Annotated in this window: 57 protein-coding genes, 2 pseudogenes and 1 riboswitch (2 of these 60 running past the window's edge); of the genes and pseudogenes, 34 read left to right on the forward strand and 25 right to left on the reverse strand. The window is 69.3% G+C overall.

All coding sequences use genetic code 11. The features are described from left to right. Positions 1-346 carry the start of an LD-carboxypeptidase gene (locus ASD25_RS15435; protein ID WP_056618485.1) on the reverse strand. 476 nt of this gene lie to the left of the window's left edge, so the window shows 346 of its 822 coding nt (coding positions 1-346); its start codon is at positions 344-346; the stop codon falls past the left edge of the window. Between the two features lie 186 nt (positions 347-532). Between ASD25_RS15435 and ASD25_RS15440 the strand changes: the two genes are divergently transcribed. The 8 genes from ASD25_RS15440 to ASD25_RS15475 all read left to right on the forward strand — a co-directional run bounded on the left by ASD25_RS15440 (position 533) and on the right by ASD25_RS15475 (position 9,987). After that, positions 533-1,783, forward strand: a complete 1,251-nt coding sequence (locus ASD25_RS15440) for a Mur ligase family protein (RefSeq protein ID WP_235562747.1) — start codon at positions 533-535, stop codon at positions 1,781-1,783. A 92-nt stretch (positions 1,784-1,875) separates the two neighbouring features. Then, positions 1,876-3,489, forward strand: coding sequence for a response regulator (locus ASD25_RS15445; RefSeq protein ID WP_056618487.1), 1,614 nt, complete (start codon positions 1,876-1,878; stop codon positions 3,487-3,489). Positions 3,490-3,522: 33 nt separating this feature from the next. Beyond that, on the forward strand, positions 3,523-5,535 hold the full coding sequence (locus ASD25_RS15450) for a TonB-dependent receptor (RefSeq protein WP_056618490.1): 2,013 nt from the start codon (positions 3,523-3,525) through the stop codon (positions 5,533-5,535). Between the two features lie 53 nt (positions 5,536-5,588). Beyond that, positions 5,589-6,236 (forward strand): PepSY-associated TM helix domain-containing protein, encoded by a 648-nt coding sequence (locus ASD25_RS15455; RefSeq protein ID WP_056619203.1) that lies wholly within the window; start codon positions 5,589-5,591, stop codon positions 6,234-6,236. 7 nt (positions 6,237-6,243) lie between these two features. Continuing rightward, positions 6,244-6,750 (forward strand): DUF2271 domain-containing protein, encoded by a 507-nt coding sequence (locus ASD25_RS15460; RefSeq protein ID WP_056618493.1) that lies wholly within the window; start codon positions 6,244-6,246, stop codon positions 6,748-6,750. A gap of 11 nt (positions 6,751-6,761) precedes the next feature. After that, positions 6,762-7,556: a DUF4198 domain-containing protein gene (locus tag ASD25_RS15465; RefSeq protein ID WP_056618496.1), complete on the forward strand. Its 795-nt coding sequence runs from the start codon at positions 6,762-6,764 to the stop codon at positions 7,554-7,556. A 128-nt stretch (positions 7,557-7,684) separates the two neighbouring features. After that, complete coding sequence (locus ASD25_RS15470; protein WP_235562748.1) at positions 7,685-8,623, forward strand: FAD:protein FMN transferase; 939 nt, start codon at positions 7,685-7,687, stop codon at positions 8,621-8,623. Next, positions 8,620-9,987, forward strand: a complete 1,368-nt coding sequence (locus ASD25_RS15475; RefSeq protein ID WP_056618502.1) for a sulfite reductase subunit alpha — start codon at positions 8,620-8,622, stop codon at positions 9,985-9,987. Before ASD25_RS15470 ends, ASD25_RS15475 begins: the two co-directional genes overlap by 4 nt. Before the next feature lie 147 nt (positions 9,988-10,134). On the opposite strand, the gene ASD25_RS15480 is transcribed toward ASD25_RS15475, so the two are convergent. The 4 genes from ASD25_RS15480 to ASD25_RS15495 all read right to left on the reverse strand — a co-directional run bounded on the left by ASD25_RS15480 (position 10,135) and on the right by ASD25_RS15495 (position 14,734). Further along, entirely contained in the window at positions 10,135-10,812 is a 678-nt protein-coding gene (locus ASD25_RS15480) for a Fe2+-dependent dioxygenase (RefSeq protein WP_056618505.1), read from the reverse strand. A 113-nt stretch (positions 10,813-10,925) separates the two neighbouring features. Then, on the reverse strand, positions 10,926-13,235 hold the full coding sequence (locus ASD25_RS15485; protein ID WP_056618508.1) for a TonB-dependent siderophore receptor: 2,310 nt from the start codon (positions 13,233-13,235) through the stop codon (positions 10,926-10,928). A 105-nt stretch (positions 13,236-13,340) separates the two neighbouring features. After that, on the reverse strand, positions 13,341-13,850 hold the full coding sequence (locus ASD25_RS15490) for a group 1 truncated hemoglobin (protein ID WP_082572449.1): 510 nt from the start codon (positions 13,848-13,850) through the stop codon (positions 13,341-13,343). Further along, positions 13,850-14,734 (reverse strand): DUF3034 family protein, encoded by an 885-nt coding sequence (locus tag ASD25_RS15495; RefSeq protein ID WP_082572451.1) that lies wholly within the window; start codon positions 14,732-14,734, stop codon positions 13,850-13,852. The genes ASD25_RS15490 and ASD25_RS15495 overlap by 1 nt, the downstream gene beginning before the upstream one ends. Positions 14,735-14,973: 239 nt before the next feature. Between ASD25_RS15495 and ASD25_RS15500 the strand changes: the two genes are divergently transcribed. Both ASD25_RS15500 and ASD25_RS15505 read left to right on the forward strand, forming a co-directional pair. Beyond that, the gene (locus ASD25_RS15500; RefSeq protein WP_235562749.1) at positions 14,974-15,522 is read left to right on the forward strand and encodes a methylamine utilization protein; all 549 of its coding nucleotides are present in this window, start codon (positions 14,974-14,976) and stop codon (positions 15,520-15,522) included. Beyond that, entirely contained in the window at positions 15,519-17,792 is a 2,274-nt protein-coding gene (locus ASD25_RS15505) for a bifunctional diguanylate cyclase/phosphodiesterase (protein WP_056618514.1), read from the forward strand. Before ASD25_RS15500 ends, ASD25_RS15505 begins: the two co-directional genes overlap by 4 nt. Here ASD25_RS15505 and ASD25_RS15510 read toward each other — a convergent pair. After that, positions 17,789-19,012: an NAD(P)/FAD-dependent oxidoreductase gene (locus ASD25_RS15510; protein ID WP_056618517.1), complete on the reverse strand. Its 1,224-nt coding sequence runs from the start codon at positions 19,010-19,012 to the stop codon at positions 17,789-17,791. The genes ASD25_RS15505 and ASD25_RS15510 overlap by 4 nt on opposite strands. Before the next feature lie 204 nt (positions 19,013-19,216). Here ASD25_RS15510 and ASD25_RS15515 point away from each other — a divergent pair, with 204 nt between their 5' ends. The 14 genes from ASD25_RS15515 (at position 19,217) to ASD25_RS15580 (ending at position 31,511) form a co-directional block, all read left to right on the forward strand. After that, on the forward strand, positions 19,217-19,360 hold the full coding sequence (locus ASD25_RS15515) for a hypothetical protein (protein ID WP_156389337.1): 144 nt from the start codon (positions 19,217-19,219) through the stop codon (positions 19,358-19,360). Positions 19,361-19,402: 42 nt separating this feature from the next. After that, on the forward strand, positions 19,403-19,717 hold the full coding sequence (locus ASD25_RS15520) for a YerC/YecD family TrpR-related protein (RefSeq protein ID WP_056618523.1): 315 nt from the start codon (positions 19,403-19,405) through the stop codon (positions 19,715-19,717). A gap of 10 nt (positions 19,718-19,727) precedes the next feature. Further along, complete coding sequence (gene hisG, locus ASD25_RS15525; RefSeq protein ID WP_056618526.1) at positions 19,728-20,609, forward strand: ATP phosphoribosyltransferase; 882 nt, start codon at positions 19,728-19,730, stop codon at positions 20,607-20,609. Further along, positions 20,609-21,916: a histidinol dehydrogenase gene (hisD, locus tag ASD25_RS15530; RefSeq protein WP_056618530.1), complete on the forward strand. Its 1,308-nt coding sequence runs from the start codon at positions 20,609-20,611 to the stop codon at positions 21,914-21,916. Before hisG ends, hisD begins: the two co-directional genes overlap by 1 nt. Then, positions 21,913-23,349 carry an imidazoleglycerol-phosphate dehydratase HisB gene (hisB, locus tag ASD25_RS15535; RefSeq protein WP_056618533.1) on the forward strand — a complete coding sequence of 479 codons (1,437 nt, stop codon included), beginning with the start codon at positions 21,913-21,915 and terminating at the stop codon, positions 23,347-23,349. The genes hisD and hisB overlap by 4 nt, the downstream gene beginning before the upstream one ends. Continuing rightward, positions 23,346-23,948 carry an imidazole glycerol phosphate synthase subunit HisH gene (hisH, locus tag ASD25_RS15540; protein ID WP_056618536.1) on the forward strand — a complete coding sequence of 201 codons (603 nt, stop codon included), beginning with the start codon at positions 23,346-23,348 and terminating at the stop codon, positions 23,946-23,948. The genes hisB and hisH overlap by 4 nt, the downstream gene beginning before the upstream one ends. After that, positions 23,945-24,676: a 1-(5-phosphoribosyl)-5-[(5-phosphoribosylamino)methylideneamino]imidazole-4-carboxamide isomerase gene (gene hisA, locus ASD25_RS15545; protein ID WP_056618539.1), complete on the forward strand. Its 732-nt coding sequence runs from the start codon at positions 23,945-23,947 to the stop codon at positions 24,674-24,676. The genes hisH and hisA overlap by 4 nt, the downstream gene beginning before the upstream one ends. Then, positions 24,673-25,440, forward strand: coding sequence for an imidazole glycerol phosphate synthase subunit HisF (hisF, locus tag ASD25_RS15550; protein ID WP_056618542.1), 768 nt, complete (start codon positions 24,673-24,675; stop codon positions 25,438-25,440). The genes hisA and hisF overlap by 4 nt, the downstream gene beginning before the upstream one ends. Then, a complete protein-coding gene (hisIE, locus tag ASD25_RS15555) occupies positions 25,437-26,075 on the forward strand; it encodes a bifunctional phosphoribosyl-AMP cyclohydrolase/phosphoribosyl-ATP diphosphatase HisIE (protein ID WP_056618545.1) in 639 nt (212 codons plus the stop codon). Before hisF ends, hisIE begins: the two co-directional genes overlap by 4 nt. 14 nt (positions 26,076-26,089) lie before the next feature. Beyond that, positions 26,090-27,547 (forward strand): glucose-6-phosphate dehydrogenase, encoded by a 1,458-nt coding sequence (zwf, locus tag ASD25_RS15560; RefSeq protein ID WP_056618548.1) that lies wholly within the window; start codon positions 26,090-26,092, stop codon positions 27,545-27,547. Then, positions 27,540-28,247, forward strand: coding sequence for a 6-phosphogluconolactonase (pgl, locus tag ASD25_RS15565; protein ID WP_056618551.1), 708 nt, complete (start codon positions 27,540-27,542; stop codon positions 28,245-28,247). The genes zwf and pgl overlap by 8 nt, the downstream gene beginning before the upstream one ends. Then, positions 28,247-30,139, forward strand: a complete 1,893-nt coding sequence (gene edd, locus ASD25_RS15570; RefSeq protein ID WP_056618554.1) for a phosphogluconate dehydratase — start codon at positions 28,247-28,249, stop codon at positions 30,137-30,139. The genes pgl and edd overlap by 1 nt, the downstream gene beginning before the upstream one ends. Positions 30,140-30,188: 49 nt before the next feature. Further along, positions 30,189-31,166 carry a glucokinase gene (glk, locus tag ASD25_RS15575; protein WP_056618557.1) on the forward strand — a complete coding sequence of 326 codons (978 nt, stop codon included), beginning with the start codon at positions 30,189-30,191 and terminating at the stop codon, positions 31,164-31,166. 84 nt (positions 31,167-31,250) lie between these two features. Next, positions 31,251-31,511: a hypothetical protein gene (locus ASD25_RS15580; RefSeq protein ID WP_055827584.1), complete on the forward strand. Its 261-nt coding sequence runs from the start codon at positions 31,251-31,253 to the stop codon at positions 31,509-31,511. Positions 31,512-31,602: 91 nt separating this feature from the next. Here the strand turns inward: ASD25_RS15580 and ASD25_RS15585 are convergent, their stop codons facing one another. The 7 genes from ASD25_RS15585 to ASD25_RS15615 form a co-directional block, all read right to left on the reverse strand. Further along, the gene (locus ASD25_RS15585) at positions 31,603-32,481 is read right to left on the reverse strand and encodes a GyrI-like domain-containing protein (protein ID WP_056618560.1); all 879 of its coding nucleotides are present in this window, start codon (positions 32,479-32,481) and stop codon (positions 31,603-31,605) included. A gap of 76 nt (positions 32,482-32,557) precedes the next feature. Continuing rightward, positions 32,558-33,361, reverse strand: coding sequence for a DUF1295 domain-containing protein (locus ASD25_RS15590; RefSeq protein ID WP_056618563.1), 804 nt, complete (start codon positions 33,359-33,361; stop codon positions 32,558-32,560). Positions 33,362-33,399: 38 nt separating this feature from the next. Then, the gene (locus tag ASD25_RS15595; RefSeq protein WP_056618567.1) at positions 33,400-33,786 is read right to left on the reverse strand and encodes a hypothetical protein; all 387 of its coding nucleotides are present in this window, start codon (positions 33,784-33,786) and stop codon (positions 33,400-33,402) included. Continuing rightward, positions 33,783-35,078 (reverse strand): homogentisate 1,2-dioxygenase, encoded by a 1,296-nt coding sequence (hmgA, locus tag ASD25_RS15600; RefSeq protein ID WP_056618570.1) that lies wholly within the window; start codon positions 35,076-35,078, stop codon positions 33,783-33,785. Before hmgA ends, ASD25_RS15595 begins: the two co-directional genes overlap by 4 nt. Positions 35,079-35,126: 48 nt before the next feature. Further along, positions 35,127-36,245, reverse strand: coding sequence for an acyl-CoA dehydrogenase family protein (locus ASD25_RS15605; RefSeq protein WP_056618573.1), 1,119 nt, complete (start codon positions 36,243-36,245; stop codon positions 35,127-35,129). Between the two features lies 1 nt (position 36,246). Further along, on the reverse strand, positions 36,247-37,428 hold the full coding sequence (locus ASD25_RS15610; protein WP_056618576.1) for an acyl-CoA dehydrogenase family protein: 1,182 nt from the start codon (positions 37,426-37,428) through the stop codon (positions 36,247-36,249). 50 nt (positions 37,429-37,478) lie between these two features. After that, positions 37,479-37,736, reverse strand: a complete 258-nt coding sequence (locus ASD25_RS15615) for an Lrp/AsnC family transcriptional regulator (RefSeq protein WP_056618579.1) — start codon at positions 37,734-37,736, stop codon at positions 37,479-37,481. A 45-nt stretch (positions 37,737-37,781) separates the two neighbouring features. Between ASD25_RS15615 and ASD25_RS15620 the strand changes: the two genes are divergently transcribed. Then, positions 37,782-38,606: an alpha/beta hydrolase gene (locus ASD25_RS15620; RefSeq protein ID WP_056618582.1), complete on the forward strand. Its 825-nt coding sequence runs from the start codon at positions 37,782-37,784 to the stop codon at positions 38,604-38,606. Here ASD25_RS15620 and ASD25_RS15625 read toward each other — a convergent pair. Both ASD25_RS15625 and ASD25_RS15630 read right to left on the reverse strand, forming a co-directional pair. After that, entirely contained in the window at positions 38,603-39,157 is a 555-nt protein-coding gene (locus ASD25_RS15625; protein WP_056618585.1) for a hypothetical protein, read from the reverse strand. The two genes, ASD25_RS15620 and ASD25_RS15625, sit on opposite strands and share 4 nt — an antisense overlap. Then, a complete protein-coding gene (locus tag ASD25_RS15630) occupies positions 39,154-39,528 on the reverse strand; it encodes a hypothetical protein (RefSeq protein ID WP_056618587.1) in 375 nt (124 codons plus the stop codon). Before ASD25_RS15630 ends, ASD25_RS15625 begins: the two co-directional genes overlap by 4 nt. 446 nt (positions 39,529-39,974) lie before the next feature. Here ASD25_RS15630 and ASD25_RS15635 point away from each other — a divergent pair, with 446 nt between their 5' ends. After that, the gene (locus ASD25_RS15635) at positions 39,975-40,646 is read left to right on the forward strand and encodes a bifunctional 4-hydroxy-2-oxoglutarate aldolase/2-dehydro-3-deoxy-phosphogluconate aldolase (protein WP_056618591.1); all 672 of its coding nucleotides are present in this window, start codon (positions 39,975-39,977) and stop codon (positions 40,644-40,646) included. 133 nt (positions 40,647-40,779) lie between these two features. Beyond that, a complete protein-coding gene (locus ASD25_RS15640; protein ID WP_056618593.1) occupies positions 40,780-41,112 on the forward strand; it encodes a GIY-YIG nuclease family protein in 333 nt (110 codons plus the stop codon). Between the two features lie 138 nt (positions 41,113-41,250). On the opposite strand, the gene ASD25_RS15645 is transcribed toward ASD25_RS15640, so the two are convergent. The 7 genes from ASD25_RS15645 to ASD25_RS15675 form a co-directional block, all read right to left on the reverse strand. Next, positions 41,251-44,082: a pitrilysin family protein gene (locus tag ASD25_RS15645; protein WP_056618596.1), complete on the reverse strand. Its 2,832-nt coding sequence runs from the start codon at positions 44,080-44,082 to the stop codon at positions 41,251-41,253. A 171-nt stretch (positions 44,083-44,253) separates the two neighbouring features. Next, the gene (locus ASD25_RS15650) at positions 44,254-45,096 is read right to left on the reverse strand and encodes a ribokinase (RefSeq protein WP_056618599.1); all 843 of its coding nucleotides are present in this window, start codon (positions 45,094-45,096) and stop codon (positions 44,254-44,256) included. Next, complete coding sequence (locus tag ASD25_RS15655) at positions 45,093-46,022, reverse strand: nucleoside hydrolase (RefSeq protein ID WP_082572453.1); 930 nt, start codon at positions 46,020-46,022, stop codon at positions 45,093-45,095. The genes ASD25_RS15650 and ASD25_RS15655 overlap by 4 nt, the downstream gene beginning before the upstream one ends. Positions 46,023-46,077: 55 nt before the next feature. Beyond that, on the reverse strand, positions 46,078-46,605 hold the full coding sequence (locus ASD25_RS15660; protein ID WP_056618605.1) for a Rid family hydrolase: 528 nt from the start codon (positions 46,603-46,605) through the stop codon (positions 46,078-46,080). 79 nt (positions 46,606-46,684) lie between these two features. Further along, positions 46,685-47,347, reverse strand: a complete 663-nt coding sequence (locus ASD25_RS15665; protein ID WP_056618608.1) for an aspartate/glutamate racemase family protein — start codon at positions 47,345-47,347, stop codon at positions 46,685-46,687. Next, a complete protein-coding gene (locus tag ASD25_RS15670) occupies positions 47,347-48,345 on the reverse strand; it encodes a D-cysteine desulfhydrase (protein ID WP_056618611.1) in 999 nt (332 codons plus the stop codon). Before ASD25_RS15670 ends, ASD25_RS15665 begins: the two co-directional genes overlap by 1 nt. 92 nt (positions 48,346-48,437) lie before the next feature. Then, complete coding sequence (locus ASD25_RS15675; protein WP_056618614.1) at positions 48,438-48,875, reverse strand: BLUF domain-containing protein; 438 nt, start codon at positions 48,873-48,875, stop codon at positions 48,438-48,440. Between the two features lie 333 nt (positions 48,876-49,208). Here ASD25_RS15675 and ASD25_RS15680 point away from each other — a divergent pair, with 333 nt between their 5' ends. The 6 genes and pseudogenes from ASD25_RS15680 to ASD25_RS15700 form a co-directional block, all read left to right on the forward strand. Next, positions 49,209-49,832 (forward strand): TetR/AcrR family transcriptional regulator, encoded by a 624-nt coding sequence (locus ASD25_RS15680; protein ID WP_056618617.1) that lies wholly within the window; start codon positions 49,209-49,211, stop codon positions 49,830-49,832. Positions 49,833-49,870: 38 nt separating this feature from the next. Continuing rightward, a complete protein-coding gene (locus ASD25_RS15685) occupies positions 49,871-50,695 on the forward strand; it encodes a TIGR02587 family membrane protein (protein WP_056618620.1) in 825 nt (274 codons plus the stop codon). Between the two features lie 4 nt (positions 50,696-50,699). After that, positions 50,700-51,101 carry a hypothetical protein gene (locus ASD25_RS15690; RefSeq protein ID WP_156389338.1) on the forward strand — a complete coding sequence of 134 codons (402 nt, stop codon included), beginning with the start codon at positions 50,700-50,702 and terminating at the stop codon, positions 51,099-51,101. A 40-nt stretch (positions 51,102-51,141) separates the two neighbouring features. Beyond that, a riboswitch (TPP riboswitch) is annotated at positions 51,142-51,250 on the forward strand. A gap of 131 nt (positions 51,251-51,381) precedes the next feature. Further along, a pseudogene (gene thiC / locus ASD25_RS15695) lies at positions 51,382-52,687 on the forward strand (phosphomethylpyrimidine synthase ThiC); the annotation flags it as partial. A gap of 1 nt (position 52,688) precedes the next feature. Beyond that, positions 52,689-52,936, forward strand: a 248-nt coding sequence (locus ASD25_RS32035) for a phosphomethylpyrimidine synthase ThiC (RefSeq protein WP_304439655.1), incomplete at its 3' end; no start/stop codon positions are given. A gap of 53 nt (positions 52,937-52,989) precedes the next feature. Continuing rightward, positions 52,990-53,412 (forward strand): annotated as a pseudogene (locus ASD25_RS15700) (phosphomethylpyrimidine synthase ThiC); the annotation flags it as partial. Here the strand turns inward: ASD25_RS15700 and ASD25_RS15705 are convergent. Next, a complete protein-coding gene (locus ASD25_RS15705; RefSeq protein WP_056618631.1) occupies positions 53,409-53,723 on the reverse strand; it encodes a hypothetical protein in 315 nt (104 codons plus the stop codon). The pseudogene ASD25_RS15700 and the gene ASD25_RS15705 sit on opposite strands and share 4 nt — an antisense overlap. A 158-nt stretch (positions 53,724-53,881) precedes the next feature. Between ASD25_RS15705 and ASD25_RS15710 the strand changes: the two genes are divergently transcribed. Next, positions 53,882-54,376, forward strand: coding sequence for a hypothetical protein (locus ASD25_RS15710; protein ID WP_056618634.1), 495 nt, complete (start codon positions 53,882-53,884; stop codon positions 54,374-54,376). A gap of 7 nt (positions 54,377-54,383) precedes the next feature. Here ASD25_RS15710 and ASD25_RS15715 read toward each other — a convergent pair whose 3' ends face one another. Further along, the gene (locus ASD25_RS15715) at positions 54,384-54,824 is read right to left on the reverse strand and encodes a hypothetical protein (protein WP_056618636.1); all 441 of its coding nucleotides are present in this window, start codon (positions 54,822-54,824) and stop codon (positions 54,384-54,386) included. Positions 54,825-54,934: 110 nt separating this feature from the next. Next, positions 54,935-54,942: the end of a hypothetical protein gene (locus ASD25_RS15720; RefSeq protein ID WP_156389339.1), read on the reverse strand. Its footprint extends 475 nt past the window's final position; only the last 8 of its 483 coding nucleotides appear in the window; its start codon lies off the right edge, out of view; its stop codon occupies positions 54,935-54,937.

Consider the following 54,942-nt stretch of genomic DNA (forward strand, 5'->3'; position numbering starts at 1 on the left):
CCTTGTACAGGACGGCCAGAATGCTGCCGGCGTCGGAATAGCCCAGATAGCGCTTCTTCCTCGCGATCGGCTCCAGCCGGGGCAGCACCGCTTCCGCGATCCGGCAGGCGCCATAGCCGCCGCGGGCGAACCAGATGGCGTCCAGCCGCGGATCGTTTGCGTATTCGACGAAGGCGGCGGCCCGGCTGGCGTCGTCGCCCCCGAAATGACCGTGCTTGCCGAAGCTGGCGGGGTGAAACACCACCTTGATCGAGCCATCCGGAATATTAGTTGCGAACCACGCCTCGACGGCCTCGGCCCGCGCCCGGTTGAAGCGCGAACTGGCGTTGACGATGCCGATCTTCATGGACGTGTCTGGCCTCTGGCGTCGCCCGTGCTAGTCAGGCCGCCGGACATTCCCCGGTTTCGCCCTCATGAATCAAGACGACTATTTCTTCTGCGGCATCGGCGGGTCCGGAATGTCGAGGGCTCGGACCGGTCGCGGGACCAGGGCCGCACACCCGAGAAATTCGCCTGGCTGGAAGCGCATGGAGTGACCCTGCACCCGCAGGACGGCTCGGGCGTGACTCGCGCCAACCAGATTGTCGTCGCTACCGGCGCCATCGAGGACACAGTCCCCGACATCGGGGCGGCGAAACGCGCCGGCGCTCGGGTCGTCACCCGCCCTGAACTGCTCTCGCAGTTGTTCAACGCGGCGCCGGCCTCGATCGGCGTGGCGGGAACCAGCGGCAAGTCGACCATCACCGGCATGATCGCCTGGATCCTGCATCAGGCCGGCCGCGAGCCCACCGTCATGAACGGCGCGGTGATGAAGAATTTCGCCGACGCCGACCACCCGTTCGCCAGCGCCCTGATCGGCGGCCCCGACCTGTTCGTGTCCGAGGTCGACGAATCCGACGGCTCCATCGCCCGCTACGACCCGACCGTGGCCGTGGTCTCCAACATCTCGCTGGACCACAAGTCGATGGAGGAGTTGCGCGACCTGTTCGGCGGCTTCACCGGCCGGGCGAGCAAGGCCGTGCTGAACCTCGACAACCTCGAAACCCAGGCGCTGGCCCAGACGCTGCCGGGCGACAAGGTCATCACCTTCGCCCTTGGTGAAGAGTCCGCCACCCTCAACGCCCATGATCTTGAACCCCTGCCCACGGGCATGCGCTTCAATTTGACGGAGTTGGGCGGCGCGCCATTGCCGGTCATTCTGAACGTCCCCGGCGCCCACAATGTCGCCAACGCCCTGGCGGCCATCGGCGCCGTCCGCGCCATCGGCGTACCCTTGGCCGAGGCGGTCGGCGCGCTCGAGACCTTCGCCGGCATCCGTCGCCGCATGGAGGTGGTCGGGACCGCCAATGGCGTCACCGTCATCGACGACTTTGCGCACAACCCGGACAAGATCGCCGCCACCCTGAAGACCCTGCACGCTTTCGACGGCCGGCTGCTGGTCCTGTTCCAGCCGCATGGCTTCGGCCCGCTGAAGCTGATGAAGCACGAGTTCATCGACGGCTTCGCCGGCCTGCTGCGCGAGGACGACGTGCTGTTGATGCCCGAGCCCGTCTATTACGGCGGCACCACGGACCGCAGCGTCGGGTCGGAGGACATCGCATCCGGCGTTCGCGCCGCCGGCCGCAACGCAGAGGCGCTGCCGACCCGGGACGCCTGTGGAGACCGGCTCATCGAACTGGCCCGCCCGGGCGACCGGATCATCGTCATGGGCGCGCGGGACGACACCCTGTCCGTCTTTGCGGCAGACCTGCTGGGTCGCCTGAGTCGTCCGCTTACAGATTGATTTTCAAGACAATCTCGCAAAACATTCACGTACGGCAAAGCTCACGTTAAGGGCTGGACCCTATCCGTCTGGCTCCTGAGCAGGAGTTGCGTATGGCCCGGATCGGAGACTTCGCGAGCGCCCCGGCCCCCATAGGGCCGGACACGCCGGGCGCCGATGTCTTCGACCGTTTCCAGCGTGAGCCCGACACCCTCGTCATCGCCGTCGTCGACGCCGATCGCCGCCCCGTCGGACTGATCGAGCGCAACACCTTCACACTGAGGATGGCCGCCGAGTTCGGCCGCGCCCTGTACGCCAGACGCCCCGCCGCGACCTTCATGGACGCCGAGCCGCGCGTGCTCGATGCGGACGAGGACGCCGAAATCCTGTTCCAGAGCATGGACGCCGCCAATCTGGGGGCCCTGCTCAACGGCTTCGTCGTCACCTCGGGCGGCCGCTATGTCGGCGTCGGCGCCGGGGTGCATGTGCTCCAGGCCGGCAGCGCCATCCACCGCCGCCGCGCCGAGGAAATGGGCGTCCTGATCCGCGATCTGGCCCGCGCCGAGGCCGAGGCCCGGGCTTCCAGCCGGGCCAAGTCGGAATTCCTCGCCGTGATGAGCCACGAGATCCGCACCCCGCTGAACGGCGTGCTGGGCGTCGCCGCCCTGATGGAGCGCGAGCTGACGCAGAAGGCGATGAAGCCCTATGTCCGCACCATCCTCGACTCCGGCCAAAGCCTGCTGCGGCTGCTGACCGACGCGCTCGACATGTCGCGCGCCGAGGCCGGACAGATGGGGCTGGAAGCCGCGCCGGTGCACCTGGACGCGCTGGCCGCCGACCTGCTGGCCCTGTGGAGCCCCCGCGCGCAGGAGAAGGCCCTGACCCTGACTGTCGTGCACGAGGCGGACGGGCCCGAATGGGTCCTGGCGGATGAGATGCGGCTGAAACAGCTGTTCAACAACCTGATCGGCAATGCGTTGAAATTCACGCCCGATGGCGAGGTCGCCGTCCGCATCGCCAGCCGCTGGCAGGACGGCGCCGTGGCCATCACCGGCATCGTCGACGACAGCGGACCGGGCATAGCCGAGGATGTCGCCGCAGCGATCTTCCAGCCCTTCAACACAGGCCGCGCGGGTCGCGAGGGCGCCGGCGCCGGGCTGGGTCTGGCGATCTGCCGGCAACTGGTCGAACGGATGGACGGCGCGATCAGCGTCGGGCCATCGCCCCTCGGCGGGGCGCGCTTCCTGTTCGCCCTGAGCCTGCCCGGCGCGGGCGCCGAGGTGCTGGCGGGAGCCGTGAAGGTCGTCGAGCCCACGTCGCACGAAACCCTGCATGTGCTTGTGGTCGACGACAATGCGACCAACCGCTTCGTCGCCGGCAAGGTGCTGGAGCTGTTCGGCTGCACCTCCGACACCGCTGAAAATGGTCTTGAGGCTGTCCGGCGGGTCCAGGAGACGCCGTTCGACCTCGTCCTGATGGACATCAAGATGCCGGTCATGGACGGCGTCGACGCGACCCAGACCATCCGGGCCCTGCCCGGCCCCGTCAGCCGCATCCCGATCCTCGCCCTCACCGCCAACGCCGATCCCCGGGACGAGATGGAATACGTCGCCGCCGGCATGGACGGCGTCTCGCAGAAGCCGATCGAGCCCGACGCCCTGCTGAACGCCATCCGCACGGTGCTCAGCGACGTCGCGTCACGCACGCCGGCGGCCGAAGCGGCTTGAACCCGGCGGGGCCGTCTGGCCTAGGTGGGACACATGCAGATTCCGCCGCCGCCCCAGCTTCCCGATGTCGTGGTCACCAGCGCGCGGCTGCCGCCCTCAGGGGGAGAGGCGGCGTTTTCCGTCGTTCGTCTGGATGCGGACGATCTGCGCGCGCAACAGCGGCTGGATGAAGCCCTGGCGACCGTGCCGGCCGTGTCCCTGTTCCGGCGCAACTCCAGCCTGGCGGCCAATCCGACCACCCAGGGCATATCCCTGCGCGCCATCGCGCCGTCGGGCGCCGGGCGGACGCTGGTCACCCTCGATGGCGTCCCGATGAACGATCCATTCGGCGGCTGGGTGATCTGGTCCCAGGTTCCCACGGAAAGCCTGTCCGGCCTCGACATCGTCCGTGGATCGGGCGCGGGCCCGTATGGAGCCGGGGCCCTGACAGGCGTGATCTCCCTGCGCGAGCGCGACGCCGGCTCGGTACTGGACGCTTCCATCGCCGAACACGGCGGGGCGCGTCTGTCGGGTTCCGGCGCGACGACCGTCGGCCCGGTCCGGATCGTCGCCTCCGGCCTGTACGAAACCAGCGACGGCTACGTGCCCGTACGCGGCGCCTCGGCGGGGACCGCCGACACGCCGCTCGACCTCGACGTCCGCAGCGCCGCCCTGCGCGCGGACCTGCCCCTCGCCGCTGCGGTCCTCTCCCTTCGCGCCTCGACCTTCGAGGAGGATCGCGGTTCCGGTCTCGCCGGGGCCCGCGCGACCGCCAGCGGCTCCCTGCTCTCCGCCACGGCGGCCCTCCAGCCCCGCGCAGACCGCCCCGGCTGGCGGCTTCAGGCGTGGCGGCGCGAGAGCGATCTGGCCAATACCTCGGTCGCCGTCTCCGCCGACCGGGCGACGACCACCCCCGCCAACGACCAGTACGAAACCCCCGCCACCGGCTGGGGCGTCAACGCCGCCGTGCGCCGGATCGTCGTCACAGGCATCGCGCGGGTCGAATGGGAACTCGGCGCCGACGCCCGTTTCAACGAGGGCGAGACCCACGAACTGTTCCGTTACATGGCCGGCGCCTTCACCCGGGACCGCGTGGCCGGAGGTGAAACCTCGGTCGCCGGCGTCTACGCCGAGGGCGCATGGGACAGCGGGCCGTGGCTGGTCGCAGGCGGCCTGCGCTACGACGGCTGGCGCAACGAAAACGGCCGCCGGCTCGAACGCGACCTCGCCACCGGCCTGCCGACGCTCGATGAGACCGACCCCAATCGCTCGGGCGAGGTGGTCAGCGCCCGCCTCGCCGCGCGCCGCGATATCGCGGGCGGGCAGGCCCTGCGCCTCGCCGCCTACACCGGCTTCCGGCCCGCGACCCTGAACGAGCTGCACCGCCCCTTCCGCGTCGGCAACGACCTGACCGAGGCCAATGCGGCGCTGGAGCCCGAACGCCTGACCGGCGTCGAGACAGGCTGGGCCTGGACCAGTGACCGCGCCTCCCTGACCGCGACGGCCTTCTGGAACCGGATCGAGGACGCCGTCGTCAATGTGACCATCGGGCAGGGACCCGCGACCTTCCCCCGCGCCGGCTTCGTGCCCTTGGGCGGGGTGCTACGCCAACGACAGAACGCCGGAACCATCGAGGCGACCGGCGTCGAGCTGGACGGCCGGTTTGACCTGACCGACACCCTGTCCCTGCGCGCGGCCCTCTCCGCCACCGACGCCCGTGTCGACGGCGGTATACAGGCGCCGCAACTGACCGGCCTGCGTCCGGCCCAGGCCCCGATCTGGAGCGCCGTCGCCGGCGCCGACTGGCGGCCGATGGACCGGCTCAGCCTCGCCGCCGACCTGCGCTGGGAGAGCCGCCGCTTCGAGGATGACCTGAACAGCCGCGTCCTTGAGGCCGCCGGCACGGTCGACCTGCGCGCCGAATGGGCGATGACCCCGTCCGCCGCCCTCTGGCTCGCCGCCGACAATCTGTTCGACGCCGAGATCGAGACCGCCGAGACCGGAACAGGGGTCGCCAGCTTCGGCCCGCCCCGCACCCTGTCGATCGGCGTCAGACTGTCGCGCTGACTTCGCGGCCTGAAGCCATTGCAAATCGTTCGCAACTTCGGCACAAGCCGGTGGTGACTGACGCCGCCCCCGCAAAGCCCAAGCCGGCCCTGAACGCCAAGCGGTCGTTCTGGCTGAAGCAACTTCACCAGTGGCACTGGATTTCGGCCGCCGTCAGCCTGATCGGCCTGTTGTTGTTCGCGATCACGGGGATCACCCTCAACCACGCCGCCCAGATCCCGGCGACCCCGGCGACTGTCGAACAGACCGGCCAGCTGCCCGCGCCCCTGCTGGCGCGTCTGGCCGAACTGCCCGAGGAAACCACCGACCCCGTTCCCGCCGCCGTCGCGCGCTGGGCGTCGGAGACCTTCAAGGTCCAGGTCGACGGCCGCGCGACCGAGACCACCGCCGACGAGGTCTACATCTCCCTGCCCGAGCCCGGCGGCGACGGCTGGCTGACCATCGACCGCGCCACCGGGGAAGCCCTGCGCGAACGCACCACGCGCGGCGCGATCGCCTGGCTGAACGACCTGCATAAGGGCCGCAACACCGGACCGGTCTGGTACTGGTTCATCGACGTCTTCGCCGCCGCCTGCATCGTCTTCGCCGTCACCGGCTTCGGCCTGACCTGGCTGCACGCCCGCCAGCGACCCTCGACCTGGCCCCTGCTTGGCCTTGGTCTGTTGATACCCGCCGTCATCGCCCTTCTGTTCATTCACTGAGTAACCGATGCGCCAGCTTCCCCTGATCCTCACCGCCACAGCCGCCGCCGCCGTCGCGGGCCCCGCCCTGGCCGCCGACATCACGGTGTCCGTGGAGGTGCCGCGCCTGTCGGTCGCCGCCTATCACCGCCCCTATGTCGCCGTCTGGATTGAGCGCCCCGACAACACCCCCGTGCGCACCGTCGCCGTCTGGTACGAGGTCTCCAACGTCGCCGAGGGCAAGGACTGGCTCAAGGACATGCGCACCTGGTGGCGGCGCGGCGGCCGCTCGCTGAGCCTGCCCATGGACGGCGTCTCCAGCGCGACCAAGGCCCCGGGCCGTCACGCCGTCAGGATCCCCGCCGCCCGCCTGCGCGACATGCCCGCCGGCGACTACGTCATGGTCGTCGAGGCGGCCCGCGAACTGGGCGGCCGTGAAGCCGTCCGCGTGCCCTTCCGCTGGGGCGCCGCCAACACCGCCCGCGGCGCGGGCTCCACCGAACTGGGCGCCGTCAGCGTCGCCGTCACCCGCTAAGGAACCGAACCATGAAGAAGCGCATCGCCCTGCTGGCCGCCCTCGCCGCCTTCGCCCTGCCGATGTCGGCCCAGGCCCACCGGGCCTGGCTGGCCCCGACCTCGACCGTCCTGTCGGGCACGGACGCCTGGGTCGGCTTCGACGCCGGCATGTCGAACGGGGTGTTCATCGCCGACCACGCCGCCATGAACATGGCCGGTCTTGTCATCACCGCCCCGGACGGTTCGAGCGCCGCCCCGGTCAACGCCATGACCGGCAAATACCGCTCGACCTTCGACCTGCACCTGACCCAGGCCGGCACCTGGCGGATCGCCAACGTCTCGGGCGGCGTCATGGTCACGTACAAACAGGGCGGCGAGGCCAAACGCTGGCGCGGCGCCGAGGCCGACATGGCCGCCAACATTCCGGCCGACGCCACCGACGTGGTCGCCACCCGCTCGAACAGCCGCACCGAAACCTTCGTAACCCTGGGCGAGCCCTCGGCCATCACCGCGACCGGCCAGGGCATCGAACTGCTGCCCGTCACCCATCCCAACGATCTGGCGGCGGGCGAGGCGGCGACCTTCAAACTGGTCCGCGACGGCCAGCCGGCCGCTGATCTGGAAGTGACCATCGCCCGCGGCGGCACGCGCTATCGCGACAATCCGGAAGAGATGACGGTCCGCACGGGCGCCGACGGCTCCTTCACCGTCACCTGGCCCGAGCCCGGCATGTACTGGATAAACGCCTCGGTGCGCACGCCCGCCTCGGGTTCGCAGATGGCCTCCAGCGCCGCCTACAACGGCGCCGTGGAAGTCCTGCCCTGACCGGAACACCGCCCGACTCCCGCGCCGCCCCGCCGCCGATCACCATCGGCGAGGCGGCAGCGCAGCCGGAGAACCGCGTCCTGATTCCGGTCCACGGCCGGACGCCCGAACTGCCGACGTCCGACCTGTTGTGGGACTTCGCCGGCGAGAGCATGGGGACCGGCTGGGCCGTCCGGCTGGTCCCGCCGCCGGGGCCCTCGCGCGCCCTCTTCCAGAGCGCGATCGAGGAAGAACTGGCGGCGATCGTCGCCCTGTTCAGTCACTGGGACCCGACCTCGGAACTGGCCCGGTTCAACGCCGCGCCGGCCGGGTTCTGGGCGGTGTCCGAGCCGTTCTGGACCCTGCTGAACACCGCGCTGGATCTGGCCGACGACACCAACGGCTCCGTTGACCCGACGCTGGGCGCGCTCGTCGACCTGTGGGGCTTCGGCCCTCCGGGGCCCCGCCCGGATGCGCCAACCGATGAAGACATCGCTGCGGCTCTCACCGTCAGCGGCTGGGGCGCCCTGCGCCTGAACCGCGAAGCCCGCGCCATCCAGCAGCCGGGCGGCTTGAAGCTGGACCTGTCCGGCATCGCCAAGGGCCACGCCGTCGACAAGGTTTCCGAACGCCTGACCGCCATGGGCGCCGTCCACCATCTGGTCGAGATCGGCGGCGAGCTGCGCGGCGCCGGGGTCAAGCCTGGCGGTCATCCGTGGTGGGTCGAGCTGCAACAGGCGCCCGGAACCCCGGCGCCCCGTACCGCCGCCGCCCTGTTCGACATGGCCGTCGCCACCTCGGGCGACTGGGTCCGCCGGTTCGAGAGTCAGGGCCGGACGTACAGCCACACCATCGACGGCCACACAGGCCGACCGATCGACAACGGCGTCGCCTCGGTGACCGTGCTGGCCGACACCGCCCTGTACGCCGACGCCATGGCGACCGCCCTCACGGTCATGGGTCCTGAGGAAGGTCCGGCGTACGCCGAGGCCCTGAACATCGCCGCCGCCTTCGTCATCCGCACCGGGACCGGGTCGATCGAGATCGTCTCCCCGGCCTTCGCCGCCATGGCCGCCGAGGGCGCGTGACCGCCGATCCCGAACGCTGGCTGTGGACGGCCGTCGCCGTGGGCCTGTGGCTGCTTGTGGTCGCCGCCGTCGCCTGGAGCCGCGCCCGCGCCCGTCGCGCCGCCACGGAACGCGCCGGTGCGCTCGCCTCCGGCGCCGACGCCGTCACGGTCGCCTTCGCCAGCCAGACCGGGCTCGCCGAGGAACTGGCCTGGATGACGGCGCGCAGCCTGTCCGACGCCGGGACCGGCGCCCGCGTCGTGCCGCTGGGCGAGCTGGACGCCGCGGCGCTCAGCCAGGCGGGCCGCCTGCTGATCGTCGCCTCCACCACCGGCGAGGGCGACGCCCCCGACGGCGTATCCCGCTTCATGCGCCAGACCATGAGCGCGCCCGCCGATCTGTCGAGCCTGAGCTACGGTCTGCTGGCGCTGGGCGACCGCACCTATGCCGACTTCTGCGGCTTCGGCCGCGCGCTGGACGGCTGGCTGCAGCGCTCGGGCGCCGAGCCCCTGTTCGACCGCGTCGAGGTCGACAACGGCGACGCCGGCGCCATCCGGCACTGGCAGCATCAGCTGGGCCTGCTGACCGGCTCGACGATCCAGGCGGACTGGACGCCGCCCGCCTACGACCGCTGGACCTTGGTCGAGCGCCGCCATCTCAATCCGGGCAGCCCCGGCGGCGAGGCCTGGCTGCTGGGCTTTGCACCCGCGGGCCACGACCCGGTCTGGACCGCCGGCGACATCGCCGAGATCGGCCTGCCGCCCGCCGCCGACGGAAGCGACCCGGGCAGCCGTGAATACTCCGTCGCCTCCCTGCCCTCCGATGGTCGCGCCGATTTCATCGTCCGCCGCATGACCCGGCCGGACGGCTCGCCGGGCCTCGCCTCAGGCTGGCTGACGCACGATCTCGCCCTCGGTGCTGATGTCGACATGCGCATCCGCGCCAACCGCAGCTTCCATGGGCCGGCGGCCGGGACGCCGCTGATCCTGATCGGCAACGGCACCGGTCTGGCGGGTCTGCGCGCCCACTGGAAGGCCCGCGCGGGTCGGTCCCACGGCGGCGCCTGGCTGATGTTCGGCGAGCGCACCCGCACCCATGACGCCTTCCTCGACGACGAGCTTCAGACGGCCCTCAGGACCCGCGACCTGACCCGCCTCGACCGCGTCTTCTCGCGCGACGCCGCCGACGGTCGCTATGTGCAGGCGCTGATCGCCGAGCACTCCGATACGCTGAGGGACTGGGTCGACCGCGGCGCGGCCATCCTCGTCTGCGGCAGTCTGGAAGGCATGTCGAAGGGGGTTCAGGCGGCGCTGACCGACGCGCTGGGCGCCGAACGTCTGGCGGAACTGACCGAAACGGGCCGCTACCGCCGGGATGTCTACTAGCGATTCCGCTCATCCCGGCGAAAGCCGGGACCCAGACCTGTCCAGCGTAACGCCGGCGCTTCAGGACAAGTGATTGATCTCAACTGCAAGACCGCTCACCCGAAGCACTGGGTCCCGGCTTTCGCCGGGATGCACGGATGGGTTTGTTCAAGCCTCGGCCCAGCGCCGCAGCAGGTTGTGATAGACCGCCGTCAGCTCCAGCACCGCCGCATCCTGCGGCCCCTTGTCGGCGCTGACCCGCTGGATGGCCACGTCCAGCCGGAACAGGGTCTCGCGGTCCGCGTCGTCGCGCACCAGACTCTGGATCCAGAAGAAGCTCGAGACCCGCGCCCCGCGCGTCACCGGCGTGACGCTATGCAGACTCTTGGACGGATACAGCACCATGTCCCCGGCCGGCAGTTTGACGCTCTGCGGGCCGTACATCTCCTCGATGACCAGTTCGCCGCCGTCGTAGTCGTCGGGCTCGGACAGGAAGAGCGTCGCCGACAGGTCGCTGCGGATGCGGATAGCGCCCCGCTGGCGGATGGCGTTGTCGACGTGCAGGCCGAACCGCTCGCCGCCCTCATAGCGATTGAACAGCGGCGGAAAGACCGTATGCGGCAGGGCCGCAGACACGAACATCGGATTGGCGTTCAGCGCCTGCCGGATCAGCGCCCCGACATCCAGCGCCTCGGCGCAGTCCTCGGGCAGCTGGCGGTTGACCTTGGCCCCCGCCGACTGGTGGCCCGAGGTGACGTTCCCGTCCACCCATGGCCCCGCGTCCAGACGCGCGCGCAAGGCCGCGACCTCGTCCTTGGTGAAGACGCCTGGAATATGCAGCAGCATGCACCGCCTCCTTGGGTCGCGCCGGAAATGCCGGACGCGGAAAAACCCGGGTCAGGCCATCGGGGAGACGCCTGAACCCGGGTTCTACGCTAATCGGCCCTCGGGCGAATGGCCTAGTAGCGCAGATTCAGCGTCAGGATGGCCTGACGGGCCGGCGCCACATCGGCGTGGTGCACGCCGTTGGTGCGCATGATGTATTCCTCGTCCGTCGCGTTTTGCACGTTCAGCTGCAGCGAGGCCGTGTCGGTCAGGTCATACGAGGCGAACAGGTCCACGCGGGTGTATTCCGGCGCATAGATGCGGTTGGCCCCGCCCCCTGCGCCGCCCTGGTTGCCGCCGAAGCTGTCGGAGACATAGTAGACGCCGCCGCCCAGGCTGAGGGCCCGCGTCACGCGATAGGTCGAGAACAGGCTGAAGGTGTGCTCGGGCGTATTGGCCAGCGGATCGCCGACGTTGACGTTGTTGTAGGCGCCCGAGACCAGCTCGCTGTCCATCCAGGTATATCCGCCGAACACCTGCCACTGACGGGTGATGTTGCCGGACACGCCCAGTTCGATCCCCTTCACCTCGGCCTCGCCGGCCTGCTCATAGACGCCGGGCGCGGTCTGGATCTGGGCGTTCTCGCGCTTCAGCATGAAGGCGGCCGCCGACAGGGCCAGGCGGTCGTTGAACAGATTGGCCTTGGCGCCGATTTCGAAATTGGTCGACTCTTCCGGGTCCAGCACCGTCGTCACCAGATTGCCGGTTCCCGTGCCGCCCGAGGCGTTCTGGTCGCCCGCCGACAGCGTGGGCGGGGTCGAGGCCGTGGCGAACGATGCATAGACGCTGGAGTTGGCGGTCGGCTTGTAGACCAGCCCGATCTGGTAGTTGACGAAGTCCCACTGGCGCTCCGGCAGGACGACAATGCCCGGCGTAGCCGCGGCCTGGCCGTTCAGGGTCCAGACGCCGTTCGCCTGCGTCCCGGTCAGATTTGCGCCGTTGACCGTATACTGGTCCCAGCGGACGCCGAGGTTCAGGATCAGGCTTGAGGTAAGGCTGATGCTGTCCAGCGCATAGACGCCGACCGTGTCGGTGACGTTCTTGCTGATCGGCCCGCGATTGATGACGCCCGCCCAGGAATCGTCCGTGTTCGGCGCATAGACGCGGGTGCAGTCGCCGGCGCCGAGGTTGGCGAGGTTCGCCGCCGACATCACGAACCCGACCGGACAGGCCGAGCCCGCCGTGGTGAAGGTCGAATACGAGGCGTTGCTGTTCTTCTCGGTGGCCAACTCCAGCCCGAGGTCGAACTCATGGCCGATCCCGCCCGTCGTGAACGAACCGCGCAGGTCGGTGACGTTGGCGACTGTCGTAACCGGGTTCCAGCGCGACTTGGTGGCGCGCTTCATCCACCATTCGCCGCCGATCAGCTGGGCCGCGCCGCCGTCGCCGGGGTTGGTGACGATGTAGTCGTTCAGCGTCTCGGAATAACGGCTGACGTTCCGCAGGATCAGGTTCTCGCTGAAGGCATGCTCGAAATCGAAGGTGAAGGTGTCGACCGTATTGGTCAGAAAGTCCCTGTCCTTGAGCCCGTAGAAGCTGTTGTACGGCACATCCAGAATGCCGCTGTCCGTCGTGCGCACGCCGGTCTTGGTGAACAGCGGGATGCCGTAGTCGGGCATCTGGTTCGACGTCAGGTGATAGTAGCTGAAGGTCCCGGTCGTGGACGTGCCCAGACCCGCGGCCAGCGAAAGCCCGAGGCCCCATTTGTCATAGTCGACCGTATCGCGGCCGGGCACGGCGCCCTCCGAGCCCATCAGGTTGATGCGCAGGCCGGCCGTCTCGCCCAAATGCCAGTTCTGGTCGACCGTGGCGCGCAGATAGCCGTCGGTTCCGGCGCCGAGGCCGAAGCGGGTGAAGTCGGTCAGTCGCGGAGACTTGGAGCCCAGATTGATGCTCCCGCCGCCCGAGCCGCGGCCCGAATGGACGCTGTCGGGACCCTTGATGACCTCGACCTGTTCGAGGTTGAACACCTCGCGCTGCTGGCCGCCGCTGTCGCGAATGCCGTCGACGAAGACGTTGTTGCCGGAGGACTGACCGCGGATGAAAGGCCGGTCAGCCAGCGGCTGGCCGCCTTCGCCGGCGCCGAAGGTGATGCCCGGCGAGGTGCGCAGGATGTCCTGCAGCGAGGTCGCCGCCGTCTGTTCAATGATCTGCTGCGGAATGATGGTGATCGACCGCGGGGTGTCGACCAGCGGCGCCACGAACTCGGGGCTGGTCGGCTCGCGCTTAACGGGGCGACCGTCGACCGTGATGGTCTCCAGCGTCGTCGCTTCCTGCGGCTCTCCGTCAGGCCCCGGCTCGGCCAGAGCGGGACCGGCCATCAGCATTCCGGCGGCGCTGGAGGCGAACAGAAGGGCGCGAAGGGCGTCAGCGCGGGAGGTCATAGGGTCAGTCCGGGGAGGCTGGAGTTGCGATCAGGTCGCAATATCAGCTTTGCCGGACGACGCAATGAGAATTGCGAATAAGTCGCAATATTGTTCCGTGTGGTCCTAGCGGGTGACGATATCCCGCCGCATCGGCGCCAGTTTGGCCAGGAACCGGTTCTGGATGTGGAACGCCACCCCTTCGGCCGCCATGGCGTTCTGGAGATGCTCGACCAACGCCCCCATGTCCGCCGGCTGCAGACCCAGATCGTCGTGCGCGTCGACCATGGACCGGCCCGTGTAGCCGCAGTCGCCGCCCAGCACGTAGCAGAACTGCTCCTTGATGGTCCGCCGCAGCCTGACCATGTCGGTCGCGACGAAGATGCCGGCCGTGCGCGGATCCGCTTTCGCCTGATCCAGCATGCTGTCGACGATCCGGTCGATACCCGGCTGCCCGTGGAAGGCCTCGAACATCGCCGTGCCCGTGAAGGGAGTCGCGCCGGCATTGGCGTCGGCGACGGCATAGGCGTCGACGGCTTCCTCGCCGGGGTGGTGGGCCGGATCCTGCGCTGCGGCCGCGCCGGCGGCGAACAGCGAGCCGGCCAGAACGGCGGTGAATACGGATCGGTTGATCATCAGAAGCCCGCCTGCAGGGAAATATAGACGCCGCGCTGGTCGTCGAAGGTGGCGATGGAGCCCAGGTCGGCCCAGGCCGCCGTCACGGACAAATGCTTGTTGACGGCGTAGGCGGCATAGACGTCGAACCAGTCGTCTTCCGACGCGAACGACAGATTGTCCGGCTTGGTCCGGTATTCGGCGCCCACGACCAGATTACGGCTCAACAGCCAGCCGACCGACCCTTCGAACTGGGCCTCGCGGTCGTCATTGGCGTCGCCGCCGAAGCCGAGGAGGCCCGTCTGGTTGGCGTTTGTGTACCGCACCGTTCCCGACACCAGTACGCTCTGCGCCAGGAACAGCTTCGTCGCCGCGACATAGAACTCCGTACCTTGATCGTCCTGCCCGCCGACGGCCGTGATGATCGCGCCCTGATCGTTCTGCTTGTGCTGAACGCCGACAGCGATCTGCGGCATCCACCGGTCCTGATCATAGACGGCGTCGCCCGTCAGCCTGACCTTCGCCCCGATGACGTCCTGGGTGAAGGTAAAGCCCTGACCCAGCCCCAGCAGGGCGCCCGTGTCGCCGGTGTCGAACTCCTGCCGCGCCGCTGACAGCTCGACCCGGTCCCACAGACCGATCGCGACGCCCGCCGTGCGAAACTGATAGTCGGGCAGGTCGATGAAGGTGGCGTGGGCGTTGCCCCCGACGCCGTCTTCCTCGCCATAGCCGGTGACCGTGGCCCAGGTCGCGATGCCGCCCCCGCCTGACCCTTCGATCGTCGAAACGCCGCCGGTCAGCAGCAGTTTCCCGCCGCTGCGGGCGTCCGGAATGAAGGACTGGGCGTGGGCGCCCCCGGCCGCAGCCGAGAGCAACAGCGTCAGTGCGATGGCTCTTCGGTTCACTTTAGGGTCTCCAGCTGCGGATACCGGCGATACGAAATCGTGGTTAAGCAGGAGTAAAGGCGACCTAGCTTGACTGTAAGCGCCACGGCGAAAAGCGGACTAACGGTGAGTAATTCCGCAGAGAATTATGATTTACCTCGATTTCATCTTGGTTTCGTACAAGCGGACGGATGCGTTTCCTCCTCGCTCTCCTTATTGCGCTTTCGTACACAGCTCCGGCCCTTGCCGGAGACCTGACGGTGAGCGTGCGCGACGCGGCAGGACGGCCTGTCCGGGACGCTGTGGTGACCGTGCATCCCGCCGCCGGCGTGCCTCGTGGACCTATCCGTTTCCCCTGGGCGCTGCGCGTCGCCCAGCAGGACGTCCAGTTCCAGCCCTATGTCCTGATCGCGCCCGTCGGTGGGACCGTCGCCTTTCCCAATCTCGATCGGGTCCGGCACCACGTCTATTCCTTCTCGCGCGGGGCCCGTTTCGAACTTGAGCTGTACGGCCGCGACGAGACCCGCAGCCATGTCTTCGCCAACGCCGGCGTCGCCGCCCTCGGCTGCAACATCCACGATCAGATGCTGGCCTACATCAAGGTCGTCGACACGCCCTGGGCGATGAAGACCGACTCCACCGGCGACGCGGTTCTGCGCGGCGTCCCCGCGGGCGGGGCTACCCTGCGCGTCTGGCATCCGCGTCTCGCGGGCCGCGGCAACGAGATATCCCAGACCCTGACCGTCGCCGCCGCTGCGGGGCGCCGCACAGTCTCGGGCGACTTCAGCGCACGGGCGGCCGCGCGATGAAACTGTTCGGGCTGGTCCAGCGCCTGCTGACCTTCCGCAATCTGCGGACCCGCCTGACCCTGCTCTACATGGGGCTCTTCGGCCTCGCCCTGATCTTCAGCGCCGTCGCCGTCGTCACCGCCGTCACCAGCAGCGCGCGCCATATGGTTCGCGACGAGATGACATCAGCCGGCGCCGTCTACGGCCAGCTGTGGGAGGCCCGGTCCGCCCAGTTGCGTCAGGGCGCGGCTGTTCTGGCCCAGGACTACGGCTTCCGCGAAGCGGTCGCCACGGACGACGCGCCCACGGTGCGGTCGGCGCTGGACAATCTGCGCGCTCGTCAGGGCGTCGACGGCGCCCTGATCCTCGGCGTCGACGGCTATGCCACATCGACAGGCGTCACCCCGGACGAAGCCGCCCTGGACGCCCTGTTCAAGGGTCTCGATTCCGGCGGACTGGAAAGCGGCGTCCTGACCATCGGCGGTCAGCCGTTCCAGGTCGTCGCCGCCCCCGTCAACGCGCCGGTCCTGATCGGATGGGTGGTCTTCGCCGAACGCCTTGACGCCGTGCAGATGCGCAATCTGGAGCGCCTCTCGGCCATCCCCCTGTCGGCCGCCGTCGTTCTGAACCCGTCTCAGGCTTCGATGGGTCAGCCTGTCACCGTCGAGACCGGCGAGGGTCCGTCGATGCAGCTGGCGCACGCCCTGCCGAGTTTCGACCCGACCGCCCGGGCGGCCCTGGTGCTGACCTATCCGCTGCACCGGGCCATGAAGGCTTACGATTCCCTGTTCCTGTGGCTGACCGCGATCGGCGCCGCCGGCCTGGCCCTGCTCATGGGCGGCACCTGGATTCTCTCGCGCGGCCTGACCAAACCCATCACCGCCCTGGACGCGGCCGTCCATCGTCTGCAGCAGGGCGAATACGTCGAGGCCCCCGTCACCTCGGCGGATGAGATCGGTCGTCTCGCCACCAGCTTCAACGTGATGATCGGCGACCTGAAGGACCGCGAGGCCCGGCTGACACACATGGCCCTGCACGATCAGGAGACGGGCCTGCCCAACCGCCTGTCGCTTGAACGCCAGGCCGGCGGCCACGCCGACGCCTGGGTGGTCCTGTTCGGCGTCGACCGCTTCGAGGTCGTCCGCAACGCCATCGGCTATGACTCCATGGGCCGGCTGCTCGCCGTGCTCGGCGCCCGGCTGTCGGCCCTCGCCGACGGCGCTCCCATGGCCCGGGTTGGCGCGGGCGCGCTCGGGCTGGTGATCATCGCAAAAAACAAGGCTGAAGCGCTGGAGGCCGCCGAGCATCTGGCCGCCGCGGCGCAGGCGCCGATCAACGTCAACGGCGCACCGGTCGACATCGCCCTGACTGCCGGCGTGGCGGGTCACGGCGCGGCCGGGTCCGACCTGACCTCGCCCGTCGACCGGGCCGCCATCGCCCTCGATCAGGCCCGCGCCGCACGGCGCACGGCCGGCGCCTTCGACGAGGTCGCCTACGGCGATCCCGCCGGCAATCTGTCGCTGATCTCTGAACTGATGACTGCGCTCGCCGACGGCGAGGTCTCCCTGGCCTATCAGCCGAAATACGATTTCCGGGCCCAGGGGATCACCGGCGTCGAGGCCCTGATGCGCTGGACGCATCCGCGTCGGGGCGCCGTCTCGCCTGACCTGTTCATCGGCATGGCCGAGGAGACGGGCCACATCCGCCCCCTGACCGAATGGGCCATCCGCCGCGCCATCGAGGACCAGAAGACCATGGCCGCCGCCGGCCACGTCCTGACCGTCTCCGTCAACATCTCGGGCCGCCTGCTGTCCGACGAAAGCTTCGCCGACTTCGCCGTCAACGAGGTCGCGACCTCGGGAGCCGATCTCTGTTTCGAGATCACCGAGACGGCCGTGATGGACAATCCCGAGATGGCGCTGCGCATCGTCGACCGGTTCGCCGACGCCGGCATATCCGTCTCGCTGGACGACTACGGCTCGGGCCTGTCGTCCCTGGCCTATCTGAAGCGGATCCGCGCCGACGAGCTGAAGATCGACAAGAGCTTCATCCTCGGTCTCGATAACTCGGCCCGCGACGGCCTGCTGGTGAAATCCACCATCGACCTGGCCCACGGCCTCGGCCTCAAGGTCACGGCCGAAGGCGTCGAGACCCCGACCGCCCTGGCGCTGCTGCGCGGCATGGGTTGCGATCTGGCCCAGGGCTATCTGATCGGCCGGCCCGTCGCGATGACGGCCCTGCTGGACCGGCTGGCCGCCCCCGCCGAAGAGCCCAGGGCCGCGATCCGCTAGCCGGCGGCGACCATCTTCATCGACACCGACAGATCGGCCAGCTTCGCCGCGTCGACCGGCGTCGCCTTGCCGATCATCATCCGCCCGGCCATGAATTCCGCCGGCGCGTTGACGGCCTCGACGCACAGGATCCTGTCGCCTTGCAGATGGAAGACGGCGAACGAGGCGCCATCGCCAATCACGCCTGGATCGCCACGCACGACCTGACGGTCCGCGCCGTCCGGCAGGCCGGCGATCTGAAGCTTGAGGTCGTACTGGTCCGACCAGAACCACGGAACCTCGGGCGTCGGCGCCGCGCGCCCGACGATCGCGGACGCCGCCTGTTTCGCCTGTTCCAGCGCGTTCGGGACGCTCTCCAGCCGATGCCGCCGCCCGCCATGCACCGGAATGGGCCGGAAGGTCATATCGCCGACGGCCCAGATCGCCGGATCCGAGGTCTGTGCGTGCTCGTCCACCACCACGCCGTTGCCGCAGTCCAGACCGGCTGCGCGCGCGAGGTCGTCGGCGGCGAGCGCGCCCACGCCAACCAGCACCGCATCCGCCTCGATCAAGCGGCCGTCCGCCAGCCGGACCCCCGCGTCCTGGAACGCCGTCACCTCCGCTCCGGTCAGGATCTCGACGCCCTCGCTGCGATGACGGGCGGTGAAGAAGGTCGACAGCGCCTCTGACGCCACCCGCGCCAGCACCCGGTCCATCCGCTCGATCACGACGGCCTCGGCGCCCAGCGCCCGCGCCGAGGCCGCGGCCTCCAGCCCGACATAGCCGCCGCCGACGATGGCCAGCCGCCGCCCCGGCCCCAGCGCCGCCTTCAGCCGTTCCGCGTCGGCCAGCGTCCGCAACTCCATCAGTTCCGGCCGGTCCGCCCCCGGAATGGCCAGCCGCCGCGCTGTCGAACCCGTCGCCAGGATCAGGGCGTCATACGGCTCGACCGTTCCATCGGCGAAGGCCACCGTCCGCGCCGCCCGATCGATCCCGGTCGCCGTCACGCCGGTCCTCAGTTCGATCGCGTGTTCCGCATAGAAGCTCTCGGGGCGCAGCAGCAGCGCCTCCAGATCCGCCTCGCCCTTCAGCCAGGCCTTGGACAGGGGCGGGCGCTGGTAGGGCGCCGCCGGTTCCTCGCCCGCCAGAACGATCGGCCCCTCATGGCCATATTGGCGCAGCAACGCCGCCGCCGTGCCGCCCGCGTGTCCCGCGCCGATGATGAGCACCCTGTTCGCCATTCAGGCCCTGTATCCGGTTTTCCGCGTGGCCGCAGCCGCCTCTGGTCCGGGGTACGAAAAACACACCCGTCCGAAAACCCCGACTCTTCGGGAAACCTGTAGCCGGCCGCGTGGTTATGACGGGTACCCGACATTCATGGGGCAGTCGCCTCCCCGGTTCCTATGAAGATATCTCCCGAGTCCCCCTCCTTCTCCGAAGAGGATTTGGATACCGCGGCGGAAACGCTGAAATGGCAGGCCGCCTCCGCCCGCGCCGCCGGCGCCAAACACCGCGCCCGCCTCATCGACCAGCTCGGGTCGCAGGAGTCCGAAGCCCCGTCAGACGAGGACGCCGCCTCCCCTGCGTGATCCGCTTGACTGTTCCAATGTTACAGCCTAGTGGAACGGTCAATGACCGACAAACCCTCCAGCAAGGCGCTAGCCAAAGCCGCGAAGGATCGCATCGCCCTCTATGACGCGCTGCTTTCGCTGCAGTCGCGCGAGGAGCTCGACGCCTTCCTCGCCGATCTCTGCACGCCGTCCGAACTGCGCGCCTTCGCAGAGCGCTGGGCGGTCGCCCGTCTCCTCGATGCCGGCGGCAAATCCTATCGCGAGATCGCCGTCGAGGCGGACGCCAGCCCCACCACAGTCGTGCGCGTTGCGCGGTTCCTCAAAGAGATGCCGCACCAAGGCTATCGCCTCGTCCTCGACCGCATCAAATCCTGAGTAGAAAAACATGAGTACCGTCCAGGGCCGGCTGCGCATCGCCGTGCAGAAATCCGGCCGCCTGTCCGACCGCAGCCTCGACCTCGTCCGCGACGCCGGCCTGCGCGTGGTGAAGGGGAACAACGACCTGCTGTACCGGGTCGAAAACTATCCCATCGACCTGCTGCGCGTGCGTGATGACGACATCCCGACCTTCGTCGCCGACGGCGTCTGCGACCTCGGCATCGTCGGCGAGAACGTGCTGGAAGAGGTGCGCAACGGCGGCCCCGTGGCCGAAGTCCTGATGCCGCTCGGCTTCGGCCGCTGCACGCTGAAGATCGCGACGCCGCCCACCCTGGCCTACGACGGTCCGTCGTCGCTGGCCGGCCTGCGCATCGCCACCTCCTATCCGAAGATTCTGCGCCGGTTTCTCGATGCGCAGGGCGTCCAGGCCGACATCGTCACCATGCGCGGCGCCGTCGAGGTGGCCCCGCGCCTGAAACTGGCCTCGGCCATCTGCGACCTCGTCTCGACGGGGGCGACGCTCGAAGCCAACGGCCTCGGCGCGAAGGAGACCGTTCTCGAAAGCCAGGCGGTGCTGATCAAGTCGCCCGTCGCGCCCGAGCCCGGCCTGCAGCACCTGCTGGACAGCATCATCGAGCGCATGGCCGGCGTCGTTTCCTCGCAGGGCGCCAAATACGTGATGCTGAACGCGCCCCGCTCCGCGCTGGCCGAGATCACCGCCATCCTGCCCGGCGCCGGCGCCCCGACCGTCATGCCCCTGTCGGGCCGCGACGACGCCGTCGCCGTCCACGCCGTCTGTCAGGAGGCCGTCTTCTGGGAGACCCTCGAACGGCTCAAGGCCGCTGGCGCCTCGGCCATCCTCGTCCTGCCCATCGAGAAGATGATGTAATGAAGCGTTTCGACTGGAACACGCTGGACGCCGCCGGCCGCGCCGCCGCCCTCGCCCGCCCGCGCCGGCGCACCGAGGCCCGCGTCACTGATACAGTCCGCGAAATCCTCGAGGACGTGGCTGCGCGCGGCGGCCAGGCCGTGACCGACTGGAGCGTCAAACTGGACGGCGCCCCGCCCCGCCGCATCGTCCTGACATCCGACGTGGTCGCCTCCGCCCGCGACCAGTTGCGTCCCGCCGACACCCGCTCCATCCGCATCGCCGCCGAGAACGTCCGCATCTTCCACGAGGCCACCCGTCCCGAGGACTCCGACTGGGTCGAGATCACCCCCGGCGTCCGCTCGCGTCTGGTCTGGCGGCCGCTGCGATCGGCGGGCCTGTACGTGCCCGGAGGCTCGGCGCCCCTGTTCTCCTCCCTGCTGATGATGGCCATTCCCGCCGCCGTCGCGGGCGTCGGGCGCCGCGTCGTCGTCACCCCGCCATCGAAGTCGGGCGAACCTCACCCCGCCATGATCTACGCCGCCGCCGAAGCCGGCCTCGACGCCCTCTGGCTGATCGGCGGTGCCCAGGCCGTCGCCGCCCTGACCTTCGGCGCCGAGCTGGACGACGGCGTCATCGAACCCTGCGACAAGCTGTTCGGCCCGGGCAACGCATGGGTGGCCGAGGCGAAGAAACAGGCCGCCGCCCGCCCCGGCGGCCCCGCCGTCGACATGCCCGCGGGCCCGTCCGAACTTCTGGTCATCGCCGACCGCCGCGCCGACCCCGTGCTGGCCGCCGCCGACCTGCTCAGCCAGGCGGAGCACGACGCCGACGCCCAGGTCATGCTGGTCTGCGACAGCGAGCGGATGATCGACGAGATCCTGGCCGAGGTGGAGGAACAACTGCCCTCCCTGCCGCGCGCCGACATCGCCCGCGCCTCGCTGGCCGAGGGCCGCGCCATCCGCGTTGCCGACCTCGACACCGCCTGCGCCGTCGCCAACGCCTATGCCCCCGAACACCTCGCCCTTCAGACCGAGGACGCCGATGATCGCGTGGCGAAGATCACCGCCGCCGGCGCGGTCTTTCTCGGCGCCTTCGCGGCCGAGACGCTGGGCGACTACGCCGCGGGTCCCAGCCACGTCCTGCCCACCGACGGCGCCGCCCGCACCCTGGGCGGCCTGTCCACCGCCAGCTTCATGACCTCCATGTCGGTCCAGAGCGTCTCTGAAACTGGGGCTGCAGAACTGGCCCCCATCGCCGCCCGCCTCGCCCGGCTGGAGGGCCTCGAGGCCCACGCCCGCGCCGCCGATCTGAGGACAGGCGAATGAACAACCTGCCCGCCCCGTTCGCCCCGCTCGTCGCCGGCGGCGACGGCCTCGACCGCTATCCCGCCGAGCCCCGCGCCCTCGCCGCCCGCATGGCCGAGGTCTATGGCGTCCCCGCCGACAGCGTCCTGCCCGTCCGCGGTCTGACCCACGGCCTCGAATTGGTCTTCCGCCTCGCCGCCCGCGACGGTCAGGCCGTTGAAGCGCCTGAGGCCGAGCCGTACCGGACCCTGCGCGCGCTCTACGCCGCACCGCCCGCGGACGCGTCCGTGGCCGCCGTCGTCCTGCGCGCCCTCGGCTCGCCGGAAGCGGTATCCGAGATGGCCGAACGCATCGCGCCCGCCCTGCTGGTCGTCGACGAGGGTCTGGCCGAGTTCGCCGACGCTCCCTCCGCCGCGACCGTCATCGGCGACCACGCAAACCTCATCGTCCTGCGCAGCCTGTCGCTGGCCTACGGCCTCGCCGGCGCCCGCGTCGGCGCCGCGCTCGGCCAACCCGGAACCCTCGCCCGCCTCTCCGCCGTGCTCGAACCCTGGGCCGTGCCCGAGGTGTCGGTGCGCCTTGCCCTTCAGGCGCTCGATCCGTCGCGGATGATGGAAAGCGGCGAACGTCTCGCCGCCGTCCGGAGCGAGCGGGAGCGGCTGATCAAGGCCTTGTCCCGCGAGATGGCAGTCGAACCCGGATTCGGCCCCGTCATCATGGCGCGTCCCGCCGACCCGGACGCTGTCGTCGCCGCCCTCGCCCGGCTGGGCGTCGCCTCCGAGCGCGCGGGCGAACGCATCCGGCTGCCGGTGTCGGCCAAGGCCCAGGTCAACGATCGTCTGTTGGCCGCGCTCGGTCTCGGCTCCGCATCGAGCCGTCCGCACCGCACGGGACAGGCCGTCCGCGACACGAAGGAAACCCGCATCGTCTGCGCCGTCGATCTCGACGCGACCGGCCCGGTCTCCATCGCCACCGGCGTCGGCTTCTTCGACCACATGCTGGAGCAGGTCGCGACCCACGGCGGCTTCTCGCTGCGGCTCGCCTGTGAGGGCGACCTGCACACCGACCCGCACCACACCATCGAGGACTCCGCCATCGCCCTCGGTCAGGCGCTGAAACAGGCGCTCGGCGACCGCAAGGGCATCGCCCGCTACGGCTTTACCCTGCCCATGGACGAGGCCAACGCCTCGGTGTCCATCGACCTGTCGGGCCGCCCCTATCCGGTGTTTGAGGGGGCCTTTTCGACGCCCTTCATCGGCGACTACCGCACCGACATGACCGCCCACGTCTTCCGCTCGCTGGCCGAGGCCATGGGCGCAGCGGTCCATGTCTCGGTCACCGGCGTCGACGACCACCACAAGACCGAAGCCGTCTACAAGGCCTTCGGTCGCGCCCTGCGTCAGGCCATCTGCATCGAGGGCGACGCCGTGCCGTCGACCAAGGGCGTGCTGTGACCGAAGTCACCGTCCTCGCCTACGGCGCCGGCAATGTCGCCTCGGTCCGGTTCGCGCTCGAGCGGCTCGGCGCGACCGTGCGGCTGACGGCCGACCCGGACGAGGTCGCCCAGGCCGAACGGCTGATCCTTCCCGGCGTCGGGGCAGCCGGATACGCCATGTCCCGCCTCCGAGACCTTGATCTGGTCGAGGCCGTCCGTGTTTTCCAACGCCCCCTCCTCGGCGTCTGCCTCGGGCAGCAGCTGCTGTTCGAGACCAGTGACGAGGGCGGCGGGACCGAACTTCTGGGCTTGATCCCGGGTCGCGTTACAGCCCTCACGCCCGGACCCGGCCTGCCGGTCCCGCACATGGGATGGTCGCGCCTGTCCCAAATCAGGGACGACCCGCTTCTGGAAGGCGTACCGGACCAGGCCTACGCCTATTTCGTGCATGGCTTCGTCTGTCCGGACGGTCCCGCGACCTTGGCCCGGGCTGACTATGGCGGGCCGGTTCCGGCGGTCGTCCGCCAAGGCAATCGCTGGGGCTGCCAGTTTCATCCGGAACGATCGGCGGCGGCCGGAGCTCGCATCCTGAAGAATTTTCTGGAGATGCCGGCATGATCGTCTACCCCGCCATCGATCTGCGTCAGGGCGCCTGCGTCCGCCTGATGCACGGCAAGTTCGATGAAGTGACCCGCTACGACGACCAGCCTGCCGTGCGCCTCGCCGCCTTCGCTGCGGATGGCGCCGCCTGGGCGCACATCGTCGATCTGGACGGCGCCGAGGCCGGTCGCGCCGTGCAGCACGCCCTGATCGGCGAACTGGCCGGCGCCATCGACATCCGCATCCAGTCCGGCGGCGGCGTCCGCTCCGCCGACGACGTGCAGGCCCTGCTGGACGCCGGCGTCGCCCGCGTCGTCGTCGGTTCTCTGGCCGTGTCCCAGCCCTGGGCCGTCGCCGACTGGCTGACCCGGTTCGGCGCCGACCGCGTCACCCTCGCCATCGACGTCAAGGCGGACGGCGACCGCTGGATTCCCGCCCTCAAGGGTTGGACCGAAGCCGCCGAGGTCGATCTGTGGGCGGCGCTGGATCGCTATCCGCCCGGCCTCGCCCGTCATCTGCTGGTCACCGACGTCGGTCGCGACGGTGCCCTGACAGGTCCCAATATCGAGCTGCTGGGCGAGATCGCCCGCCGCCGTCCCGACCTCAGGGTCCAGGCCTCCGGCGGCGTGTCTCAGCTCTCCGATCTGACCGCCGCCCGCGCCGCCGGCTGCGACGGCGTCATCGTCGGCCGTGCTCTCTACGAGAACCGCTTCACCGTCGCCGAAGCCCTGGCGGCGACCGCATGACCGCCCGCCGCATCATCCCCTGTCTCGACGTCAGGGACGGACGCGTGGTCAAGGGCGTCCGCTTCAAAGACCACACCGACATGGGCGACGCCTCGGAGCTGGCCGCCCGCTATCGCGATCAGGGCGCCGACGAACTGGTCTTCTACGACATCACCGCCAGCCCCGAGGGCCGCACCCTCGACTACGGCTGGGTGCGCGACATCGCCCGGCTGCTGGACATCCCCTTCAGCGTCGCCGGCGGCATCCGCTCGGTCGATCAGGCCGCGCGCTGCCTCGATCACGGGGCCGACAAGGTGTCGATCAACTCCCCCGCCCTCGAACGCCCTGCGCTGATCGGCGAAATGGCCGACCGCTTCGGCTCGCAATGCGTCGTCGTCGGCGTCGACTCGAAACGCACCGGCGACGATTGGCTGGTCCACCAGTACACCGGCGACCCGGACGCCAGCCGAGGCGCCGGCCGCCGCACCCTCGACTGGATCGTCGAGGCGCAAGCCCTCGGCGCCGGGGAGATCGTCCTCAACTGCATGGACGAGGACGGCGTCCGCCGCGGCTACGACATCGCCCAGCTGTCCGCCGCCCGCGAGCGCCTGACCATTCCGCTGGTCGCATCCGGCGGCGCCGGCGCGGCCTCCCACTTCCTCGACGTCTTCGAACAGGCCGACGTCTCGGGCGCCCTCGCCGCCAGCGTCTTCCACACCGGCAGCCTGGCCATTCCCGACCTCAAGGCCTTCCTGTCGGACGCCGGGCAGGAGATGAGACTGTGATCGACGCCACCGCACTCGATTTCGACAAGTCCGGCGGCCTGATCCCCGTCGTCGTCCAGGACGCCGCCACCCTGCAGGTCCTGACGCTCGCCTATATGGACCGCGCCGCCCTCGACGAGACGATCACCTCGAAGGAAGCGACCTTCTTCTCCCGTTCGCGCGGCGGCCGCTGGCGCAAGGGCGAGATCTCGGGCGACCGGCTGCATGTCGTCTCGATCACACCCGACTGCGATGGCGACGCCCTCGTCCTCAAGGTCCGCCCCGTCGGCAACGCCTGCCACCTGAACCGCATCAGCTGCTTCGGAGACGAGGACGCCCCGGGTCTCGGCCGCATCGCCCGTCTCGAGGCGACCATCGCCGCCCGCGCCGCCGCCGACCCCTCTGAAAGCTGGACCGCCCGCCTGCTCTCCGAAGGCCCCAAACGCGCCGCCCAGAAAGTCGGCGAGGAGGGCGTCGAGACCGCCCTCGCCGGCGCGGCGGGCCCCGATACGGAACTCGCATCCGAGGCCGCGGATTTGGTCTATCACCTGCTGGTGCTGCTGCGGGCCCGTAACATGGTGTTTCAGGACGTCCTCGACGTCTTGGCTCAGCGGGCGGAAGCGGCCAGACAAACTGACGGTCCGCCCGGGACCTGAACGAAGGAGAGCGCATGGCGGCCCTGGTGCTGTTCGGCGGCGGCGGCGACCTCGCCATGCGGATGCTTCTGCCCTCGCTCTATTTCCTCGAGCATGACGGGCTGCTGGCCGACGGCCTGAAGATCATCGGCGCCGCCCGCTCGGATGAGAGCCGCGACGAATACGTCGCCAAGGTCCGCGCCTCGGTCGAGGGCAAGGCGAAGGCCGACGACGCCTGGTCCGATGAGGCCTGGAGCCGGATGGAGGCCCGCCTCGACTACCTCGCCGTCGACGCCACGAGCGCCGAAAGCCTGAAACCGCTCAAGGACAAGGTCGGCGACGGCGCCTGCACCAGCTTCCTGGCCGTCTCTCCCTCGCTCTACGCCCGCATCGTCACGGCCATGCGCGCCGCCGGACTGGCCGAGGCCGATGACCGGGTCGTGCTGGAAAAACCGGTTGGTCGCGACCTCGAGACCTTCCGCGAGATCGACGACGCCGTGGCTGACGCCTTCTCCGAACAGCAGGTGTTCCGCATCGACCATTATCTCGGCAAGGAGACGGTCCAGAACCTGATCGCCCTGCGCTTCGGCAACACCATTTTCGAGCCGCTGTGGAACAACCTCAGCATCGACCACGTCCAGATCACCGTCGGCGAAACCGTCGGGGTTGGCGATCGTTGGCCCTATTACGACGAGTACGGAGCATTGCGCGACATGCTCCAGAACCACATGCTCCAGCTGCTCTGCCTCGTGGCCATGGAGCCGCCGTCGGACCTCGACCCGGACTCGGTCCGCAACGAGAAGGTCAAGGTGCTGCGCTCGCTTCGTCCGGTCACGCACGAAGAGGCCGAACGCGTCACCGTCCGCGGCCAGTACGTCGCGGGAACCGTCGAGGGCAAACCGGCGAAAGGCTATGACGAGGAACGCGGCGCCGCCTCCGACACCGAAACCTTCGTCGCCATCCGCGCCGACATCGACAACTGGCGCTGGGCCGGCGTGCCCTTCTTCATGCGCACGGGCAAACGCCTGCCCGAAAAGCGCACCGAGATCGTCATCCAGTTCAAGCCGCTGCCCCATTCGATCTTCGACAACGACCGCGGTCAGGTGCAGGCCAACCGCCTCGTCATCGCCCTCCAGCCCGAGGAAGACATCTCCCTGTCGGTGATGAACAAGAAGCCGGGTCTGGACCAGCGCATGCAGCTGCAGCCGATCCAGATGTCCCTGTCCTGGGGCCAGAACGACAAGGAGTCCAGACCGCCCCGCCGCCGCATCGCCTATGAGCGTTTGCTGCTCGACGCCCTGAACGGCGACTCCACCCTGTTCGTCCGCCGCGACGAGGCGGAACAGGCGTGGAAATGGGTCGACGAGGTCTCTGACGCCTGGGAAGGCGCGGCCTTCAAGCCGAAGGACTACGCCGCCGGAACCTGGGGCCCGCAGGAGGCGCAATATCTGCTCTCCCGCACCGGCCGCCAGTGGAACACCGGCGATGCGTGACATCGAAACCTTCGCAGACGGCGCCGGCTGGGCCGAGGCCTGCGCCGTCCGCCTGACCGACACCCTGTCGGCCGCCCTCGCCGAAAGCGGCAAGGCCATGTTCGCCGGCTCCGGCGGCTCGACCCCGGCCCCCATCTACCGCCGCATGGCGCAGACCGATCTCGACTGGTCGAAGGTCGCCGTCACCCTGATCGACGAGCGTTACGTCCCCGAGACCTCGCCCGAGTCCAACGCGGCCCTGATCAAACAGACCCTGATGACCGGCCCGGCCGCCGCCGCCCGCTTCGTGCCGCTCTACCATTCCGAGGTCACCGTCGACCGCGCCGCCGCCCTCGCCGCCCATGCGCTCGCCCATGAGGGACGACATCTCGACGCGGTCCTTCTCGGCATGGGGGAGGATGGCCATATCTGCTCGATGTTCCCGAACAGCCCGACCCTGAAGACCCTGCTCTCCCCGACCCTGCCGCCCACCGTGCTGGGCGTGCCCCACGGCCGCGACGGCGCGGCGCCGAGCCTTGAGCGGCTGTCGATCAACCTGCCGTATCTGATGCAGGCCCGCCGCGTCGTTCTGGCCCTGACCGGCGCCGCCAAACGCGCCGTGTTCGAGCGCGAGGCCGCAGGCGATCAGCGGGTCCAGCCCATCGCCGCCCTGATCGCGGCCAACGTCCCGCTCGATGTTCTGTGGACGGAGAAAGCGTGATGCCCAACCTGCACCCCGTGGTGGCCGAGGTCACCGCACGCATCGTTGAACGCTCGAAAGCCACCCGCGCCGACTACATCCGCCGCATGGACGCCGCCCGCGACTCCGGCGCCGGCCGCGCCAAGCTCAGCTGTGCCAACTGGGCCCACGCCTTCGCCGGCGCCCCGGTGAAGGACAAGCTGAACGCCATGTCGGGGACCCAGCCCAATGTCGGCGTCATCACCGCCTACAACGACATGCTGTCGGCACATCAGCCGTTCGAGCGCTTCCCGCAGATCATCCGCGACGCCGTGCGCGAGGTGAACGCCACCGCCCAGGTCGCCGGGGCCACCCCCGCCATGTGCGACGGCGTCACCCAGGGGCGTCCCGGCATGGAGCTGTCGCTGTTCAGCCGGGACGTCATCGCCATGTCGACCGGCGTCGGCCTGACCCACGACGCTTTCGACGCCGTCGTCGCCCTGGGCGTCTGCGACAAGATCGTGCCCGGCCTGTTCATGGGCTCGCTGGCCTTCGGCCACCTGCCCGTCGTCTTCGCCCCCGCCGGTCCCATGCCCTCGGGCATTCCGAATGCGGAGAAGGCCCGGGTCCGCGCCCTCTACGCCCAGAACCAGGTCGACCGTCAGACCCTGCTGGAAAGCGAGATCGGCAGCTACCACTCGCCCGGCACCTGCACCTTCTACGGCACCGCCAACTCCAACCAGATGATGATGGAGCTGGGCGGCCTGCACCTGCCCTCGACCGCCTTCGTCCATCCCGAGACCGGCCTGCGCGACGCCCTGACGGCCGCCGCCGCGAAACGCGCCGTCGAACTGGCCCGGACCGGCCAAGGCCGGATGGCCGACGTCATCTCCGAGAAGTCCGTCGTCAACATGATCGTCGCCCTGCTGGCTACCGGCGGCTCCACCAACCACGCCATCCATCTGGTCGCCATGGCGCGCTCGGCGGGTGTGCTGATCGACTGGACCGACATGGATCAGCTGTCGTCGGTCACCCCCCTGCTGGCCCGCGTCTATCCCAACGGCTCGGCCGACGTGAACGCCTTCCAGGCGGCTGGCGGCGTCGCCTTCGTGACCCGGGAGCTGGCCCATGCCGGCCACATCCATTCCGACGTCACCACCATCATGGGCGAGGGCATCCACCACTATTTCCAGGAGCCCGTCATGATCGACGGCGAACTGGTCTGGAAAGACGGCGTCACCGAGAGTCTGGACACGGACATTCTTCGCCCCGCCTCCAATCCCTTCGACACCGAGGGCGGTCTGCGTCTGGTCCAGGGCGATCTCGGCCGGGCCGTGATCAAGGTCTCGGCCGTCAAGCCGGAGAACCGCATCGTCGAGGCCCCCGCCGCCGTCTTCGAAACACAGGAGGACGCGCTTCAGGCCTTCAAGGACGGGCATCTGAACCGCGACGTCGTCGTCGTCCTTCGCTTCCAGGGGCCCAAGGCCAACGGCATGCCCGAACTGCACAGCCTGTCGCCCGCCCTGTCCGTGCTGCAGGACAAGGGCTTCAAGGTCGCCTTCGTCACCGACGGCCGCATGTCCGGCGCCTCGGGCAAGACGCCCGCGGCCATTCACGTCAGCCCTGAGGCCCTCGCCGGCGGACCGCTGGCCCATGTCCGCGACGGGGACATCATCCGCCTGGACGCGGACGCCGGCGTCCTCACCACGGTCGGCGTGCCGGACCTCGCCGCCCGACCCGCCGCGCAACGCTCCGAGACCTATGCCCTCGGCTCGTCCTGGGGCTATGGCCGCGAGTTGTTCGGCGCCTTCCGCCACATCGTCAGTACGGCGGAAGAGGGCGCTTCGGTCTGCTTCGTCGCGCCGACCGGCGGCCCGTCCCGCGTCGACACCCCGCCCGATCCCAATGTTGTCGACCGCGCGGTGGACGCATGACACCCCTTCAAGCAAAAAGCCGCCGTGCGGCGAGCGTCAGGGAAACAAGATGACCATCGCCTGGGACAAGACCCTGCTCGTCGGCGACGTCGGCGGCACCAACGCCCGCTTCGCCCTGGCCCATATGGTCGAGGGGAAGCCGGTGCTGGAGCATCACGACAGCTTCCCGGCGGAGACCTATCCGACCTTCCTTGAGGGGGTACGCGCCTTTCTCGACGGCTGCTCCGTAAAGCCCACCGGCGGCGTCATCGCCGTGGCCGGACCGGTCATCGACGGCGAGATCGATCTGACCAATTCGCCCTGGCGGGTGTCCGAGACCGAACTCCAGACTCTGGGCCTGAACCCCGTCCGGCTGATCAATGATTTCGAGGCCCTTGCCTGGGGCGCGCCTGTTGTGCCCGCCGACATGCTGGCCTCGCTGGGCGGTCCGGCGGAAGGCGAGCCCCACACCGCCATCGCCGTGCTCGGCCCCGGCACCGGCTTCGGCGTCTCGGCCTTGGCCCGTGATATCCACGGCGCCGAAATCGCCATGCCGTCCGAGGGCGGCCACGCCTGCTTCGCCCCCGGCGACGCCGTCGAGGATGAGATCCTGCGCATCCTGCGCCGCCGCTATGACCGCGTCTCGATCGAGCGTCTGATCTGCGGCCCGGGCCTGCTGAACATGCATCGCGCCCTCGCCGAGATCGACGGCCGGGAAAGCCATATCGACGACCCCGCCCAGATCACCACCGAGGCGATGGAGAACCCCAACAGCCCCTGCGGCGCCACCCTCGCCCGTTTCTGCGCCATCCTCGGGGCCGTGGCAGGCGACATCGCCCTGACTACAGGCGCGCGGGGGGGCGTCTATATCGCGGGCGGCATCGCCCCGCGCATCCTGCCCTTCCTCAAGGCCAGCCCCTTCCGCGAGCGGTTCGAGCGAAAGGGCCGGTTCCAGGATTACATGGCCGCGATCCCGACAAACGTGATCCTGCACAAGCACGCCGCCCTTCTGGGGGCCGCCCGGGTTGCCTTCGCCGAGAAAAATTGACGTTCCAACACTTTTTTCTCACGCGACCGTGAACCGAAGCGTCGCGGCAGAGTTATCGAGGTTCCACTCTGGAAGGATATCCTCATGCGTAAACTGATCATCGCCTCCGCCGCCATCTTCGCTCTGGCCGGCGTCGCCGCCTGCGAGAGCCAGGCCGACAAGACCGCTGAAGTCCAGGCCGACGCCCTGGAAGAGCAAGCTGCTGCTGCTCCGACCGAAGCCGCTGAAACGGCCCTGAACGAAAAAGCCGACATGATCGAGCAGCAAGCCGGCAACGCCGACGGCGGCGCGACCACCGCCAACACGCCGAACACCTCGCCGTCGACGGCGAACCCGGGCCAGTAAGCCCCGGACGCCGGGGCCTTCATGACCCCCGGCGACCTTCGGAAGAGTCAGCCCCCGTCGCGCAAGCGGCGGGGGCTTTTCCGTTGGGCGACTACTTCAACGGCAGGAACAGCTCCGCCGCCGCGCCCTGCTCCGGTTCGTCCAGGAAGAAGCGCTGGCAGTAGATCGGAAAGTCGCGCATCTCCTCGCCGCTTGTCGGCAGCCAGTCGCGGTAGAGATACAGGGCCGCGGGCTCCAGATTATGGGTGTCGCCAGTCACTCGCAGCACCGCACACCGCCCTCCGGGAATTTCGCCGGCCCGGACGCTCCCGCCTTCGGGCTCGATAGCCTGATCGGCGTCGACGCCGACGCACAGGTCCATATGGTAATCAGCGGGATCGGCGGGACGACGCTCGGTATACCAGATGTTGAACGTCGGATTTGTCTTGGGCGAAAGCCCGGCGGACCGTCGCCAGGCGATGAAACGCTGGATGGTCCCATCCATGGTCTCGGGATCGCCGCGGTGTTCGAACATGGCGACACGGGTCGGCGCCACGTCGCGGATGGTGACCTGATCGGGGGTGAAGGTGGTCTGCATGAGCTTGCTCCGCGCTCTGTTGAGCGGCCCGAAGGCCTGAAGCCACGGCTCCCAGTCGGGAGATTTCCGGAAGCCCGACGGCGATTGCCCGAACCTTTGGCGAAAGGCGCGCGCGAAGGCGTCCGGCGTCTCGTATCCGGCGGACAGGGCGATGTCAGTGACGCTTGGCCCCTCGCCGTCGGCCAGCTGGTGCGACGCCTGACGCATGCGGGCCAGCTGGACATAGCGGTGAAGGGATACGCCGAACGTCGCCTTGAACTGCCGGTGGAAATGGAATTTGGAAAACGCCGCGACGCTGCTCACCGTCTCCAGATCCAGATCGCTGTCCAGATGCTGGTCGATATGATCCAGCACCCTCTGCATCCGTGCATGATAGTGATCGAGCGCGGTCATCTTCCTCGTCCCTGTGGCGACCCCCGTTTGGCGCGCGGGATGGAAATGCGCTCGACCGATCTTGCGGTAGTGGCCCTCAACCTCTCTTCGGCGGCCACGGGATGAAGGCGCTTGTGCGCCGGACATAGTCTTCATAGCCCGGCTTGGACTTCGCCGTGGCCTTCTCGGTAATCCCGATCCCCGACCAGCGCGTCAGGGTGAAGGTCAGGAACACCGGCCCCAGGATCGCCCACATGCCCGGCCCGGTCTCGGCCGCGATCAGATACAGCCCCCACCACACGCAGGCGTCGCCGAAATAGTTCGGGTGCCGGGTCCAGCGCCACAGGCCCGTATCCAGCACCTTGCCCCTGTTCTTCGGGTCCTTCTTGAACGCCGCCAGCTGGGCGTCGCCGATGCTTTCGAAGCCGATGCCGACCACCGCCAGCACAGCTCCGGTCCAGCCGATCCAGCCCACCGGCGGATCATAGGCGACCTGCCCCAGCTGCACCGGCAGGGAGGTCAGCCAGCCCAGCACCGCCTGCGGCAGGAAGACGAACAGCAGCGCGGTCTTGCCGAAGGCCCACCCCTTGGCCTTCTCCTGGTTCTCGACCAGTTCGACATAACGGCCGTCCGCCCCGTTGCGCCGCCACCGGCCCAGCAGATGCCAGCCCAGCCGGATCGCCCACACCCCGACCAGCCAGATCAGAAGCCATTTGCGGATCGGATCGCCGTCGGTGCGCGGGAAGGTGACCAGCGCCAGCATCAGCATGCCCAGCGGCCAGACGCCGTCGACGAAGCTGACGTCCTTCAGCCGCAAGGCGACCAGCCACAGGCCCAGCATCACCGCGACGATCAGGGCCAGGTTCAGGCCCAGCAGGGCGGCGATCTCGGTCAGGCTCATGGTTCAGGAACGGCGCCGGTCCGACTTCGGATGCAGGGTCAATCGATGCAAAGGGTGGCCTCGGCCTTGCCGTCCTCGACCCGGGTGAAACAACCGAACCGGTTGCTGTCAGCCTGACAGATCCCGGCGACCGCCGCGCCCTCCGCGGGCCGCGCCGTGACATCCGCCGTCCGGCATTCGCCGGCGCACTGGTCGCTGTCCGTGCAGCGCTTGCCGGCGTCGGCGTAGCGGACCACGCACTGCATCGTCTGCATCCGTCCGACCGGCTGCATGGTCCCGTTGCGGGCAATGCAGTCCGCCGCCGCCGCGCTTTCCGGCACGGCCACGGGCGCGGGCTCGTTTCCGTAACCGAGGTCGCCCTTTTCAGGCACGGGCTGGCAGGCGGCGGCCATCAACAGGGCCGCGATCATGGCAAGACGCTTCATTCCACTTTTCCCTTCCGGAACCCGGTCCAGACGTCATCGTAATCGAGTTGCATCGTCGGACTGGTTTGCGCCCATTCCGTGGTCCGGATCGGCATCCGCGTCTCGAACATGAAGGCCAGGGTGTCGCTGATCCTGACCGGTTTCAGATCGGCCGCGACCGCCTTGTCATAGGAGGCCTGATCCGGCCCGTGCCCGCTCATGCAATTGTGCAGGCTGGCGCCGCCGGGCGCGAAGCCGCCCTCCTTGGCGTCATACTCGCCGGTCACCAGCCCCATGAACTCGCTCATGACGTTCCGGTGGAACCACGGCGGACGGAAGGTGTCCTCCGCCACCATCCAGCGCGGCGGGAATATGACGAAGTCGCAGTTGGCCGTCCCCGGCGTGTCGCTGGGCGAGGTCAGGACCGTGAAGATCGACGGGTCCGGATGGTCGAAACTGACCGTGCCGATCGTGTTGAAATTGGCCGTGTCGTATTTGTACGGCGCGTTGTTGCCGTGCCAGGCCACGACATCCAGCGGGCTGTGATCGAAGGTGGTGGCGTACAGCCGGCCGCCGAATTTCTGCACGCACTGGGTCGGCCGGTCGACGTCCTCGAACGCGGCGACCGGGGTCAGGAAGTCCCGCGGATTGGCCAGACCGTTCGACCCGATCGGCCCGAGGTCCGGCAGGCGGAACGCCGCGCCGTAATTCTCGCAGACATAGCCCCGGATCGGCCCCGTGCATTCGACCCGGAACCTCACCCCGCGGGGGATGACGACGATCTCGCCGGGCCGGGCGTCAATACGTCCCATTTCCGTGACAAAGACCTGATCTCCCATCTGCGGGACAATGAGCATCTCTCCGTCAGCACAGTAGAAGACGCGGTCCGTCATCGACCGGTTGGCGGCATACAGATGGATGCCGGTCCCGGCCCCCGCATCGGCCTCGCCGTTGCCGCCATAGGTGACCAGACCCTCGACCCAGTCGGTCGGTTCGGCCGGCATGGGCAGCGGGTCCCAGCGCATCCGGTTCGGCGACGGCGGCGCCTCATGGAACGGCCCGGATCGCACCTTGCCCTGGGTAAACGGCTGATAGGCCGGATGCTGGGCGCTGGGCCGCAGCCGGTACAGCCACGACCGGCGGTTCTCCGACCGCGGCGCCGTGAACGCCGTCCCCGACAGCTGCTCCGCATACAGACCCATCGGCGTCTTCTGCGGCGAGTTCCGCCCTTCGGGCAGAGCCCCGGGGGCGGCCTCGGTCGCGAAATGATTGCCGAAGCCGGATTGGTATTGAGGCGCGTTGGCGCGAGTCATGCTGCGTGTCTCCCGTGGGAGAGGTTTAGGGCGCCCCGCCCCCGACCGCTAGAACCCCTGCGACCGGGCCATCCGCTCCTGATGGAAGCCGGCGTCGCCCAGCAGTTCGTTCAGCACCCGCACCCGCTTCATGAACAGGCCAACGTCGAATTCGTCGGTCATGCCGACGCCGCCGTGCATCTGCACCGCCTCCTGCACCGCCAGGTCGGCCACCCGCCCGGCCTTGGCCTTGGCCACCGAGACGACCAGACCCGCGTCCTCGCGCCCGGCGTCCAGCGCGTTCAGCGCGCCCATCACCGCCGCCCGTGCGATCTCGATCTCCGAATACAGATGCGCCGCCCGATGCTGCAGGGCCTGGAACTCGCCGATCAGCTTGCCGAACTGTTTCCGCGTCCGCAGATATTCCAGCGTCGTCTGGAAGGCCTGATCCCCCGCCCCGTTCAGCGACGCCGCCGCGCAAGCCCGGCCCAGATTCAGCGCCCCTTCCAGCAGCCCGTCGCCACCGTCGACCGCGCCGATCACGGCATCCGCATCGACCTCGACATCCGTCAGCGTCACCCGCGCCGCATTGTGCGCGTCGACCATGACCGTCCGCTCGATCTCTACCCCCGCCGTCTTCGGGTCGACGAGGAACAGCGTCAGCCCCGTCTCGGTCTGCGCCGCCACGATCAGGGCGTCCGCCACATGGCCGTCCAGCACGAAGCCCTTGGCCCCGTTGAGCTTGAAGCCGTTGCCCGACCGCTCCGCCGTCGTCGCGATCCGCGCCGGCGCGTGTTTCGGCCCCTCGTCGACCGCCAGCGAGACGATCGCCTCGCCCGCCGCGATCCGGGGCAGCCAGGCCGCCTGCTGCTCGGCCGATCCGCCCTTCAGCACCGTCGCCGACAGCACCCCCGAACCAAGGAAGGGCGACGGCGTAAGCGTCCGCCCCAGCGCCTCGGCCATGACCCCGGCCTCGACCGCGCCCAGACCCGAGCCGCCGTGTTCCTCGGGGATGAGGATCCCCGCAAATCCCATCTCTCCAAACGCGCGCCACAGGTCGCGCGATACCCCGTCGCCGTCCTTGCTGTCGCGCAGCTTCCTCAGATGGGCGATCGGCGCATGCTCGTTCAGGAAGCCGTCCGCGGCCTCCTTCAGCATCGTCTGCTCTTCGGTGAGGATCAGCGGCATGTCAGGCGCCCGGCAGTTGCAGCAGGTGTTTGGCGATGATGTTCAGCTGGATTTCGCTGGTCCCGCCCTCGATGGAATTGGCCTTGGTCCGCAGCCAGTCGCGCGCCGCCGCCCCGTGGCGCGAGCGGTCGCTCTCCCACTCCAGCGCGTCCGAGCCCCCCGCCGCCATCAGCAGTTCGTGCCGCCGCTTGTTCAGCTCCGAGCCATAGTATTTCAGCATCGAGGCGATGGCCGGATGCGCCTGCCCCGCCTTCACCTGATCGCCGGTCCGCTCCATGGCCAGACGGAAGGCCGCGGCGTCGATCTCCAGCTCGGCGATCCGTGCACGGAGCATGCCGTCGTCCAGCCGCCCCTCGTCGTCCAGCCCGATCGATCCGGTCGCCACCTGGCCCAGCGGCCGTCCGCGTCCGACCTCGCCCATGGCCCCGATCATGGTCCGCTCGTGCGCCAGCAAATGCTTGGCCACGTCCCAGCCGCGGTTCAGCGTGCCGACCAGGTTCTCCTTCTCGACCCGCACGTCGTCGAAGAAGGTCTCGCAGAACGGACTCTTGCCGCTGATCAGGGTGATGGGCCGGGTCGAAACCCCCTGCGTCGCCATGTCGAACAGCACGAAGGAAATGCCCAGATGCTTGGGCGCCTCCGGGTCGGTCCGCACCAGACAGAAGATCCAGTCCGCCTTGTCGGCGTAGCTGGTCCACACCTTCTGGCCGTTGACGATCCAGTGGTCGCCCCTGTCCTCCGCTCGCGTCTGGATCGCCGCCAGATCCGACCCGGCGCCCGGCTCGGAATAGCCCTGGCACCAGCGTATCTCGCCGCGCACGATCTCCGGCAGGAAGCGCTGCTTCTGTTCCTCGGTCCCGAAGGCCAGCAGCGCCGGCCCCAGCATCCAGACGCCGAAACTGTTCAACGCCGGCTGCGCCTTGATGCGACGCAGCTCCGACCCCAGCACCTTGGCCTGTTCGCGGCTCAGCCCGCCGCCGCCGTACTCCGCGGGCCATTCCGGCGCGGTCCAGCCGCGGGCGCCCATCCGGTCCATCCAGAGCTTGTGCGCCGGCGTCTTGAAGACCGGATTGCGACCGCCCCAGATGGCGTCCTCATCGTCGCCGGGCCCGCGACATTCGGCCGGGCAGTTCGCTTCCAGCCAGGCGCGCGTCTCCGCGCGGAACGCATCAAGATCGGTCATGGGAACCTCCGTCCCCGCAACCCTAGCAGCGATTCACGGGTGACGCTGCGTCAGCCCCCGCCCGGCAGAAAGGGCGAGAAGGTGATGACCGTGAAGGTGTCCCGGATGTTGGCGCGCGTCTGCACCGACTTCGTCACGAAGGTGCCGATGTCCATCTCCTTCGGCAGCTGGAACTTGGCCAGCAGGTCGTACTGGCCCGAGGTCGAATAGACCTCCGAGACGTATTCGACATTGTCCACCATGTCGGCCGCTACGTCGTTGGCGTGGCCCAGCTCGCATTTGATGAAGACGAAGATGGCGGTCATCATGGCGGCGGTCCTTCCGGGTTCGGGAGGTGTGTAGCGGATGGATTCGTGACAGGCGAGATCGACCTCGAGGCCGAATACAACAACCGCGCCCGCGTGCCGGACCATCCGGCCGTCATGGCCATGTGGCGCGAGACCGCGGAGGCGGCCCGCGCCGCCCATCCGCCGGTGGAGATCGCCTACGGCCCGGGCGAGCGTGAAGTCATGGATCTGTTCGACGCCGGCCCGGACGCGCCCGTCGCTGTCTTCCTGCATGGCGGCTACTGGCAGGCGCTGGACAAGGACTGGTTCAGCGGCATCGCCCCGTCCTTCCTCGCTCACGGCGTCAGCCTGGCCATCCCCTCCTACGACCTTGCCCCGACCGTCCGGCTGGGCGCCATCCTGCATCAGGTGCGCGCGGCGGTGGAGGCGATCCGGGCCCGCGCCGGCGCCCGGCCTGTCGTCTTCGGCCACTCCGCCGGCGGTCACATGTCGGCCGGCATGCTGTCGGAAGGCCGCGCCTCCGCCGCCGTCGCGATCAGCGGCGTCTTCGACCTGCGCCCGCTCGTCTCCACCTCGCTGAACAAGGCCCTGGATCTCGACGAGCGGGAGGCTGCCGCCCTGTCTCCGGTCTTCTGGCCCGTGCCCAACGGTTCAACACCGGGCGGCACCGTCCTCGACTGCGTCGTCGGCGGCGACGAGAGCGCGGAGTTCCTGCGCCAGTCGCGCATGATGGCCGACCACTGGGGCTCCCAAGGGGTCGAAACCCGCTACGAAGCCCTCCCCGGCCTGAACCATTTCACCGTGCTGAACCCGCTGTTCGATCCCGACAGCGCGCTGGTGAGGCGGCTCGCCGATCTGGCGAAGGCCGCCCCTTCCCCCCGCGCCGCCTAGCGGCGGGTGGCCTGACCGGCCACCTGACCCACCGTGCCGACGGTGTTGTCGACGACCCCGCCGGGTTGCAGCGTCGTATTCGCCACCCCGCCGACGGTATCGACCGTATTGTCGACCGTGGTCAGCAGCCGCTCCAGAATTTCCGGATTGCGGTCGATGGTCGTCAGCGTCCGATCGATGATGGCCTGCACATTGTCCAGCCGCACCTTCAGCAGCACCTGCGCCTGCACGCCCTTGATGCTGATCTTCACGTTGTCGACGCCGATGTCCGCCCCCGCGCTGAGGTGCAGCAGATTGGCCAGCCGCGCCTCGAGCGCGATCTTGGCCCTGAGGTTCTCGACCTCGATGGTGATCTCCTCCACCGACAGGTTCGGGATGTCGAGCAGGACGTCCGGCTCGGCGGACGGGTCCGACGGCGCCGAAGCAGGCTGGGCCGACAAGGGCTGCACAGGCTGGACCTGGGGCATGCCGCCGGGTTGCGACTGCGCCGCGGCCTGACCGGCGGCTGCGAGAAGGATAACGGCGGCGCCGCTCGCCAACAGATGCTTCATCGGGGATCTCCTTGGGTTTGATCAGAGGCTGGCGCGTCGGCTGGACGCGATTCGGAAGCGGGCGGAGCCGCGGTTTCATCGGGGACTGCGATCGTCGCCGCGGCGTTGAGATTCCACTGGACGTTCCGGAACGTGCGCTGACCCGGGATCGGCCGGGGCAGGCCCGTCGAGAGGTTTTCCTCGATCACCGAGCCGGACGGCTCAGCCCAGGCCCGGACCGATACGGTCCCGACCTGCCGCCATCGAGCCTGATCGACCTGCGCCGAGATCGACAGGCTGATATCCGGTTCCGGGATTGTGACGGGCGGAGCGGCCGGGGGCGCGGTCTGGGTCCCGACCGCGAGAAAAAGTGACGACAATGCGGCGATCATGGGGACACAAAGCCCTCGGAACCGTTCCGGTTCCGCCTCGAACCTACAAGCCTGTGCCCGGGTATGACGCACCAGTTGGCGGCCTGGCAGCGGCATTTCATCGCTGCCCGACCCGTATTCATCGTTTGACCCGTGCGACGAATAATTGTGTGTGCGCCTGATCGGCCGAATCCTCGCGACCGATCACCGTCAGCACAACCGCATGTAGCTCCCCATGATGCGCGCTCTACGAAAACTTATCCGTCAGCTGCGCTGTCGCCGTCACCGCTGGCGGCCCGACCGCCGCGTGGCGGGACGCGAGTTCTGCGACCTGTGCGGCGCCAGGCGGCAAATGGCCTGAGCCTCGAAACACAAAGTTCCACATCCGCCCGCCCCGCCGCTTTCCCGGAACGCGGCGGGTGGGATAAGCATGGTGGGCTGCCGGACGCCGGCGGAGGAATCAGACCATGCGCCACGACCGTCTCGCCGTCCTCACCGCCCTTGAGACCCAGGGCGTGGCCCCGGTCTTCTATCATCCCGATCCGCAGGTCAGCCTGAACGTCATCCGCGCCTGCGCCCGCGGCGGGGCGAAGGCGATCGAGTTCACCAACCGCGGCGACTTCGCCTGCGACCTGTTCGGCGACATCGCCCGCGAGCTGCAGCAGACCGACCCCGACATCATCCTCGGCATCGGTTCTGTGGTCGATGCAGGCACGGCCAGCCTCTACCTCAACCGCGGCGCCCGCTTCGTGGTCAGCCCCTGCCTCGTCCCCGACGTGGCCAGGGTCTGCAACCGGCGCATGACGGCCTACTTCCCGGGCTGCGGCTCGGTCACCGAGATCGGCCAGGCCCATGAACTGGGCTGCGAGATCGTCAAACTCTTCCCCGGCGCCAGCGTCGGCGGCGCCGACTTCGTCAAGGCCGTGCTCGGCCCCATGCCCTGGACCAAGATCATGCCCACCGGCGGCGTGGACCCCGATGAGGCCTCCATCGCCAAATGGTTCGGCAGCGGCATCGTCGCCGCCGGCATGGGCTCGAAACTGGTCACCGACGCGGCGGTCAAGGCCGGCGACTGGGCCGGCATCGAGGCCAATGTGCGCAAGACGGTCGACGCGATCGCGTCGTTCCGGGCGCGGTAGAAACTCCGATCATCCCGCCGAAGGTAGGGATCAGACACATAGTCTTCAACGCTCGCGGGTGCGCGCGCCTCGTCTTCCCGCATGGTGTCCTTCATCTGGATCCCGGCATTCGCCGGGATGCGCGGAGGACGAAATGGCGCGTCAGGCCTATGCGGGAATCCGGTGCGACGGCGGCCCGATCGGCTTCTGGGTCTACATCATGGCCAGCGACCGCAACGGTACGCTCTACATAGGCCAGACTGACGACCTCGGCGCGCGCGTCGCCGAACACCGCACCGGTCTGCGCCCCGGCTTCACCCGTCAGTACGGCTGCAAGACCCTCGTCTGGGCCGAATGGCATGAAACCCGCTCCGGCGCCTTCATGCGCGAGCGCCGCCTCAAGGAATGGCGTCGAAGCTGGAAGGTGCTTCTGATCGAGAAGGACAATCCGACATGGGCCGACCGTCTAGACCACTACCTGACCTGAAACTTCACCGTGCATCCCGGCGAATGCCGGGATCCAGATGTCATGACGCCGGGGTTGGCCGAAACGCACGTCTCTCATCACCAGCAACCGCGCTCGTGATCTGGATCCCGGCATTCGCCGGGATGCACGGAGATAAAACTACAATCCCAGTGTCGCGCTGTTCAGGTCCAGCTGCGCCGACGGAATCACCACCACATCGGGATGCGCCGCCCGCAGCGCGTCGATGAACATCGCCGACTGGCCCACCACCACGACATAGGCCTGATCCGACCCGACCGCCTGCGCCGCCGCCGTCACGCCCTCGGGCGTCGTGGCGTTGATCTTGCCGACATAGGTTTCGACCTCGGTCAGCGGCAGGCCATAGGTGACCGCGTCCGACAGCACCCCGCCCAGACCGCCCGTGGTCTCGACCGCGCGCGAGAAGCCGCCGGTGATGAACGCCTCGCGGTCGGTGACCGCCTGCTCGGTCACCGCCTCGGTCTTCAGCCGGTCGAACTCGGCCAGCACCAGGGCGACGACCTCGGCCGCGCTCTCGTTCTTGGTCTGGGTCGCGGCGCTCAGCAGGCCGCCGTCCACCCGCGCGCCCAGCGAGGAGTTGGCGCCGTAGGACAGGCCGCGCTTGGCCCGCACTTCCTGGAACAGGTGGCCGTTCTGGCCGCCGCCGATGACGCTGTTGACCACCGCCAGCGGATAGAAGGCGGGGTCCGACCGGCGCGGACCGCGCACGGCCGCAGCCACAGCGGCCTGACCGGCGCCGGGCAGGTCGACGACGACGATGCGCGGCGCGGGTCGCTCGCCAGCCCGGTTCGAGATCGTCGGAACCGCGCCCGACGGCTTCGCCCAGCCGCCCAGCGTCCGCTCGGCGAAGGCGAAGGCCTGTTCCGGCTCCATCCCGCCTGTGATGATCAGGGCGGCGTTGTCCGGCCGCCACCAGCGGTCATGGAAACCGACGATCTGGTCGCGCGTCAGCGTCCCGACCGAGGCCGGCGTCCCGGCGGCCGGGGCGCCATAGGCGGCGCCCGCGAAGGCCAGCCGGTTCAGGACCTGCGAGGCCAGCGAGCCCGGATCGCGCAGCGCCACCGTCAGGGCGGTGACCGTCTGCGTCCGGCTGCGCTCCAGCTCCGCGGCGTCGAAAGCCGGCCGCTGCACAACATCAGCCAGCACCGCTCCGGCCTGATCGGCCGAGGCCACCGGCGCGGACAGGAACAGGGTCGTGGAGTCGGCCCCCGCCCCGCCGCCGATATTGGCGCCCAGCGCCTCCAGCGTGCGCGCAATCTCCGGAGCCGAGCGGCCCCCGGCGCCCTCGGTCGCCAGATTGGCTGTCATCGAGGCCAGACCCGCCTGGCCCGCCGGATCGCCCGCCGCTCCGCCGGCGATCACCAGCTGGGCGTTCATGATCGGCAGGTTGGTCGACTTCGCCACGATGACCCGTAGCCCGTTCGACAGCGTCCGCTCGACCACCCGCGGCGTGGCCATGGCCCGCACCGCGCCCGGCGCCGGCGGCGCCATCCGCTGGCCCTCGGGCAGCAGTTCATTGGCCGGCAGGATGGCCGGCGGCACGGTCAGATAGGTCGGCACCGGCGCCGGATTGCGCCAGCTGTCCTCGGGCACGCCGGAGGGCCGGGCGCTCTCGTCCTGATAGCGCACCGCCACCCGCGCCTGATCATTCAGCCAGGTCCGCGCCACCCGCTGCACATCCGCCGCGGTCACGGCCTGCACCGCCGCCAGCCGCGCGTCGGGCGCGCCCGGGTCGTTCTCCGAGACGATGGCCTGGCCCAGGATGAAGGCCCGGCCCGACGCCGTCTCACGCTGCCGCAGGGCCGCCGCCACGATCTCGGTCTTGGCCTCGGCCAGCTCCGCCGCCGTCACCGGCTCGTCGCGCACCCGCGCCAGCTCGATGTCCAGCGCCGCCTCCAGATCGGTCATCGACTTGCCGCGCGCCACCGTGGCCGTCACGCCGATGGAGCCGTCTTCCTCCATGCTGTTGGCGCTGAAATTGGCGGTCGACGCCAGCTGCTTGCCGTAGACGAGGGCCTGATACAGCCGCGAGCTGTCGCCGCGCGACATAATCCCCTGCAGCACGTCCAGCGCCGCGGCGTCGGCATGATTCGCCGCCATGCCCGGATACAGGACGCCCACCGCCGGCATCGGCACGTTCGGTGCATAGGCCTCGGCCATGCGCGGCGCGGTGCGCGGCGTCTCCACCGGCCGCTCGAACACCGGCACCGGGCGCTGCGGGTTCGTGATACCGGCGAAATACTGATCGACCCAGCGGTCCAGCTGCGCCGGATCGAAATTGCCCGACACGATCATGGTCGCCGTGGCCGGGCGGTAATAGGCCTCGTGGAAGGCGCGGGCATCGTCGATCACCGCGGCATTCAGCTCCTCAAGCGAGCCGATCACGCTGCGGCGATAGATGCTTTCGTCGAAGCTGTTGTCGCCGATCACGAACCGGCCGAACCGGCCGTACGGAGGGGCCAGCACCCGCTGGCGCAGCTCTTCCTGGACGATCGAACGCTCGGCCTGGAACACGGCGTCGTCGACCACCGGCCGCGCCATCCGCTCGGCGTGGGTCCACAGCATCGTCTCCAGATACTGCGGCGGCACCGTCTCATAGTAGTTGGTGAAGTCCTGACCGGTGGAGGCGTTGCGCGACCCGCCGGCGTTCTCGACCAGGGTCGAGATCTGGCCGTACGGCAGGTTGACCGTCTTGCGGCTCAGGATGTGTTCGAACAGATGGGCGAAGCCGCTGCGCCCCTGCGGATCGTCCTTGCCGCCGACATCGTACCAGAGGGTCACGGTGACCGTGCCCGCCGTGGCGTCCGGCATGGCGTAGACATCCAGCCCGTTGGCCAGCTCGCGGTGAGAATATTCCAGCGGCGGCACCGAAATCGGCGCGGCCGACTGGGCGAAGGCCGGAGAGGCGAGCGCGAGCAGCGAGGCTCCCAGAAGGGCGGCGGTGCGTGTCATGTCGGCGGTCCCCGGTTCGGCGTCTGAACAGAAGCGGGGACCCTATCAGTCGATCCCGCCGGCCAAAGTTACGTCGCCGTAATGATCGCCCAAGCGAAATCGGAGATTTCGCTCAGGCATCATGGGAGAGCCTGATTCACGGCATCAGCGGAATCGCGAAGCGATTCCACCTCAACCGATCAGGCTCTCGACCTCGGCCCGCGTCGGCAGGGACGGCTGCGCGCCGGGCCGCGTCGCCGCCAGCGCCCCGGCCGCGCAAGCGAACCGTAGCGCCTGTTCGGGCTCCTTCCCCTCCAGCAGGGCGACGCAGATCGCGCCCACGAAGGCGTCGCCCGCTCCCGTCGCGTCCACCGCCCTGACCCTGGGCGGAGCAGCGCGTGCAAGCTCCTGCCCGCGCTGGTACATGACCGCCCCCTTGGCGCCTTCAGTCACGACCACCCGCCCGCCGCCGTGATGCAGCAGGTCGCCGTAGAAGGCCGCCTCGGTCTCATTGACCACCAGCAGATCGGCCCGCCGCAGCAACTGGTCCGACACCGGCGCCGCCGGGGCCAGGTTGACGCAGACGAACTCGGTCGCCCGTCCCACCGCCGCCTCGACGGTCGAGATCGGCAGCTCCAGCTGCACGATCAGCGGACAGTCGATCCGCGCCGGCAGCTGTTCGGGCGTGACCCGCAGATTGGCGCCGGCGCAGACCACGATCTGGTTCTCGCCCTCGTCGTCGACGGCGATCAGGGCCACGCCGGTCGGCTCGGCGATGTCCGTCTCGACCCCCGACAGTTCGACGCCATAGGCCATCAGCAGGGCCATGGCCGCGCCTGACATCTCGTCGTCGCCGACGCAGCCGGTCAGGCTGACGTCCGCCCCCAGACGCTGCGCCGCCAGCGCCTGATTGGCGCCCTTGCCGCCCGGATGCCGCGCCAGCGTCGCCCCGGTCACCGTCTCCCCCGCGCGCGGCAGGGACGGAGAGGTGGCGACGAAATCCAGATTGATCGAGCCGACGACGTTGATCCTCACCGCACCGCCTCCGTGATCAGGGCGAAGACGCCGTCGGCGTCTGCGGACACCGCCCAGCGGTGCGGCGCCTCCGCCGGATCGACCCGGAACTCGACCGCCGTATGGCCCCGCGTCAGCTCGCTCTGGAACTCGACGGCGATCCGGCACGGCTTCAATTCGAACAGCTCCGGCTTCAGCAACCAGGCGACGGGACAGACGTCATGAACGGGCGGCGCGTCCCAGCCGACGATCTCGCGCTCGACCTTCTGCGAGAACCGCATCATCGCGGCCGCCGTGTCGCCTTTCGGCGTTCCGATTCCGGCGACGGCGGCGATCCGCTCTTCCGTGGCCCGCACCTGATGGGTCGCATCGAGGCCGAACATCGTGATGCGGCACCCGCTGCGCATCACCTCGTCGGCGGCTTCGGGATCGGCCCAGACGTTGAACTCAGCCGACGCGGTGATGTTGCCGCCCTCGCTGCGCGCGCCGCCCATGATCGCAACAGGTCCCAGCCGTCTCGCCAGGGTCGGCTCGCGGCGCAAGGCGAGCGCCAGATTGGTCATCGGACCCAGCACCGCCAGCGCCACCGTTTCCGGCTCGCGCGCCATCACGGCATTGATCAGGGCGTCGACGCCATGGCCGTCAGCGACACCCTTCGCCGGGGTGAAGGGCGTCATGAAGCCCAGCCCCTCCTCGCCGTGAAACTCGCCCGCCCCGGCCGGCTTGCGCCGCAGCGGCCGGTCCGCCCCGGCGTGCACGGGCACGTCCTCGCGCCCGGCGATCTGGCGCAGCATCCGCGCGTTCCGCGTCGTCTTCGCCAGGGGCACGTTTCCGCCCACCGTGGTGACGGCCAGCAGTTCCAGCTCGCTCGACCCGAAGGCGAGCATCAGCGCTACGGCGTCATCTACGCCGGGATCGCAATCGATAATAAGGGACAGGGTTTTCACCCGCCGAGGTTTGGAACGCGCCGCCCGTCCCCGCAACCCCTCGTCGCGCCGGATGTCAGGTCCGCGCGGGCGAATGCACGATCAGCTGGATCTCGACGATGCCGCCCTCGCCCAGCAGGCCCGAGGTGCCGACCGCCGTCCAGGCGGGCCGCGGCCCTGTCGAGAACTCGCGCCAGACGCGGGCCATGACCTCGATCTGCTGCATGCGTTCGCCGGTGAAATTCGGCCCCTCCCAGACGTGGAAGCTGTTGACCAGCGCCACGTCGTCGAAGGTCGCGCCCGCCGCCGTCAGCGTCCGGTTCAGCTGGCTCATGGTGCGCCGGACCTGCGCTTCGAACGCCGCCAGGTCATTCCCCTCGCCGGGGGCCTGAAACACGATGGCGCCCGAGACATACAGGGTGTCGCCCGCCCGCCGCGCCGGGGCGTAGCCGACCTCGTCATGCGCATTCCGGCCGCGCGCATTGTGGATGATGACCTCGCCGCCCGGGGTGGGCAGCAGGACGGGGTAGGCAGGCGCCTCCTGAGCCATCGCCGCCGAGGGCAGGACGGCGGACAGAAGAAGGGCGGCGAAGAGTACGCGCATGGCTCGGCTCCGTTTGGGACGACCCTTCGTGCTCCCGGCGGCGCCCGCGTCAACTTACGCTTTGGTCAGAAGCCGGACATCATTTGCAACGGTTCACGCAAACCTGCGCCAGCACCTCGGCGGAATCCACCAGCGGCACGGTCACGTCCTCCGCTCCCAGCAGCAGCGGCACCTCCGTGCATCCTGCGATCACCGTCTCGGCGCCGGCCGCGACCAGCATGGCCGCCAGACGGCGCATCTCGGTGCGCGGACCCTCGCCCAGATCGCCCCGCTTTACCGCATAGACGCAGGCCATGAAGGCCTCGCGCGCAGCCCCGCTCAGGCGCACGATTTTCACGCCCTTGGCCTGCAGCGCGCGGGCGTACAGGGCCTCGCCGCCCGGCGTGGCCAGCACCCCGATCTTCTTCGCCCCGCCGGCCGCCGCGGCCTCGGTCGTCTCGGCGATCATGTCGATGAAGGGCAGGCCGACCTTCTTGATCCCCGCCGCCTGCGCATGCGCCGTGTTGCACGGCATGCACAGCACCTGCGCGCCGGCGTCGCGCAGCCGCATCGCCATCTGGCCCAGCGTCTTCTCCGCCGCGTCAGGCTGGCGGTTGCGATCCGGCACCTGCGGATTGATGTCGGCCAGAATGCGGATGTGGTCCTCATCGCCCTGCGCCGGCGTCAACGCCTGCACCCGCTCAAGGAACGCCACCGTCGCGGCGGGGCCCATGCCGCCCAGAACGCCCAGAACCTTCGCCATCAGAGCGCTCCCTCGATCTCACCCTGGTAGCCGAACAGGCCTTGCGCCCCGCCCGTGTGCAGGAACACCACCGTCTCGTTCTCGAACCGCCCGGCCTTCGCCAGCGCGATCAGCCCCTTCATCGCCTTTCCCGTATAGACGGGGTCCAGCACGATCGCGTCCGTCCGCGCCGCCAGTTTCAGCGCCTCGATCACCGCGTCGTCGACAAGTCCGTAGCCCTCGCCGACGTAGTCGCAGTCGGCCACCACCATCCCGTCCGTCACCGCGTCCGGCCGTCCCAGCAGGGCCGCCGTCTCGCGGGCCAGCTTCAGTACATTCTCTTCCTGCTTCGGCCTGGGCGCGCGCACGCCGATGCCCAGCACCGGAATGTCCGCCCCCATCACCGCCAGCCCGGCCACCAGACCGGCGTGGGTCCCGGCGCTGCCCGTCGCCGTCACGATCCGGTCGACCTGCATGTCCAGCTCGTCCGCCTGCACCACGATCTCGCGCGCGCAGTCGACATAGCCCAGCGCCCCGATGGCGTTCGAGCCGCCGCCCGGGATGATGTAGGGCTTGCCGCCCCGCGCCCTCACCTCCGCCGCCGTCTTCTCCAGCTCGGCGTTCATGTCGGTCCCGCCCGGGACGGTGCGCATGCCCGCGCCGAACAGCCGGTCCATCAGGACGTTGCCGTTGCGCGTGTAGTCGATGGCTTTCGAACCCGTCCGCTCTTCCAGAATGACCTCGCTGGCGAACCCGTGAGCCGCCGCGGCCGCCACCGTCTGGCGCACATGGTTCGACTGCACTGCGCCCTGGGTCACCAGGGTGTCGGCCCCCTGTTCCATCGCGTCGCCCAGCAGGAATTCCAGCTTGCGGGTCTTGTTGCCGCCGCCGGCCAGGCCCGTGCAGTCGTCCCGCTTGACCCAGATCTCGACGCCCAGCGCCTCGCTCAGGCGAGGCAGCGGTTCAAGCGGCGTGGGCAGATGGGCGAGGCGAACGCGCGGAAAGCGGGCGAGGTGCATGGGTGGGCGGCTCCGGTGTGCGCCCCTTCTAGACGGGTCCGGACGATTTGCCGAACCGGTTCGGCATTGTTCCCGCCGAAGCCTCCGGGTCGTCAGTAAACCGGCTGATCCCGCGTCCGGGCCGCATCGGCCTTCTGGACCGCGTCCAGCAGGATCCCGATCACCTGACGCGGCGTCCGGTCGTCGTCGTCAACGAGGCTGTCCAACGCCGCGCCATGATCCGGCGTGATCCGCGCATTGGCCATGCTCCAGCCGCTGAAGAGGCGTTCGGCGATGGGCTCGCGGTCCAGCAGGGTGACGTCGCGATGCCGCGGATCGCTTTCCAGCCGCCGCAACAGGGCGTCCAGCGCCTGGGCCGGCCCCTCCACCACCTGGATATAATGATTGCGGTGGGCGGCCAGTGCGCCGGTCAGGCCGTCACGGTCGTTGTTGCGTTGGGACTCGGCGAGGATCACCGCCAGGTTGCCGATTGACTCGGTCGTCCCGGTGGCGGTGCTTTCGTAGACCAGTCGCTCCAACGCCAAACTCATGGTTACCCCTCAGATCCGGCCCTCTAATGCAGATGCAACCTTTCCGGTTGCATCTGTGTAAATATTTGTCTTCGAACGGAAACGTCCATTACCGGACACAGGGTTTTCCCTGACGAAGCCCGACTGCCAAAATTATTTCCGAGACCCGGGAACGGAGTTGGGGGACCGCAGTTTTCCCATCGGACCTTGCGGCGATGCGCGCTCGACAGAGTCCTCAGCGGCCCGGTCTCTGCCACGCCCCCCGACGCAGACCGGGCCGCATCTTCTTCCCCCCTCACCGCGATCCATCCGCCCCGCTTGCCGACTCACCTCGCGCGGCCTGATGCTGGCCTCATGGCCGAATCGCCCGTCCCCGCCGTCGCCAAGCTGCGCGACCGAAGCGCCACCGAGGCCGCCATCGTGGCGGCGGGTGAGCGCATTCTGCTGCGCGACGGCTTTCCCGGCCTCAACGTCCAGACCCTCGCCGCCGAGACCGGCTGCGACCGCAAGCTGGTCTACCGCTATTTTGACGGCGCTGACGGGGTCGTCGACCGCATCGCCGCCCGCGCCCACGCCGGACTGGCCGCCAGCCTGGCCTCCATCCCGCTGGTCGACACCGCCTCCCTGCGCACCTTCGCCCGCATCAGCCTTCTGACCTGGCTGGCCGCCCTGCGCGCCAGCCCGCTCAGCCTGCGGCTGATGGCGTGGGCCCTCGTCGAGGACTCCGACCTGCTGCGCCGCATCGAGGCCGACCGCGCCGCCGTGCTGCAAAACTGGATGCGCGAGCGCCGGCCGCGCCTGCGCGTCCCGCCCGAGGGCGACCCTACCGCCCTCAACGCCGTCCTGCTGGCCGCCGTCCAGCAACTGGCCCTGTCCGCCGAACGGCGCGGCGGCGTCGCCGGCCTGAGCCTCGACGCCGAGGGTTGGCCCCGCGCCGAGGCCGCCCTCGACCGCCTGCTGGTCGCCTTCCCCGACTGAAGCTGGAGCTTTGCCGCTCCACGGGCGTTGGGGACGCGATGACCGCCAGGCTCGCCATCAACCCGAACCGGGAACGCGCCTACGCCGCCGGCCTCGGCCGGGCCTTCGGCGGAGCCCTGATCTTCGCCTTCCCTCTGCTGATGACGATGGAGATGTGGGCGCTCGGCCTGGCCATTCCGCCCGTCCGGCTGCTCGCCTTCGTCCTGCTGACCCTGCCCCTGCTCTACGGCCTGTCCGACTACGCCGGGTTCAACGCCCAACGCGGCTGGCGCAATGACGTGTTCAACACCCTGACCGCCCTGGCCGTCGGCTTCGCCACCTCGGCCGCCTTCCTCGCCCTGTTCGGCCTGCTGGGCCCGGACGTGAGCGCGGGCGAGGCCATCGGGCGCATCACCATACAGGGCGCACCCGCCGCCATCGGCGCCACCCTCGCCCGCCGCCAGCTCAGCGCGGGCGCAGAAGAGGGCGACGAGGACACTGCCCCCTATTACGGCGAACTGTTCCTGATGGCCGCCGGCGCCCTGGTTCTGGCCTTCAACGTGGCACCGACCGAGGAGGTCATCCTGATCGCCTACCAGATGGCCGGCTGGCAGATCCTGCTGCTGGCCGTGGTCTCGATCCTCCTGCTGCACCTGCTCGTCTTCACCGTCGGCTTCGCGGGTCAGGAGTCCGCCAGCCACCCCGGGACGGCCCTCATCCGGTTCACGATCGTCGGCTACGCCATCGCCATTCTGGTCAGCATGTTCGTCCTGTGGGTCTTTGGACGGCTGGACGGCCAGACGCCGGCGATGATCGTCTCCACCACCGTGGTGCTCGCCTTCCCCGCCGCCCTTGGGGCCGCCGTCGCGCGGCTGCTGGTATAGTCTCATGGCTCGAAAACCCGCCCCCGTCGCCCCGACGTCACGCCCCCTGCTCGAGTGGGCCGTCGCCGGCCTCGGTCTGGCGGTGACCGCCGGAGTGCTGATCGTCCTCGTCCTGGCCGCCCTGACGCCCGCGTCGCCGCCGGAGCTCTCGGCCCGCGCCGCCTCGGTCACGTCCGTTCCGTCCGGCTTCCGGGTCGAGATCGAGGTCGCGAACACCGGTCGCCAGACGGCCGCCTCCGTCGAGGTCGAGGGCGTCCTCACCCCGCCCGCCGGCGCCCCCGAAACCGCGGCCGCCACCCTCGACTACGTCCCCGGCGGCGGCGTCGAGACCCTGCACCTGCTGTTCCGGGAAGATCCGCATCAGGGCCGCCTCGAACTGACCGTGCGCGGCTGGTCGGAACCGTGACCATCGGCGTTGATGCGCGCGCCGGTCGGGCGTAGGGTCGCCCCGTTCTCCGGGGGGTCGCATCCAAGCGGCTGAGATTGAGGTGTTCCTCTGACCCGTCGAACCTGATCCGGGTCATGCCGGCGAAGGGATGAGTAACGCTGGACCCCGCGTGGAGTCCCTCGCCCGACGTCGGCGGACCTCAACACCAGAGGCCGCCATGAACATCTCCGTCACGCCCCCCGCCCTTCCCGAAGAGCCCAACATCGACCTGGCTCTGAAAGACGCCCGCGATCAGGTGATGAAGGAGACCGGGACCATTCCGACCGGCGAACGCGCCGGTTCGCGCAAGGTCTATGTCGCCGGCGAACTCTACCCCGACATCCGCGTCCCCTTCCGCGAAGTGGCGGTGCACCCGAGCGCCAACGAGCCGCCGGTCACCATCTATGACTCCTCGGGCCCCTACACCGACCCGACGGTCACCATCGACATCAAGCGCGGCCTGCCGCTGGTCAAATCCAGCTGGCAGCTCGACCGCGGCGACATCGCCCCCGTGCTGAACCCGCGCGAGGTCAGGCCCGAGGACAACGGCCACGCCTCCGGCCGCCATCTGGCCCCTCGCTTCGACACCTCGCACCACAAGGTCTTCAAGGGCGTCGAGGGCCGTCCGGTCACCCAGTACGAATATGCGAAGGCCGGGATCATCACCCCGGAGATGGAATACGTCGCCATCCGCGAGAACCTGCGCCGCGAACAGTCCGCTCCCTGCATCCGCGACGGCGAGGACTTCGGCGCCGCCATCCCCGACTTCGTCACCCCGGAGTTCGTGCGTCAGGAGATCGCCCGCGGCCGCGCCATCATCCCGCACAACATCAACCACCCCGAGGTCGAGCCGATGATCATCGGCCGCAACTTTCCTCTCCAGCGTCGACGACGAGGTCGACAAACTGGTCTGGGCCACCCGCTGGGGCGCCGACAACGTCATGGACCTGTCGACCGGCCGCAACATCCACAACATCCGCGACTGGATCATCCGCAACTCCAGCGTCCCCATCGGCACCGTGCCGATCTATCAGGCGCTGGAGAAGGTCAACGGCATCGCCGAGGACCTGACCTGGGAGGTCTATCGCGACACCCTGATCGAACAGGCCGAACAGGGCGTCGACTATTTCACCATCCACGCCGGCGTCCGCCTGCCCTTCGTGCCACGCGTCACCGGCATCGTCAGCCGCGGCGGCTCCATCATGGCCAAGTGGTGCCTGTCGCATCACCGCGAGTCCTTCCTCTACGAACATTTCGAGGACGTCTGCGACATCATGCGGGCCTATGACGTGTCGTTCAGCCTCGGCGACGGCCTGCGTCCCGGCTCCATCGCCGACGCCAATGACGAGGCCCAGTTCGCCGAACTGCGCACCCTCGGCGAGCTGACGAAGATCGCCTGGGCCAGGGGCTGTCAGGTCATGATCGAGGGGCCCGGCCACGTGCCGATGCACAAGATCAAGGCCAACATGGATGAGCAGCTGAAGCACTGCCACGAGGCGCCCTTCTATACGCTCGGGCCGCTGACCACCGACATCGCCCCCGGCTACGACCACATCACCAGCGCCNATGGATGAGCAGCTGAAGCACTGCCACGAGGCGCCCTTCTATACGCTCGGGCCGCTGACCACCGACATCGCCCCCGGCTACGACCACATCACCAGCGCCATCGGCGCGGCCATGATCGGCTGGTTCGGCACGGCCATGCTCTGCTACGTCACGCCCAAGGAGCACCTCGGCCTGCCTGACCGTCAGGACGTCAAGGACGGCGTCATCACCTACAAGATCGCCGCCCACGCCGCCGACCTGGCCAAGGGNCCGACCATGGGCGGGCTGATGATCCTGGCGGGGATCGCGGTGGCCATCCTGCACGCCCAAGGAGCACCTCGGCCTGCCTGACCGTCAGGACGTCAAGGACGGCGTCATCACCTACAAGATCGCCGCCCACGCCGCCGACCTGGCCAAGGGGCACCCGGCCGCCCGCATGCACGACGACGCCCTGTCCCGCGCCCGGTTCGAGTTCCGCTGGGAGGACCAGTTCAACCTCGGCCTCGACCCCGAGACGGCCCGCAAATACCACGACGCCACCCTGCCCAAGGAGGCCCACAAGACCGCCCACTTCTGCAGCATGTGCGGCCCGAAATTCTGCTCGATGAAGATCAGCCAGGACATCCGCCGGGATGCGCAGGCGCAGAACGACGCGGGCGGTTCGCTGGTGGATGCGGAGGCCGGCATGGCGGAGATGAGCGCGAAGTTCCGGGCCGGCGGCGGCACCATCGAGGTGAAGGTCTAGGCCCGGCCGGCGACGTCCGGACCAGGGTCGATCGAGTCCCCGGCCGGCGTGAGCGCCAGAGGCGGGAGACCCGCCGCGTCGGGTTCAACCGTCCCGGAGTCGAGGGCGTGCACCGCCTCGTCCGCAGCCTGAGCCGGCGCCCTGCTGTCTGCGGCGGCCGTCAGCGCCGCGGCGACGTCCAGATCGTGCTGGACGGCGTCCAGCGTCGGCGGCGGGGCGCTCGCGGCCGGATCCTGCCGCGCGACAAAGGCTCCGGCGGCGCCGATGACGATGTACACGGCCGCGGCGACGGCCAGGATCAGACGCAGCATGGCCGCCTCCCGGTTGCGAGCCGGGCTCTCTAGGGCCTGAACACGGACGGCGGCGCGCGCTGCGACGAAACTTCGATCAGGCCCGCGCAGGAGAGCGCTCGTCGCATCTTCGTCGCCCCGCCCGTGCGAAGCCGCGCGGCGGCCGTCAGAATGGCCGCATGACCTTTTCAGCCCTGATCGCCGCCGCCTTCCTCGCCGTTTCGCCGCCACAGACCGGTGTCCTCGGCTCTGACGGCATCACGCTGGTCGGCGCGCCCGGCGCCCTGAAATTCGGCGCGACCGAGGCCGAGGCCCTCGCCTACGCCGGCGCCGTCTTCCCCGGCGCGCCGACGCGGGCGCAGGAAAGCAATTGCCGCAACGGCGTCTTCAGCCACGCCGACTGGCCGCAAGGGATCCGGCTCACATTCCAGGACGGCCAGTTCGTCGGCTGGAGCGCCGACCGCGTCCTGCAGGGCGACTATTCCACCGCCGCCGGCCTGAACTTCCGCGACAGCGTCAGCGCCCTGCGTCAGGGCCGCGGCGGCTTCATGCTGTCCGACGCCGTGCAGGGCCGCGAGTTCGCCTACGCGGGCGTCTGGGGCCGCGTCCTCCAGCCGGGCGGCCAGGCCACCATCGACCGCATGTGGTCGGGCAAGGTCTGCGCCCGCCGCTGAGCCGGCCTTAGTCGGCCGCTTCCACCACCACGTCCCAGTGTTCCTCGACCAGCGAGAACCGCCGCGCCTCCTCGGCGGTGTGCCCGGCCACATCCGTATACAGCCGGTCCATCTCGGCCGCCGCCGCCGCGCCATAGGCCGGACCCAGCGCCGCCTCGGCGTCGCGATAGGTGACGGTCACCCTCAGGTCCCAGCGCTGGTCGCCGGCCATGTGGGTGAAGGGCTGTTCGATCTCGATCCCGGTGATGAACCCCCGCGCCTTCATGGCCTCCAGCACCGGCGCATGGTTGCGCCGGTACAGCGCCATGAACTCGCCCATGCCGCCCCAGCGGATGCGATAGTAGGACTCCACCGTCACCGGCTCGGCGGCGGCGACGGGAGCCGGCGTCTGCGCCCCCGCCGTCAGGGGCCAGGCCATCAGGCCCGCGACGATCATCCGCTTGAGCATCCGTCCTCTCCCGTATGGGCGGGACAGTGTTCTCTCAAAGCCCGATGGCTACAAGACCGCCATCACATTCAGGGTTCGACGTGCGGGTTCGCCTGCCGGAATCTGGTCCATCAGCCGC

Source organism: Brevundimonas sp. Root1423 (genome assembly GCF_001426805.1).

Coding starts and splice junctions, on each gene's coding strand:
- ASD25_RS15685 (WP_056618620.1), top strand. CDS start 49,871: ATGACCGCCAGGCTCGCCATCAACCCGAACCGGGAACGCGCCTACGCC.
- ASD25_RS15635 (WP_056618591.1), top strand. CDS start 39,975: ATGCGCCACGACCGTCTCGCCGTCCTCACCGCCCTTGAGACCCAGGGC.
- ASD25_RS15615 (WP_056618579.1), bottom strand. CDS start 37,736: ATGATGACCGCCATCTTCGTCTTCATCAAATGCGAGCTGGGCCACGCC.
- ASD25_RS15625 (WP_056618585.1), bottom strand. CDS start 39,157: ATGAAGCATCTGTTGGCGAGCGGCGCCGCCGTTATCCTTCTCGCAGCC.
- hisF (WP_056618542.1), top strand. CDS start 24,673: ATGACCGCCCGCCGCATCATCCCCTGTCTCGACGTCAGGGACGGACGC.
- ASD25_RS15675 (WP_056618614.1), bottom strand. CDS start 48,875: ATGAGTTTGGCGTTGGAGCGACTGGTCTACGAAAGCACCGCCACCGGG.
- ASD25_RS15715 (WP_056618636.1), bottom strand. CDS start 54,824: ATGCTCAAGCGGATGATCGTCGCGGGCCTGATGGCCTGGCCCCTGACG.
- ASD25_RS15690 (WP_156389338.1), top strand. CDS start 50,700: ATGGCTCGAAAACCCGCCCCCGTCGCCCCGACGTCACGCCCCCTGCTC.
- ASD25_RS15595 (WP_056618567.1), bottom strand. CDS start 33,786: ATGAAGCGTCTTGCCATGATCGCGGCCCTGTTGATGGCCGCCGCCTGC.
- ASD25_RS15605 (WP_056618573.1), bottom strand. CDS start 36,245: ATGCCGCTGATCCTCACCGAAGAGCAGACGATGCTGAAGGAGGCCGCG.
- ASD25_RS15705 (WP_056618631.1), bottom strand. CDS start 53,723: ATGCTGCGTCTGATCCTGGCCGTCGCCGCGGCCGTGTACATCGTCATC.
- ASD25_RS15505 (WP_056618514.1), top strand. CDS start 15,519: ATGAAACTGTTCGGGCTGGTCCAGCGCCTGCTGACCTTCCGCAATCTG.
- glk (WP_056618557.1), top strand. CDS start 30,189: ATGACCATCGCCTGGGACAAGACCCTGCTCGTCGGCGACGTCGGCGGC.
- ASD25_RS15520 (WP_056618523.1), top strand. CDS start 19,403: ATGACCGACAAACCCTCCAGCAAGGCGCTAGCCAAAGCCGCGAAGGAT.
- hisD (WP_056618530.1), top strand. CDS start 20,609: ATGAAGCGTTTCGACTGGAACACGCTGGACGCCGCCGGCCGCGCCGCC.
- ASD25_RS15585 (WP_056618560.1), bottom strand. CDS start 32,481: ATGACCGCGCTCGATCACTATCATGCACGGATGCAGAGGGTGCTGGAT.
- ASD25_RS15490 (WP_082572449.1), bottom strand. CDS start 13,850: ATGATCAACCGATCCGTATTCACCGCCGTTCTGGCCGGCTCGCTGTTC.
- ASD25_RS15630 (WP_056618587.1), bottom strand. CDS start 39,528: ATGATCGCCGCATTGTCGTCACTTTTTCTCGCGGTCGGGACCCAGACC.
- ASD25_RS15710 (WP_056618634.1), top strand. CDS start 53,882: ATGACCTTTTCAGCCCTGATCGCCGCCGCCTTCCTCGCCGTTTCGCCG.
- ASD25_RS15590 (WP_056618563.1), bottom strand. CDS start 33,361: ATGAGCCTGACCGAGATCGCCGCCCTGCTGGGCCTGAACCTGGCCCTG.
- ASD25_RS15450 (WP_056618490.1), top strand. CDS start 3,523: ATGCAGATTCCGCCGCCGCCCCAGCTTCCCGATGTCGTGGTCACCAGC.
- ASD25_RS15665 (WP_056618608.1), bottom strand. CDS start 47,347: ATGGCGAAGGTTCTGGGCGTTCTGGGCGGCATGGGCCCCGCCGCGACG.
- ASD25_RS15670 (WP_056618611.1), bottom strand. CDS start 48,345: ATGCACCTCGCCCGCTTTCCGCGCGTTCGCCTCGCCCATCTGCCCACG.
- ASD25_RS15465 (WP_056618496.1), top strand. CDS start 6,762: ATGAAGAAGCGCATCGCCCTGCTGGCCGCCCTCGCCGCCTTCGCCCTG.
- ASD25_RS15580 (WP_055827584.1), top strand. CDS start 31,251: ATGCGTAAACTGATCATCGCCTCCGCCGCCATCTTCGCTCTGGCCGGC.
- ASD25_RS15480 (WP_056618505.1), bottom strand. CDS start 10,812: ATGCTGCTGCATATTCCAGGCGTCTTCACCAAGGACGAGGTCGCGGCC.
- ASD25_RS15510 (WP_056618517.1), bottom strand. CDS start 19,012: ATGGCGAACAGGGTGCTCATCATCGGCGCGGGACACGCGGGCGGCACG.
- edd (WP_056618554.1), top strand. CDS start 28,247: ATGCCCAACCTGCACCCCGTGGTGGCCGAGGTCACCGCACGCATCGTT.
- ASD25_RS15645 (WP_056618596.1), bottom strand. CDS start 44,082: ATGACACGCACCGCCGCCCTTCTGGGAGCCTCGCTGCTCGCGCTCGCC.
- ASD25_RS15610 (WP_056618576.1), bottom strand. CDS start 37,428: ATGACCGATCTTGATGCGTTCCGCGCGGAGACGCGCGCCTGGCTGGAA.
- hisB (WP_056618533.1), top strand. CDS start 21,913: ATGAACAACCTGCCCGCCCCGTTCGCCCCGCTCGTCGCCGGCGGCGAC.
- ASD25_RS15460 (WP_056618493.1), top strand. CDS start 6,244: ATGCGCCAGCTTCCCCTGATCCTCACCGCCACAGCCGCCGCCGCCGTC.
- ASD25_RS15680 (WP_056618617.1), top strand. CDS start 49,209: ATGGCCGAATCGCCCGTCCCCGCCGTCGCCAAGCTGCGCGACCGAAGC.
- ASD25_RS15485 (WP_056618508.1), bottom strand. CDS start 13,235: ATGACCTCCCGCGCTGACGCCCTTCGCGCCCTTCTGTTCGCCTCCAGC.
- ASD25_RS15640 (WP_056618593.1), top strand. CDS start 40,780: ATGGCGCGTCAGGCCTATGCGGGAATCCGGTGCGACGGCGGCCCGATC.
- ASD25_RS15660 (WP_056618605.1), bottom strand. CDS start 46,605: ATGCGCGTACTCTTCGCCGCCCTTCTTCTGTCCGCCGTCCTGCCCTCG.
- ASD25_RS15445 (WP_056618487.1), top strand. CDS start 1,876: ATGGCCCGGATCGGAGACTTCGCGAGCGCCCCGGCCCCCATAGGGCCG.
- pgl (WP_056618551.1), top strand. CDS start 27,540: ATGCGTGACATCGAAACCTTCGCAGACGGCGCCGGCTGGGCCGAGGCC.
- hisA (WP_056618539.1), top strand. CDS start 23,945: ATGATCGTCTACCCCGCCATCGATCTGCGTCAGGGCGCCTGCGTCCGC.
- hisG (WP_056618526.1), top strand. CDS start 19,728: ATGAGTACCGTCCAGGGCCGGCTGCGCATCGCCGTGCAGAAATCCGGC.
- zwf (WP_056618548.1), top strand. CDS start 26,090: ATGGCGGCCCTGGTGCTGTTCGGCGGCGGCGGCGACCTCGCCATGCGG.
- hmgA (WP_056618570.1), bottom strand. CDS start 35,078: ATGACTCGCGCCAACGCGCCTCAATACCAATCCGGCTTCGGCAATCAT.